The 55,938-nt window shown below is 70.5% G+C and carries 56 protein-coding genes (1 of these 56 only partly in view); 29 read left to right on the forward strand and 27 right to left on the reverse strand.

The features are described 5' to 3' along the window. Positions 1-102 precede the first annotated feature (102 nt). From fdxA to OG588_RS47015, 10 genes are all read right to left on the reverse strand, one after another. Positions 103-423 (reverse strand): ferredoxin, encoded by a 321-nt coding sequence (gene fdxA / locus OG588_RS46970; protein ID WP_393038425.1) that lies wholly within the window; start codon positions 421-423, stop codon positions 103-105. A gap of 1 nt (position 424) precedes the next feature. Next, positions 425-1,438 (reverse strand): NAD(P)/FAD-dependent oxidoreductase, encoded by a 1,014-nt coding sequence (locus OG588_RS46975; protein WP_405952650.1) that lies wholly within the window; start codon positions 1,436-1,438, stop codon positions 425-427. Positions 1,439-1,505: 67 nt separating this feature from the next. Further along, positions 1,506-1,898 carry an acyl dehydratase gene (locus OG588_RS46980; protein WP_405952651.1) on the reverse strand — a complete coding sequence of 131 codons (393 nt, stop codon included), beginning with the start codon at positions 1,896-1,898 and terminating at the stop codon, positions 1,506-1,508. Next, positions 1,895-2,416 (reverse strand): MaoC family dehydratase N-terminal domain-containing protein, encoded by a 522-nt coding sequence (locus OG588_RS46985; RefSeq protein ID WP_405952652.1) that lies wholly within the window; start codon positions 2,414-2,416, stop codon positions 1,895-1,897. Before OG588_RS46985 ends, OG588_RS46980 begins: the two co-directional genes overlap by 4 nt. Further along, positions 2,413-3,237 carry an IclR family transcriptional regulator gene (locus OG588_RS46990; RefSeq protein WP_405952653.1) on the reverse strand — a complete coding sequence of 275 codons (825 nt, stop codon included), beginning with the start codon at positions 3,235-3,237 and terminating at the stop codon, positions 2,413-2,415. The genes OG588_RS46985 and OG588_RS46990 overlap by 4 nt, the downstream gene beginning before the upstream one ends. A 43-nt stretch (positions 3,238-3,280) precedes the next feature. Then, positions 3,281-4,150: an alpha/beta fold hydrolase gene (locus OG588_RS46995; protein WP_405952654.1), complete on the reverse strand. Its 870-nt coding sequence runs from the start codon at positions 4,148-4,150 to the stop codon at positions 3,281-3,283. 7 nt (positions 4,151-4,157) lie between these two features. Then, positions 4,158-5,114, reverse strand: coding sequence for a catechol 1,2-dioxygenase (locus tag OG588_RS47000; RefSeq protein WP_405952655.1), 957 nt, complete (start codon positions 5,112-5,114; stop codon positions 4,158-4,160). Further along, positions 5,111-6,463: a M20 family metallopeptidase gene (locus OG588_RS47005; RefSeq protein WP_405952656.1), complete on the reverse strand. Its 1,353-nt coding sequence runs from the start codon at positions 6,461-6,463 to the stop codon at positions 5,111-5,113. Before OG588_RS47005 ends, OG588_RS47000 begins: the two co-directional genes overlap by 4 nt. Further along, a complete protein-coding gene (locus tag OG588_RS47010; RefSeq protein ID WP_019056058.1) occupies positions 6,460-6,582 on the reverse strand; it encodes a hypothetical protein in 123 nt (40 codons plus the stop codon). The genes OG588_RS47005 and OG588_RS47010 overlap by 4 nt, the downstream gene beginning before the upstream one ends. Then, positions 6,579-7,805: a Rieske 2Fe-2S domain-containing protein gene (locus OG588_RS47015; protein WP_405952657.1), complete on the reverse strand. Its 1,227-nt coding sequence runs from the start codon at positions 7,803-7,805 to the stop codon at positions 6,579-6,581. Before OG588_RS47015 ends, OG588_RS47010 begins: the two co-directional genes overlap by 4 nt. Before the next feature lie 258 nt (positions 7,806-8,063). On the opposite strand from OG588_RS47015, the gene OG588_RS47020 reads away from it, so the two are divergent. From OG588_RS47020 to OG588_RS47035, 4 genes are read left to right on the forward strand one after another with little or no spacing between them, the layout of a single operon-like run. Beyond that, complete coding sequence (locus OG588_RS47020) at positions 8,064-9,071, forward strand: ABC transporter substrate-binding protein (RefSeq protein ID WP_405952658.1); 1,008 nt, start codon at positions 8,064-8,066, stop codon at positions 9,069-9,071. Next, positions 9,071-9,916, forward strand: coding sequence for an ABC transporter ATP-binding protein (locus tag OG588_RS47025; protein ID WP_405952659.1), 846 nt, complete (start codon positions 9,071-9,073; stop codon positions 9,914-9,916). Before OG588_RS47020 ends, OG588_RS47025 begins: the two co-directional genes overlap by 1 nt. After that, the gene (locus tag OG588_RS47030; protein WP_405952660.1) at positions 9,913-10,734 is read left to right on the forward strand and encodes an ABC transporter permease; all 822 of its coding nucleotides are present in this window, start codon (positions 9,913-9,915) and stop codon (positions 10,732-10,734) included. Before OG588_RS47025 ends, OG588_RS47030 begins: the two co-directional genes overlap by 4 nt. Further along, positions 10,731-11,684, forward strand: coding sequence for a zinc-binding alcohol dehydrogenase family protein (locus OG588_RS47035; RefSeq protein ID WP_405952661.1), 954 nt, complete (start codon positions 10,731-10,733; stop codon positions 11,682-11,684). The genes OG588_RS47030 and OG588_RS47035 overlap by 4 nt, the downstream gene beginning before the upstream one ends. Positions 11,685-11,722: 38 nt before the next feature. Here the strand turns inward: OG588_RS47035 and OG588_RS47040 are convergent, their stop codons facing one another. Beyond that, positions 11,723-12,484, reverse strand: a complete 762-nt coding sequence (locus tag OG588_RS47040) for a DeoR/GlpR family DNA-binding transcription regulator (protein ID WP_405952662.1) — start codon at positions 12,482-12,484, stop codon at positions 11,723-11,725. A gap of 89 nt (positions 12,485-12,573) precedes the next feature. On the opposite strand from OG588_RS47040, the gene OG588_RS47045 reads away from it, so the two are divergent. Then, on the forward strand, positions 12,574-13,764 hold the full coding sequence (locus OG588_RS47045; protein WP_405952663.1) for an MFS transporter: 1,191 nt from the start codon (positions 12,574-12,576) through the stop codon (positions 13,762-13,764). Between the two features lie 81 nt (positions 13,765-13,845). Further along, positions 13,846-14,487: an HAD family hydrolase gene (locus OG588_RS47050; protein WP_405952664.1), complete on the forward strand. Its 642-nt coding sequence runs from the start codon at positions 13,846-13,848 to the stop codon at positions 14,485-14,487. Here the strand turns inward: OG588_RS47050 and OG588_RS47055 are convergent. Together OG588_RS47055 and OG588_RS47060 are read right to left on the reverse strand one after the other, a co-directional pair. After that, on the reverse strand, positions 14,474-14,890 hold the full coding sequence (locus tag OG588_RS47055) for an acyl dehydratase (protein ID WP_405952665.1): 417 nt from the start codon (positions 14,888-14,890) through the stop codon (positions 14,474-14,476). The genes OG588_RS47050 and OG588_RS47055 overlap by 14 nt on opposite strands. Then, complete coding sequence (locus OG588_RS47060) at positions 14,887-15,372, reverse strand: MaoC family dehydratase N-terminal domain-containing protein (RefSeq protein WP_405952666.1); 486 nt, start codon at positions 15,370-15,372, stop codon at positions 14,887-14,889. Before OG588_RS47060 ends, OG588_RS47055 begins: the two co-directional genes overlap by 4 nt. A gap of 121 nt (positions 15,373-15,493) precedes the next feature. On the opposite strand from OG588_RS47060, the gene OG588_RS47065 reads away from it, so the two are divergent. The 8 genes from OG588_RS47065 to OG588_RS47100 all read left to right on the forward strand — a co-directional run bounded on the left by OG588_RS47065 (position 15,494) and on the right by OG588_RS47100 (position 25,564). Then, complete coding sequence (locus OG588_RS47065; protein ID WP_405952667.1) at positions 15,494-16,372, forward strand: alpha/beta fold hydrolase; 879 nt, start codon at positions 15,494-15,496, stop codon at positions 16,370-16,372. Between the two features lie 17 nt (positions 16,373-16,389). Beyond that, positions 16,390-18,744, forward strand: a complete 2,355-nt coding sequence (locus OG588_RS47070) for a CoA transferase (protein WP_405952668.1) — start codon at positions 16,390-16,392, stop codon at positions 18,742-18,744. Continuing rightward, on the forward strand, positions 18,741-20,258 hold the full coding sequence (locus OG588_RS47075) for an AMP-binding protein (protein ID WP_405952669.1): 1,518 nt from the start codon (positions 18,741-18,743) through the stop codon (positions 20,256-20,258). The genes OG588_RS47070 and OG588_RS47075 overlap by 4 nt, the downstream gene beginning before the upstream one ends. Before the next feature lie 50 nt (positions 20,259-20,308). After that, positions 20,309-20,746, forward strand: a complete 438-nt coding sequence (locus tag OG588_RS47080; RefSeq protein ID WP_033280496.1) for a Fur family transcriptional regulator — start codon at positions 20,309-20,311, stop codon at positions 20,744-20,746. A gap of 34 nt (positions 20,747-20,780) precedes the next feature. Then, entirely contained in the window at positions 20,781-22,991 is a 2,211-nt protein-coding gene (katG, locus tag OG588_RS47085; RefSeq protein WP_405952670.1) for a catalase/peroxidase HPI, read from the forward strand. A 143-nt stretch (positions 22,992-23,134) separates the two neighbouring features. Then, a complete protein-coding gene (locus tag OG588_RS47090) occupies positions 23,135-24,739 on the forward strand; it encodes a serine/threonine-protein kinase (RefSeq protein ID WP_405952671.1) in 1,605 nt (534 codons plus the stop codon). Between the two features lie 9 nt (positions 24,740-24,748). Then, on the forward strand, positions 24,749-25,201 hold the full coding sequence (locus OG588_RS47095) for a flavodoxin family protein (protein ID WP_405952672.1): 453 nt from the start codon (positions 24,749-24,751) through the stop codon (positions 25,199-25,201). 126 nt (positions 25,202-25,327) lie between these two features. Continuing rightward, positions 25,328-25,564 carry a chaplin gene (locus OG588_RS47100; protein WP_405952673.1) on the forward strand — a complete coding sequence of 79 codons (237 nt, stop codon included), beginning with the start codon at positions 25,328-25,330 and terminating at the stop codon, positions 25,562-25,564. Between the two features lie 78 nt (positions 25,565-25,642). Here OG588_RS47100 and OG588_RS47105 read toward each other — a convergent pair whose 3' ends face one another. After that, complete coding sequence (locus tag OG588_RS47105; RefSeq protein ID WP_405952674.1) at positions 25,643-26,317, reverse strand: hypothetical protein; 675 nt, start codon at positions 26,315-26,317, stop codon at positions 25,643-25,645. A 265-nt stretch (positions 26,318-26,582) separates the two neighbouring features. Between OG588_RS47105 and OG588_RS47110 the strand changes: the two genes are divergently transcribed. From OG588_RS47110 to OG588_RS47145, 8 genes are all read left to right on the forward strand, one after another. Then, positions 26,583-27,503 (forward strand): SGNH/GDSL hydrolase family protein, encoded by a 921-nt coding sequence (locus tag OG588_RS47110; protein WP_405952675.1) that lies wholly within the window; start codon positions 26,583-26,585, stop codon positions 27,501-27,503. Between the two features lie 117 nt (positions 27,504-27,620). Next, positions 27,621-29,261: a phosphoglucomutase (alpha-D-glucose-1,6-bisphosphate-dependent) gene (gene pgm / locus OG588_RS47115; RefSeq protein WP_405952676.1), complete on the forward strand. Its 1,641-nt coding sequence runs from the start codon at positions 27,621-27,623 to the stop codon at positions 29,259-29,261. 99 nt (positions 29,262-29,360) lie between these two features. Next, positions 29,361-31,244, forward strand: a complete 1,884-nt coding sequence (gene nhaA / locus OG588_RS47120) for a Na+/H+ antiporter NhaA (protein ID WP_366093936.1) — start codon at positions 29,361-29,363, stop codon at positions 31,242-31,244. 94 nt (positions 31,245-31,338) lie between these two features. Continuing rightward, entirely contained in the window at positions 31,339-31,503 is a 165-nt protein-coding gene (gene rpmG, locus OG588_RS47125; protein WP_405952677.1) for a 50S ribosomal protein L33, read from the forward strand. A gap of 74 nt (positions 31,504-31,577) precedes the next feature. Continuing rightward, positions 31,578-31,826: a type B 50S ribosomal protein L31 gene (locus OG588_RS47130; RefSeq protein WP_026150279.1), complete on the forward strand. Its 249-nt coding sequence runs from the start codon at positions 31,578-31,580 to the stop codon at positions 31,824-31,826. After that, positions 31,823-31,945, forward strand: coding sequence for a type B 50S ribosomal protein L36 (gene ykgO, locus OG588_RS47135; RefSeq protein ID WP_014669332.1), 123 nt, complete (start codon positions 31,823-31,825; stop codon positions 31,943-31,945). Before OG588_RS47130 ends, ykgO begins: the two co-directional genes overlap by 4 nt. Positions 31,946-32,081: 136 nt before the next feature. Then, entirely contained in the window at positions 32,082-32,912 is an 831-nt protein-coding gene (locus OG588_RS47140; protein ID WP_405952678.1) for a PP2C family protein-serine/threonine phosphatase, read from the forward strand. 157 nt (positions 32,913-33,069) lie between these two features. Further along, the gene (locus OG588_RS47145) at positions 33,070-34,044 is read left to right on the forward strand and encodes an MASE1 domain-containing protein (protein ID WP_405952679.1); all 975 of its coding nucleotides are present in this window, start codon (positions 33,070-33,072) and stop codon (positions 34,042-34,044) included. Positions 34,045-34,078: 34 nt separating this feature from the next. On the opposite strand, the gene OG588_RS47150 is transcribed toward OG588_RS47145, so the two are convergent. Further along, positions 34,079-35,215 (reverse strand): PP2C family protein-serine/threonine phosphatase, encoded by a 1,137-nt coding sequence (locus OG588_RS47150; protein WP_405952680.1) that lies wholly within the window; start codon positions 35,213-35,215, stop codon positions 34,079-34,081. A gap of 188 nt (positions 35,216-35,403) precedes the next feature. On the opposite strand from OG588_RS47150, the gene OG588_RS47155 reads away from it, so the two are divergent. Next, a complete protein-coding gene (locus OG588_RS47155; protein WP_405952681.1) occupies positions 35,404-36,132 on the forward strand; it encodes a hypothetical protein in 729 nt (242 codons plus the stop codon). Here the strand turns inward: OG588_RS47155 and OG588_RS47160 are convergent. The 7 genes from OG588_RS47160 to OG588_RS47190 all read right to left on the reverse strand — a co-directional run bounded on the left by OG588_RS47160 (position 36,098) and on the right by OG588_RS47190 (position 42,810). Then, a complete protein-coding gene (locus OG588_RS47160; protein WP_019056087.1) occupies positions 36,098-36,631 on the reverse strand; it encodes a TerD family protein in 534 nt (177 codons plus the stop codon). The two genes, OG588_RS47155 and OG588_RS47160, sit on opposite strands and share 35 nt — an antisense overlap. Before the next feature lie 108 nt (positions 36,632-36,739). Further along, positions 36,740-37,840 carry a M20 family metallopeptidase gene (locus OG588_RS47165; protein ID WP_405952682.1) on the reverse strand — a complete coding sequence of 367 codons (1,101 nt, stop codon included), beginning with the start codon at positions 37,838-37,840 and terminating at the stop codon, positions 36,740-36,742. 9 nt (positions 37,841-37,849) lie between these two features. Further along, positions 37,850-38,158 carry a hypothetical protein gene (locus tag OG588_RS47170; protein WP_405952683.1) on the reverse strand — a complete coding sequence of 103 codons (309 nt, stop codon included), beginning with the start codon at positions 38,156-38,158 and terminating at the stop codon, positions 37,850-37,852. Between the two features lie 114 nt (positions 38,159-38,272). Then, positions 38,273-39,718, reverse strand: coding sequence for an argininosuccinate synthase (gene argG, locus OG588_RS47175; RefSeq protein WP_033280510.1), 1,446 nt, complete (start codon positions 39,716-39,718; stop codon positions 38,273-38,275). 148 nt (positions 39,719-39,866) lie between these two features. Then, positions 39,867-40,868: an ABC transporter substrate-binding protein gene (locus OG588_RS47180; RefSeq protein WP_405952684.1), complete on the reverse strand. Its 1,002-nt coding sequence runs from the start codon at positions 40,866-40,868 to the stop codon at positions 39,867-39,869. Between the two features lie 65 nt (positions 40,869-40,933). Next, on the reverse strand, positions 40,934-41,995 hold the full coding sequence (locus tag OG588_RS47185) for an ABC transporter permease (RefSeq protein ID WP_405952685.1): 1,062 nt from the start codon (positions 41,993-41,995) through the stop codon (positions 40,934-40,936). Beyond that, positions 41,992-42,810 carry an ATP-binding cassette domain-containing protein gene (locus OG588_RS47190; protein ID WP_366093943.1) on the reverse strand — a complete coding sequence of 273 codons (819 nt, stop codon included), beginning with the start codon at positions 42,808-42,810 and terminating at the stop codon, positions 41,992-41,994. The genes OG588_RS47185 and OG588_RS47190 overlap by 4 nt, the downstream gene beginning before the upstream one ends. Positions 42,811-42,969: 159 nt before the next feature. Between OG588_RS47190 and OG588_RS47195 the strand changes: the two genes are divergently transcribed. Beyond that, complete coding sequence (locus OG588_RS47195; RefSeq protein WP_405952686.1) at positions 42,970-44,004, forward strand: LacI family DNA-binding transcriptional regulator; 1,035 nt, start codon at positions 42,970-42,972, stop codon at positions 44,002-44,004. Positions 44,005-44,044: 40 nt separating this feature from the next. Here OG588_RS47195 and OG588_RS47200 read toward each other — a convergent pair whose 3' ends face one another. Further along, positions 44,045-44,260 (reverse strand): DUF4177 domain-containing protein, encoded by a 216-nt coding sequence (locus tag OG588_RS47200; RefSeq protein ID WP_405952687.1) that lies wholly within the window; start codon positions 44,258-44,260, stop codon positions 44,045-44,047. A 276-nt stretch (positions 44,261-44,536) separates the two neighbouring features. Here OG588_RS47200 and OG588_RS47205 point away from each other — a divergent pair, with 276 nt between their 5' ends. Beyond that, positions 44,537-45,199 (forward strand): DUF6629 family protein, encoded by a 663-nt coding sequence (locus OG588_RS47205; RefSeq protein WP_405952688.1) that lies wholly within the window; start codon positions 44,537-44,539, stop codon positions 45,197-45,199. On the opposite strand, the gene OG588_RS47210 is transcribed toward OG588_RS47205, so the two are convergent. Next, positions 45,168-45,752: a hypothetical protein gene (locus OG588_RS47210; protein ID WP_405952689.1), complete on the reverse strand. Its 585-nt coding sequence runs from the start codon at positions 45,750-45,752 to the stop codon at positions 45,168-45,170. The genes OG588_RS47205 and OG588_RS47210 overlap by 32 nt on opposite strands. Before the next feature lie 121 nt (positions 45,753-45,873). On the opposite strand from OG588_RS47210, the gene OG588_RS47215 reads away from it, so the two are divergent. Beyond that, the gene (locus OG588_RS47215; RefSeq protein ID WP_366093947.1) at positions 45,874-46,140 is read left to right on the forward strand and encodes a DUF6959 family protein; all 267 of its coding nucleotides are present in this window, start codon (positions 45,874-45,876) and stop codon (positions 46,138-46,140) included. Positions 46,141-46,393: 253 nt separating this feature from the next. After that, on the forward strand, positions 46,394-47,410 hold the full coding sequence (locus tag OG588_RS47220; protein WP_405952690.1) for a carbon-nitrogen hydrolase family protein: 1,017 nt from the start codon (positions 46,394-46,396) through the stop codon (positions 47,408-47,410). A 69-nt stretch (positions 47,411-47,479) separates the two neighbouring features. Here OG588_RS47220 and OG588_RS47225 read toward each other — a convergent pair whose 3' ends face one another. Together OG588_RS47225 and OG588_RS47230 are read right to left on the reverse strand one after the other, a co-directional pair. Continuing rightward, entirely contained in the window at positions 47,480-48,970 is a 1,491-nt protein-coding gene (locus OG588_RS47225; RefSeq protein ID WP_405952691.1) for an arabinose isomerase, read from the reverse strand. Positions 48,971-49,028: 58 nt separating this feature from the next. After that, the gene (locus OG588_RS47230) at positions 49,029-50,333 is read right to left on the reverse strand and encodes an MFS transporter (RefSeq protein WP_405952692.1); all 1,305 of its coding nucleotides are present in this window, start codon (positions 50,331-50,333) and stop codon (positions 49,029-49,031) included. 230 nt (positions 50,334-50,563) lie between these two features. On the opposite strand from OG588_RS47230, the gene OG588_RS47235 reads away from it, so the two are divergent. After that, positions 50,564-54,499, forward strand: coding sequence for a glycosyl hydrolase (locus tag OG588_RS47235; protein WP_405952693.1), 3,936 nt, complete (start codon positions 50,564-50,566; stop codon positions 54,497-54,499). On the opposite strand, the gene OG588_RS47240 is transcribed toward OG588_RS47235, so the two are convergent. Continuing rightward, positions 54,482-55,507, reverse strand: coding sequence for a LacI family DNA-binding transcriptional regulator (locus OG588_RS47240; protein WP_366093952.1), 1,026 nt, complete (start codon positions 55,505-55,507; stop codon positions 54,482-54,484). The two genes, OG588_RS47235 and OG588_RS47240, sit on opposite strands and share 18 nt — an antisense overlap. Before the next feature lie 157 nt (positions 55,508-55,664). On the opposite strand from OG588_RS47240, the gene OG588_RS47245 reads away from it, so the two are divergent. Then, positions 55,665-55,938: the beginning of a TetR/AcrR family transcriptional regulator gene (locus OG588_RS47245; RefSeq protein ID WP_405952694.1), read on the forward strand. 413 nt of this gene lie beyond the right edge of the window; 274 of the gene's 687 nt are visible here — the first part of the coding sequence; the start codon lies at positions 55,665-55,667; its stop codon lies beyond the right edge, outside the window.

Raw genomic sequence — 55,938 nt, forward strand, 5'->3', positions numbered from 1 at the left:
AGGATTTGCCTGTGTTGCGGTGCAGCTTTCGCTTGGAATTCCCGCGGGGCGCGCAGGATTGCGCCACCCCTGGAAACGCAGATTTGAGCCACTCGCCGGAGATCACAGGGCGCTCACGAACGCTGTGTCGACGCCCACCGGCCCCACGGCGGTCGCGCCGCCCGGTGTGCCGAGCGGTGTCGTACGGCCGGACAGGGGCTCCTCGAAGAAGCGGCGGTTGTCGGCGCGGAACTCCGGGTCGGCGAGCCGGTCGACGGTGATCGCCTGCTCGGGGCAGGCCGTCTCGCAGGCGCCGCAGTCGATGCACTCCACGGGGTTGATGTAGAGCTTGCGCTCGCCCTCGTAGATGCAGTCGACCGGGCACTCCTCCATGCAGGACCGGTCCATGATGTCGACGCAGGCCGATCCGATGACGTAGGCCATGTCAGTTCTCCTTCTCGGTGGAATGGCCGGGGAACAGCGCGGCCTCGGGGTCGATGACGGTGGCCGCGTTGTTCACGGCGGTGGCGGCCTCACCGAAGCCGACGGAGATCAGCCGCACCTTGCCCGGGTAGTCGGTGATGTCCCCGGCGGCGAACACGCGGGGCAGATTGGTCGCCATCCGCGTGTCTACGGCGATCCGCCGCGCCTGGAGTTCGAGCCCCCAGGTCTGGAGCGGTCCAAGATCGGCGATGAAGCCGAGCGCGGCGACGACGGTACGGGCGGGCAGCAGCCGGACGGTCTTCTCGACCCGGTGCCGTACCTCGACCTTCTCCACGCCCAACTCGCCGTGCAGCGCGCTCACTTCGGAGTCGGTGATGATCTCGATGCCGAGCGCGCGCACCTTCTCGACGCTCGCCGCGTGCGCCCGGAACCGCGCGTTGCGATGCACGAGGGTGACGGACCGGGCGATCGGCGCGAGCAGCGCCGCCCAGTCGAAGGCGCTGTCCCCGCCGCCGACCACGACCACGTCGTGATCGGTGTGGGCGGCCGGGTCCGGCACGAAGTACACCTGCCCCCGCCCGAGGAAGTCCTCGCCCGCCGGCAGCGCCCGGGGCGTGAACGTCCCCACCCCGCCCGTGATGACAACTGCCCCCGCCCGTACGACGGTTCCGGTGTCGCCGCGGACGACAGGACGGCCCTCGCGGTCGTGGGACAGGTCCACCGCCCGCTCCCCGAGGAGGTATCGGACGCCGTACGGCGCGGCCTGCGCGACCAGGTTGTCGACGAGGTCGCGGCCCCGCACCGACGGGAATCCGGCGATGTCGAAGATGGGCTTCTCCGGGTACATCGCGCTGATCTGGCCGCCGCACTGCGGCAGTACGTCCATGACGGTGACGCGCAGTCCGCGGAAGCCGGCGTAGTAGGCGCCGTAGAGGCCGGACGGGCCGGCGCCGATGATCAGGATGTCGGTCTCGATCACCGGTGACTGGACCGGCGCATCAATAGGAACGCTCATGGTTCAGGAGCGTAGGAACGGACTGCTCAGCGCCCAATGGAACCGGTCCGGCTGCCGGGACGGTGGGTCAGACGAGGGCGAGTTGGACCGTTCCCGTCACGCACGGAGTGCCGTCGGCCTTGAGGACGGCGACCTCCAGGGACACCCGGGCGCCCTCCACCGCCTGCACGGTCCCGGTCCAGGTGAGGGGTTCATCGGCCACGGCGGTCGTACGGTTGCGCCAACTCACCGTCTCCAGACGGGAGTTCGGCCCGGCCCACGCCAACGCGTACCGGGTGAGGGTCTCGCCGTGCAGCGTGGACTGGACGACGGCGCCCGGGAAGCCCTCCGAGGCCGCGAACTCGGCGTCGTAGTGGATGCGATGGGAGTTCCACGACACGGCGCTGAAGCGGAAGAGCTGGACTGTGCTGTGCGTGTACCTCTGCGGTGGGCAGGTGTCACCGGCGACGGGCGGGTTCATGCGGCTCCGGGGGAGTCGAGTGCTTCCATCACGACGATCGTCTCGTCGACGGCGGTCAGTTCGGTGCCGTCCTTCGAGGTGAAGCGGGTGGTGAGGCCGAGCAGGACGAAGGGGCCGGAGCGGCCCTGCTTGCGTTCTGCGGAGGTGACCGCGCGGGAGGCGGTGACACGGCTGCCCGCGACCGGGGCCCGGAGCAGCCGTACGGTCTGGCCGCCGTGCACCTGGCGGACCGGCAGGCCCATGGTGCACGGCGACTCACGGGCGGCCAGCCCGTCCGGCCTCAACTCCCGTTCGGGGGGCCCGTCTTCCCAGCTCATGGTGGCCGCGAGGAAGAGGGCCGGGGCCTCGACCGGCTCGCCCGTCGCCTCCCGTTTCCGGGCCCGGTCGATGTACTCGGCGTCGTTCAGCGCGGCGGCGTACCGGCAGAAGTCCTTGACGGTGACCGTGCCGCAGTCCTCGTCCTCCCACCGGTCGACGAGACTTCGGGCCCGGGTCAGCACTTCGTCCAGGACGTTCACAGGGCCGACCGCAGTGCCCGGCCGATGCCCAGACCCGCGGTGCGCAGCGCGCTCGCGTGTGCGGCGGCGTCCACGCGGTAGGTCGGGGCGGTGATCGAGAGAGCGCCGGCCAGGGTGTTCTGTCGGCCGAAGACCGGCACGGCCATGCTCATGTAACCGAGTCTGACCTCCTCGGCCTCGGTCGCGATGCCCTCCTCCCGGATGCGCTCCACCTGGCCGCGCAGCCGCCCGGGAGAGGTGATCGTGTGCCGGGTGAACGGTTTCAGCCCGTTTCTGACCACGTCCCCGAACAGCGTGGCGGGGGAGAAGGCCAGGATCGCCTTGCCGGTCGCGGTGCAGTAGAGGGGGAGCCGCCCTGCCACGCGGGACTCCTCGCTCAGGCCACGGTGCGGCAGGATCTTCTCCAAGTAGACGACGTCGAGGCCGTCGTGGATCGCGAAGTGGATCGTCTCCTGGGTGGCGAGCAGCAGATCCTCCATGTACGGCTGCGCCACCTCGCGCAGGATCCGCTGCCGGTGCACCCGCTGCCCGATCTCGAACAGCCTGAGCCCGAGCCGGTAGTCGCATCCCGCGCGCTCCAACAGGCCCCAGACGACCAGCTCTTGGCACAGCCGGTGCACCGTGGCCTTCGCAACTCCCGTACGGCGCACCAGATCCGCGAGGGAGAGCGACTCGTCGTCGACGGTGAACGCCTCCAGGATGGGGCGCACCTTGCCGAGGACGGAGTTCATCGAGTCGGGAGACGCGGACGCGGCGGCTGCACCGGTGACGGGAGGCGGGGGAGTGTAGGCCGCGGCGCGGGCGATCGGGACGACGGTCATGGCGGGCACCTCACGATCAACGGTTACGGCGGGAATCTCACTGTCAGTGGGCGGACGACGACTCGGCGAGGAAGGCGAGACTCAGGGGGTTGTACAGGCTGGCCTTCTCATGTTGCGGCCAATGTCCGCATTCTGTGAAGATCTCCAGCCGTGCTCCTGGGATCGCGGCGGCGATCGCCTCGGCCTCAGGCACGTCCCCGAGCGGGTTCTTGTTGCCCCACACCACCAGCGTCGGCGCCTTGATCCGCGCCATGCGGTCCGGGCGCAGCAGATTCCGCTCACGCGCCTCGACCTCCTGGAGCGCCAGCAGGTTGTGCAGGTTCTCCTGGAAGTCGGGGTGGTGGTAGATCTCGTAGCGCACCTGGGTCAGCTCCTCGCCCAGGTCCTCGTCCCACTCGGCCCACAGCAGCGCCAGCCGGTCGCGGGTGTACGAGATCTCCGGTTCCACGGCGGCGGCGCGCGTCGAGGTCTTGAGCCGTTCCATCACCGCCGGGTTGATCTTCGTGCCGCCCATGCAGAGGAGTTGGAGGGAGGAGACCCGGTCCGGGTACTCGCTCGCGGCCCAGGAACCGACCCAGCCGCCCAGCGACTCGCCGACCAGGTGGGCGCGTTCGGCACCGACCGCGTCGAGGTAGGCCATCAAGTGGTCGACGTACGCCGGGATTTCGCCCGGTCGGTCGGGCTTGCCGGTGTAGCCGTGGCCGAGCATGTCGATGGCGTGGCAGCGGTAGCCGGCCTCGGCGTGCGCCGGGATGTTGCGGACGAACGCCTCCAGGTGACCGGTCGTGCCGTGCAGGAACACGACGTGCTCGCCGTCCTCGGGGCCGGCCTGGAGCGCGCGGGTGGTGACATCGCCGGTCTCGACGTACGCGTGCCGGTAGTCGATGCCCGAGAGTTCGGTCCAGATGCTCATGACTGCCTTACTGCCTTTCGGTGGGGGCCTGTTGGGGGTCGAGGACGGCTACGCCCATCCCGGTGAGCCACTCGGGCATCGGCTCGTACGCCAGCCGGCGTCCCGGAATGTGGTCCAGCACCGCCGACATGAGCAGCCAAGTGCGCAACTCCTGTGCGCCGTTGCCCGCGACCTTCTCCAGCTCCTCGGTGGTGTACTCGGTGATGCGACGCGTCTCGCCGCGCTCCACGAGGGACAGGAAGTCGGCGTCAAACTCGGGGTTGAGCGCGGCCTCGGCGGCGCGGATGATCTCGCGGCGCCGGACGTCGTAGTCCTGCCAGTTCTCCCGGCCGTTCAGCCAGGCGCCGACCATGAACTCCTCGTCGGCGCCGTGCGGTTCACGCCAGTCCGGCCAGGGGAGCCGGTGCGAGAGCCCGCCCGAGCCGACCACCGCGACGCGTCGGTCGCCGGGGAAGGCGAGGACGGCGTCCCGGATCGCGCGGCCGAGTTCCTCGCAGCGGGTGAGGGTGGGCAGCGGAGGGGCGAAGACGTTCACGACGATCGGCACGATCTCCACGTCCAGGCCCTCGAAGAGGTACTGGATGGCGTGCGACTGGCCGTGGTCGATCTGGAGCTTCGCCGAGAACGCCGGGTCGAAACTCCCGCTCTCCACAAGAGAGTTGGCGATGTGTCGGGCCAGTGGCACGTCCACCGGCTGCGGGCCCTTCGGGGTGCCGGACTCGCCGCTGGCGACGCACTCGCCGACGCCGATCGTAAAGCTCGGGATCAGGTCCAGCCAGAAGCCGCGGAAGTGGTTCGAGCCGATGAGGATCACCGTGTCGGGGCGGGCCGCGAGGAGCGCCTCACGTGCCTCGGCGAGCGCGTCGCGGAACCGCTCGGCCCGGTCCTTGTGGAAGGTCTCCTTCCAGTGCGTGTTCATCAGTGTGCTGTGCGAGGCGCCCACGCCCAGGACGATCTCGGTCATGCCGTCGTTCCTTCCGAGAGGGACGCCACTTCGGCGCGGGACCGGGTCACGGTGTCGATCGCCGTACGGATCAGATGGCGCGTGAGCTTCTCCATCGCCTGCACGGAGACGGTGTTCATGCCCCGCGCGAAGTCGATGTCGAACAGCGAGTCCGTGACCTTCGGCATACCGACCCGGACGGTCGAGATGCCGCGCCCACGCAGGATGTTGGCGTCGGTGGCCCCGCTGTTGCCCCGGATCACCTCGTGCTCGCGGCCCTCGAACGCGGCCCAACTCGCCGTCGCGCTACGGCAGATCCAGCTGTCGGGGTCGGTGCGCGTGCCGGGGACGGCCAGGACCATCTCGGCGTCGACATGGATGCCGGGGTTCTTCTCGCGGAGCGTGTCGATGGCTGCGAGGAACTCCCGCTTGGCCTGCATCGGGGCCGTGTCGGGGGCGATGCGCAGGTCCACCATGAGGGTGCAGGACGCCGGTGTCACCGCAGCCATCCGGGGCCAACCGCCCTGTATCGAGGAGACGATGCCCTGCGGCGCGACCGTGCCGGAGGTGTGCCGGTCGGCGTACTCGACGAACCACTCCTCCAGATGCCGGGCGACCTCACCGGCGCGGACGACGGGGTTGTCGTAGGGGAGGCGGTGGCGGGAGCCGACGTAGGTGTGGGTGCCGTGGACCGTCACCTCGAACCAGACCAGGCCGACCTCGTCCCAGGAGACCGTCCAGCCGGGCTTGGCGATGAGGGCGTAGTCGGTCCAGGCGCCCTGTTCCAGGAGGAACGAACAGCCCGCGCCCTGGCCGGTGTTGAGGCGGGTGGAGCCGGGGCGGGCGTTGGTGGGCATGCCGCCCGCGCCGAACGCCGCGACCAGATCGCCGGTGAGGGGGATGCCCGCGAGTGCGATCGCCTCGGCGGCCATCATCACGCAGGCCGCGTGGCCCTTCGGGTTGGAGGCGCCGAGGCCGACGACGAGGTCGTCGTGGACGGTGGCCCGCGGACGCATGTCGTCCCTCAACTCCGGCCCGATCCACGGGAGATCCTCGCTCTCCTCGCCCACCGTCAGGGTGTCGATCGGCGCGTAGAGCATGAGGTCGGGGCCGGTGCCGTCGCCGGACAGCCGGGCCCAGGCGTTGGCCTGCCGGTCGTCCAACGGCTGAACCTGGGCACGGCAGCCGGCGGCCGTGAGGGTGTCGGCGATGTGCCCGGCGAGGGGCCCCTCGTCGCCGGTAGGGGACGGGATGTCGACCAGCCCGGTGATCAGCTCGCGCAACCGGTCGCCGGTGACCTGCCGCCAGGCGTCCTCGACCCAGCCGCGCCGCTGCGCGTCCAGCCCCGCCAACTCGCCTGCGGCACTCACTGGTTGATCCTGTGGACCTGGGTCATGGTCGTGCGCTCGAAGCGCTTCTTTGCGAGCGGGAGCCCGAGGGCGATGCCGGCTCCGATCAGCAGGGTGAGCAGGGTGCGGCCCATGGTCATGCCTTCTTCTCGTCGGAACTGGTGACTGCGTCGGGGCCGGCGAGCTTCTTGCCGTACTCCTCCTCGCTGAGGTTCCGCCAGGCGGTCAGCGAGATGTCGGGGCGGTAGAGCTTCTCCGGGGGAGCGTCGGTGATGTCGACCATCCACGCGTCCTGGCCGGAGAACTGGCCGTGGAACAACCACCGGATCGCACCGAGGTACTTGGCGTAGAAACGCAGGGTGTCCCAGCCCTCGGTGAAGTTGACCATCACACCGACATAGCGGTGGTTGTCCTCGTCGACGGGGACGTAGAACTCGTAGTGGATGAAGTTCGGGTACGCGATGCGCAGCACGCCCGGCATCGACAGGGACGCGAAGCCGGGGAACTCCTGGGCCTCGATCGTCGGGTTGACCTTGTCGGGCTTGCCCGTGTTGCCGATGTTGAAGGTCTCCTTCGGCGGCTGGGCCTTCCACCAGCGTTTGTTGGTCCAGCGGCCGACGCCGGGGAAGTCCGCCTCCCAGTACACCTCGTCCTGGACGCGGTAGATCCAGCGGCCCTTGGGGACGACGCGCGTGATGTTCCAGGTGGGCATCGGCTTGAACAGGCGCCAAAGTGCCGTGCGGTGCAGGTACTTGGCGTGTCCCTCGTCGAAGCCGTTCTCGCAGGCGAAGCGCCAGTTGCCGCTGCGCGGGTCGATCCGGCCGCCCATCACGAAGGCGTTCTCGACGAGTTCCTCGGGCAACTGCGAGTCGATGGAGTGCGGTTCCTCGTCGGCGAGCGGGATGTACACCCACACCATGCCGAGGCGCTCCTCGACCGGGTACGTCCGCACCGAGACCTTGCCGGTCAGCCGGCAGCCGGGGCCGTCGGTGATGACCGCGGCGAGCTTGCCGGTGGGCAGGTCGAAGGTCCAGCCGTGGTACGGGCAGCTGATCGTGCCGGGGAACTGCTGGTCGCCCTCGGAGAGCGGGACGCCGCGGTGCGGGCAGCGGTTGTGCAGCGCGTACGCTGTGTCGCCGTCCCGGATCAGCGTGATCTTCTCGCCGCAGATGGTGAACGGGAGCGGATCGGCGGTGATCTGGCTGGACCAGGTGACCGGGTACCAGTAGCCGCGGAAACCCGAGCCCGCCGCGTCGTAGTGGGGCCACGACTTCCAGTCCTGGCGGCCGGGCTCACCTGTTGGTCTGCGGCGGCTCCGGCTCCGGACCGTGGGCTGTGCGTCGGGAGAGTCCTCGACCGTCATCGTGCGCGTCCTCCTGCTGCCGGGATGCCTGTCCGGCGAGCATGCGGCGGACCGGCGGATCCGCCCAAGGGACCCGTCCCGCTGGGCGGACCGCCCCGCACGGACACCCTGGGAGACCGGGGCTCACCTGCGCGTCCCGTTCAGCGGACCCTCGTCGATGCGTGGAGGCCACCCGGCGTTCTACGGTGCGCCACATCCCGTGCCGCCCCCCACCGACCAGCCGAAGCCGGCGGTCTCCCATCGACCTCTGAGGTACTCATGGAGACACGGTCCACGACACGCCACCCCCTCGCAGGCCCCACCGCCCTCGCCGTCGCACTCCTCACCCTCACCGCGTGCGGCGCGGGCACCACCGACTCGGCCGCGGGCTCCGGCTCCGGCAAGAACGCCGCGGGCCCCACGATCCGCATCGGCGTCGGCATCGACGCCTCGTACGCGCCCTTCTTCCTCGCCGACGCGAAAGGCCTCTGGGCCAAGCACGGGGTGAACGTCCAGCTCGTCCAGTTCGGGCAGGGCAGCGAGGGCGTCAACAACCTCGTCGCGGGTCAGGTCCAGATGTCCGGCAACTCGGACACCACCACGATCAGCATGCTGCCCCAAGACCCCGACCTGCGTTCCCTGTTGGTGTACGAGCAGTCCGGCAAGTACCTCAAGGTCGTCCTCGGCCCGAAGGTCAAGTCCCCTTCGCAGATACGCAGGATGGCCGTGGCGCCTGGGCTGTCCGAGCTTGCGGCGACCCGGTTCCTGGAGTCGAAGAACATCGACCCGAAGTCGGTCAAGTTCATCACCGCGGACCCGCCCGAGATCCCGGCCCTGATGCAGAAGGGCGACGTCGACGCGTACGTCCTGTGGGAACCCTGGCCCACCAAGGGCGTCGCGCAGGGCGGCCGGATCCTGGAGAACACCGGTGCCTACGGCCTGAGTTACTCCCAGTGGCTGCTCACCGGCGCGGCCTGGCTGAAGGCCAACTCCGGCACCGCCACCAAGGTCGCCCAGGCTCTTCAGGAGGCGGCCCGGCTGACCGAGAGCGACCCGAAGGCCGCGGCCCAGGCGACCGAGAAGGCCGTGAAGGTCCCGGCCGCCCAGACGCTGACCGCCATCAAGGAGATCGACTTCGGGACCCGCGACTTCACCGACACGGACCTCAAGGGGTACGCGGACACAGCCAAGTTCTTCGTCGACACCGGCAAGGTCAAGGCACCGCCGGATGTCACGACGGCCGTCCAACGCGGTTGGTTCAACCAGCACTTGAAGGGAACGTCGTGATGACGGAGGTCGTGGAGAGCGCCCTGCCGAAGGTCCGTGGCGCCGCCCTGTGCGCGGACGGCGTCGGCATCCGCTTCGACTCCTTCCAGGCCGTCCAGAACATCTCCCTCGACATAGCCGCAGGCGAGTTCCTGTGTCTGCTCGGCCCGAGCGGCTGCGGCAAGTCCACGCTGCTGTCCGCGATGGCCGGCTTCGTGCCCGTGGACGAGGGCAGCCTCAGCGTCGGCGGGGCCCGGATCACCGGCCCCGACCCGGAGTTGGGCATGGTCTTCCAGAGCAGCGAGGCACTGTTCGACTGGATGACGGTCCGTCAGAATGTCGCCTTCGGCCCCCGCATGCGCGGCGCCTCCCGCGCCGAACAGACGAAGCTGGCCGACGAATACCTCGGCCTGGTGGGGCTACGGCACTGCGCGGACCGCTTCCCGGGCCGGCTCAGCGGCGGCATGCGCCAACGCGTCCAGATCGCCCGGGTGTTGGCCAACGAACCCGGCGTCGTCCTGATGGACGAACCCTTCGGCGCGCTCGACGCGCAGACCCGGCAGGTGATGCAGGAGGAGACCGACCGCATCTGGCGCGCCTCCGGCTGCACCGTCGTCTTCGTCACCCACGACATCGACGAGGCGATCCTGCTGGCCGACCGGATCGCCGTCATGACCGCGGGCCCGGCGGCCTCGGTGAAGTCCGTCTACCCCGTCGACCTCCCCAGGCCGCGCGACGAGGACGATCCGTCCGCCGTCGAACTGCGCCGCCAACTCCGGGCGGACATCGGCGAAGAGGTCCGCAAGGCGCTGCGCGACCAGGGACTCGACGACGCGTCGCGCGATGCGGAGGAGGACGACCGATGACCGTCGCGACGGCCGCGGCCACCGGCAGCGCGGAAGCGCGGAAACGCCCCGCCCGGGCGACCGCAAGCCGCCTGCGCGCACTCGGCATGTACACCCTGTCCGTCCTCGTCGGCCTCACCGTCTGGCAACTGCTGGCGATGGCGTACGGCTCCTCGCTGGTCGCCTCCCCGAGCGAAACCCTCGGCGCGGCACGGCAGTTGGCGTCGGACGGCACGCTGACAAACTCGATCATCGCCTCCAGCCGCCGCATCCTGATCGGCTGGGGACTCGGCGTACTCGTCGGCGCACCGGTCGGACTGCTCGTCGGACAGGTCCCGGTGATCCGCCAACTCCTGGAGCCCTACATCGAGTTCTTCCGCTTCATCCCACCGGTCGCCTTCGTGACCCTGGCTGTGGTGTGGCTCGGCATCGGCGAGTCGTCGAAGGTCGTCCTGATCTTCTACACGGCCGTCTTCATCGTCACGGTCAACACCAGCGCCGGTGTCATGGCGGTGAGCGAGTCCAAGCTGCGCGCGGCCCGGAACCTGGGCGCGAACCGCCGCCAGATCCTGCGGAGCATCGTGCTGCCCTCGACCGTGCCGCACATCGTCACCGGCGCCCGCCTCGCCATGGGCAACAGCTTCCTGACCATCGTCTCCGCCGAGATCGTCGCCTCCCAGGTCGGACTCGGCTCGTTGATCTGGACCTCCCGCAACTACGGGCGGATCGACTGGGTCTTCGTCGGGATCATCACCCTGGGAATCCTCGGGTTCGTCTTCGACCGCGTCCTGCGGATCGTCGCGTCCCGCGTTCTGCGTCGATACGGAGTGAAGTTGTGACGACCGCCAAGTCCCGCGCCCTGGTCCTGGAGAGCTTCGGCTCACTGCCCCGCCTGGTGGAGCGCCCGGTGCCGGAGCCCCGCCCCGGCCACACTCTCGTACGGATGCGGGCGGCCCAGGTGGGACACCTCGATCTGAACGTCGTGGACGGCAGGTTCGGCATCCTCCCCGACCTGCCCGCCGTACCGGGCACCACGGGCTGCGGGGTCGTCCTCGCCTCGGACATCCACCCCGAGGGCACTCTGGTCCGCCTCGGAGGCAAGGCCATCGGCCTGCGCCGCGACGGCTGTTGGGCGGAACACGCACTGGTGCCGGACGCCGCCGTCGAGATCGTGGAAGAGGGCACGGACCCTGCGCTGGCGTGCAGTTGGTTCTCACCGGTGGGTACGGCGTGGGCGGCGGTGCACACGGTGGCGGACGTCCAGCCGGGGGAGCGGGTGCTCGTGACCGGCGCGGCGGGGGCGGTCGGGGCGATGGCCGTGCAGGTTGCCGCGCGAGCCGGGGCCGAAGTGGTCGGAGCGGTCGGGCGGCCGGCCAAGCTCGCTCACGTCCCGGCACCCGCGAAGGCCGTCCTCGCCTCCGAGCTGTCCCCGGAGTCCGTGGGCGGCCCGGTCGACGTGGTCATCGACACGGTCGGTGGACCGGTCCTGCGTGACGCGCTCCCGCTCGTCCGCCCGCGCGGTCGGGTCGCGCTCGTCGGCTACACAGCAGGACGCGAATTCACCGTAGACCTCGCGGACTTCCTGCTGGCCGATGTGTCTCTGCTGCCGGTGAACCTGATGTCGCGCGGCAAGGAGGTCGCGGCGGACGCGCAGGTGCTGCTGGCGGAACTGCGGACGGGGGCGCTGACCCTGGAGATCGAGCGGCACGGCATCGACGCGTTCGCCGAGGCGGCCGAGCGGCTGCGGACGGGCGAGGCGATCGGCAAGGTGGTGCTGGACCTGGGCTGATGGGAGGCCGTGTGCCGGCACTGTCTCGTTTGCAGGCCTCAGACGGTCTTGACGACAGTGCCGGTGCCTTCGAGCGCGGTGATCTCGTCGGCGGGTGCCGAGGTGTCGGTGACCAGGGTGTGCAGGAGTGTGGTGGGGCCGACGTAGGCGTACGCGGTGTGGCCGAGCTTGCTGCCGTCGGCGGCGACGACGATGCGGCGCGCGGTGGCGATGGCGGCCTTCTTCACGGCCGCGTCGTCGAGGTCGTAGGCGGTCAGGCCCTCGGCCGCGCTCAGACCGCAGCAGCCCATGACGGCGGTGTCGAAGCGGAGCGCCGCCAGGGACGCGAGGGTGAGCGGGCCGGTGAGGGCTCCCTCGGCGGCCCGGGGCTGCCCGCCGGGCACCATCAGCGTGACCGGGCCCGGGCCCTCGCCGAACACCTGGATCGCCTGCAAGGACAGGGGCATCACCGTGACCCGCCGCCGACGCAGCAGGTGGGCGACCTCCAGGCAGGTGGTGCCGCTGTCCAGGAGGACGGTCTCGCCGTCGGCGATGAGTGAGCACACCTCGGCCGCGATACGGCGCTTGGCATCCACGGCCTCGTGCGCACGCAGCGCGAAGGGTGGCTCCTCGCCCCGGAGCAGCAGGGTCCGCGCCCCGCCACGGACGCGCTCCAGAACGCCCTGCGCGGACAGGGCGTCGAGGTCGCGCCGGATGGTCATCTCGGAGGCGCCGGTCAGTTCGACGAGTTCCTGGACCGTGATCCTGCCGGTCTCCCTGACGGCCTGCGCGATCGTCCCGTGCCGGTCTGCGTTGCTCATAGCGTGATTGAACACCTCTCGAAACGAACATGCAATGTGTGCGAAGCGACAGTATTCAATCACCATGAATGTTCGTTACGGTTGCTGCCATGAGCCATTCGCTTCGATCCGCCCGAGTGGCGACCTTTGTCTACTTCAGCCTGTGCGGCACCCTGATGGGCACCTGGGTGGTGAACATCCCCGCCATCGAGGAGCGGGTGGGTGTCAGCCACGCGACGCTCGGGGGACTGCTGGTGCTGCTGGGGCTGGGGGCCTTCATCGGCATGCAGGTGGCCGGGAGCCTGACCGACAAGCTCGGGGCGCGCATCGTCGTCCCCGCCACCGCCGTGCTGTGCAGCGCGGCCCTGGTGCTGCCGGGCCTGCCCCGGGATCCGTGGACGCTGGCAGGTGCCCTGCTCGTCTTCGGGTTCTGCAACGGTTGCCTGGACGTGAGCATGAACGCCCACGCCGTACACGTGGAGAAGGCGTACGGCAGGCCCGTCATGTCGGCCTTCCACGCCACGTTCTCGGTCGGCGGCGTCCTCGCCGCGCTGGTCGGAGCGGCCACGGCGAGCGCCGGCCTGAGCCCGGCCGCGGGCATGGCCACCATGGGAGCCCTCGGCATCGTGACCGCCCTGGTGTCGGCCCGCGCCCTGCTGCCGACCACGCCCACGGCCCCCGCGGGACAGGTCGAGCACACGCCGGCCGCCGGGCCCCGCCGCACCGGCAGGCGCATCTGGATCCTCGCCGCCCTGGCCCTGATGGTCATGCTGTGCGAGGGCGCCGCCAACGACTGGAGCGCGCTGCACCTGAAGGACGTCCTCGGCGCCCCCGCGAGCACCGCCGCCTTCGCGTACGGCACCTTCGCGGCGACCATGACCATCGGCCGACTGCTCGCCGACCGCCTCGTCGCCCGCTTCGGATCCATGGCGATACTGCGGTACGGCTCGACGACGGCCGCCGTCGGCATCACGGTCGTGACCGTCTCGCCGTGGATATGGGCCGCGTTCGCGGGATGGGCACTGTTCGGTCTGGGGCTGTCCGGCTGTGTCCCGCAGCTGTTCAGCGCGGCCGGACACGCAGACCCCTCCGCCGCCGGGGCCAACGTCTCCCGGGTGGCAGGACTCGGCTACGTCGGCATGCTCGCCGGCCCCGCCGCGATCGGCTGGCTGACCCACCTCGTCGCCCTGAACCACGCCTTCGTCCTGCTGATCCTGCTGTGCGCGATCACCGCCGTGGCCGCCGGAGTCCTGCGCACCGGCTCCGACCGCTCGCCCGAGATGGCCGCAAGCGGCAACTGACCGCCTGTGCGGCACGGCTCACTCCGTGCCGCACAGGCTTCTCCGCCCACCCGGCCGCCAGAACCCGGAGGAACCCTCACCATGCCTACAGACCGGCGCATCGTGCTCTTCGACCTCTTCGGTGTCATCGCCCGCCAGCAACTCCCGGGCGCCCAGGGCAAGATGGCCGACCACTGTCACGCACCGACCGAAGCCTTCACCGCGGCCTACTGGGCCTGCCGCCCGCCCTACGACGCCGGTCGGCAGTCCGCGCCCGAGTACTGGACCGCCGTACTACGACAGCTGTCCCGGCCCGCCGACGCCGACACGATCGAGGAACTGCGCCTCACCGACATCGACAGCTGGTCGCGCGTCGACGACCGGATGGTCGCCTACGTCCAGTCCCTCCGCGAGGTCACCGAGGTCGCCCTGCTGTCCAACATCCCCTCGGACCACGCGGACGCCTTCCTCGCCGCGCAGCCCTGGCTGCACCGTCTGGACCACGTCGCCTTCTCCGGAAAGATCAAAGCGGCGAAGCCGGACCCGGCAGCCTTCCAGCACTGCGTCACCGCCATGCGGGCAGCCCCGGCCGACTTCCTCTTCGTCGACGACCGCGAGGAGAACGTACGAGCCGCGCGAGCGACGGGCATGAACGGACACGTCTTCACCGACCCCGCCGACCTGGCAACCGTCATCGACGCCTGGCTGCTGCCGAAGCCTTCGGCCCCGCTCACCCCGGGATGACCACCGCCCGGCCCCGGCAGCACACCACATCACCGGTACCGCACCGCTCGATCAGATCCAGCGTCACCGCACCACTGCTCGCATCCACCGACTGCACGGTGCCCGTCACCAGCAGCCGGTCACCGACGTGCGCCGGCGCCCGATTACGCCAGCCGACCTCCCGGACCTGCCCGCCCACGCCCGCGAACTCCGCAGCCGCACGATGAAACAGACAGCCGTGCAACTGGGCCATGACGACGGGTCCGGCCAGCCCCTCCGACCGGGCGAACTCGGTGTCGTAGTGGATGAGATGGGCGTTACGGGTGACGGCACCGAAGCGCAGCAGGGTGATCGCGTCGGTCGTCAGCTCGACGGGCAACACGGCCTGTCCCACGACGACTTGGCGTTCCCGGCGGCCCGTCATCGGACGATGAACCTCTCCGTGACCTCCACCAACGCCCCCCGCGCCGCGCCGTACACCTTCTCCATCGTGAGGAGCAGGAATCCCTCCCCAACTCCCTTGCGTTCCACGGCAGTCAGCGCGCGTCGCAGCTCGATCAGGTCGCCCGCCCGCACCTCTCCGACCCAGCGCACGTCCTGGCCGCCCGCCATCAGCCGGACGTCGAGCCCGTCGGTGCCGGGGACCTCGTCGCGGTACATGCCGTCCGACCGGAACTCCGCCGTGTCGGCCCCGGGCGCCCCGCGCAGCAGACTCACCACGTACATCGGGTGGACGGCGAAGTCGGCGCGCGCGGGATCGACGAGACGCGGTGCGTGCTCACCGGCCGCCCGCGCGAACTCCGCCGCGTCCTCGGCCCGTACGACGCCCAACGACCGCCGCTCCCACCGCCCCACCGACGCCCGGGCCCGCTCCTCGACCAGCTCCAACACGGCGCTTCTGATCATGAGTTGCCTCCTCTCCGGTGCCCGGACGGTAAGGACGGTCCGCCCTCGACCGCCACGGAACCGGCCCGCTCAGTGGACCGTTCCACTTGGGCCGGGTCCGCCGCCGCCCCACCATCAGCACATGGACCTCATGGACATCCAGGCGCCCCCGGAGGGCGCCTACGCGGAAGCGGACGGCGTCAAGTACCACTACGTCGAACTGGGGGAGGGCGGCCCCTCGGTCAGCCCCACGGTCTTTCTGCACGGCGGCGGCCCCGGGTGCACCGGCTGGTCGGACTTCGGCCAGGTGGCACAGCTGTTCGCGACGGAACGCCGCTGTCTGCTCGTCGACATCCTCCAGTACGGCAAGTCCGCCAAGCCCGTCATCGAGGGCCCCATGTGGGACTACCACGCGGCCAAGACAGTCGCCCTGCTCGACGAACTCGGCATCGACCGCGCCGACTTCGTCTGCAACTCCTGGGGCGGCACCATCGCCCTCAACCTCGCCGCCAAGTACCCCGAGCGCGTACGGTCGTTGGTCATCACCGGCAGCATGCCCGTCTTCTACGGCCCGCTCGCGCCGCTGCCGGAAGGCGGTCGCCGGGGCCGTAACGCCCGCGACGTGTATTACGGCGGCACCGGCCCCTCGTGGCAGAAGATGCGCGAACTCATCGCCCGCCTGGAGTGGTTCGCCCCGGACGCCATCCCCGACGGCACCGTGACCCTGCGCTACGAGCAGAGCCTCGACCCCGAGGAGACCGCCCTCGCCGGTGCCTCCGACAACCCGCGCGGCGACTGGCAGGACCTCACCGCCGAACTCGGCCGGATCGCCGCGCCGACGCTGTTCCTGTGGGGTATGCAGGACGCGTTCCTGACCCCGGACTACCCGCTGATGCTGGCCCGCATGATCGCCAAGGGCAACCTGCACGTGATGAGCGAGGCCTCCCATCACCCGCAGGAGGAATGGCCGTACGACTACCACAGCGTGGTCTCCGGCTTCCTGAACCAGCAGCACAACTGACTCTCCGGGGAGGAGACATGAGCGAGTCCGCCGTGAAGGTCGTCGAACTGTCCAGCCCCTTCACCCGGTTCGCCGGCCGCCTGCTGGTCGGGCTCGGGTACGAGGTCGTGCTCGTCGAACCGCCGGAGGGCGACGAGACCCGACGCGAACTCGGCGGCGACGCGTTCGTCCACTGGCACGCGGGGAAGCGGTCGGTCGTGCCCGCCTCGCCCGAAGAGTTGCGTGCGCTGCTCACCACCGCCGACGTGCTGCTCGACGGGAGCCCGAGCGGCGCCGAGGCACTAGTGGACGGGCTCGACGACCTCGTGCACGTCCGCGTCACCCCCTTCGGTCTGATCGGCCCCCGCACCGACTGGCAGGGCACCGACCTCGTCGTGGCCGCGCTGGGCGGGATGCTCGCCCAGGTCGGCGACCCCGACGGCCCGCCGCTACGGCTCCCGGAGCACCAGGCCGAGCAGCTCGCCGGCGTCAACGCGGCCATCGCCGCCCTGCTCGGCCTGCGCGCCCGGCGCACCGGCCCGGGGCAACTCGTCGATGTCTCCGCGCAGGCGTGCGTGGCAGCCGCGTTGGAGGCCGGAACGCTCGCCTATCTGCACGAGGACCGGGTTCCGCCGCGCCCCGGAAGCGTCCATCCCCTCGTCCCGCACGGCCTGTTCCGGGCCGCCGACGGCTACTTGGGCGGCGGGCTCGGCGGCAGCCCACGCATGTGGGACGCGCTGCTCGACTGGCTTCGCGAGGAGGGCGCGGCGGCAGACCTCACGGAACCGCGCTGGCAGGACCCGGTCGAACGCAAGAAGCACCAGGAGCACGTGTTCAAGGTCGTCCAGGACTTCGTGGGTGCCTGGCCGAAGGCGGAGTTCGCGGAACGGGCCCAGGCCAGAAAACTGCCCTGGGCCGCCGTCGACCTGCCCCACGAACCCCCCGACAACCCCCAGCTCGCCGCCCGCGACTTCTTCACCCGGGTACGCACCCCGGAGGGCGAGCGGACCGACCTGGGCTTCCCCTTCGCGTTCCCGGAAGGCCGCCGGGTACGGGAGTTGGAGGTCCGGGGCGTGGGCGCGGACCAGTACCTCCTCGACGCCGAAGGCACCGAACGCACCGAAGAGGCCGAACCCCGCCCCACGCCCGCGATCCCGGCCGAGCAGGCCCCCGCACAACCCGCGTATCCCGCCCTGCACGGCATCCGTGTCCTCGACCTGACCTGGGTCCTTGCCGGCCCGTACTGCACCAAGGTCCTGGCCGACCACGGCGCCGACGTCATCAAGGTCGAGTCCATGGGCCGTCCCGACCCCACCCGCTTCGCCCCCTTCATGCACCTCTCCCGCGGCCCGCACACGGACCCCAACACCAACGGCTACTTCAACGAGGTCAACCGCAACAAACGCAGCATCGCCCTCGACACCCGCACCGAGGACGGCATCACGGTGCTGCGCGAGCTCATCGCCCACTGCGACGTCCTCGTGGAGAACTTCAGCTCTTCGGTCATGCGCAAACTCGGCCTGGGCTACGAGGAGTTGTGCCGCATCAACCCGGACCTCGTCTACGTCAGCATGTCGGGCATGGGGCACACAGGACCACGCAACGGCTGGGTGTCGTACGCCGACACGGTCTCGGCGAGCGCGGGCCTGACCGGACTGACCGGCTGGGGACCGGACGCCGTGGTCGGGGTGATCTACGGCCACGGCGACATCGTCGCGGGGCTCCAGGCCGCCCTCGCCACGGTCGCCGCACTGGAGCACCGCGCCGTCACCGGACGCGGACAGCACATCGACCTGTCCCAACTGGAGGCGATAGCAGCCCACATGGGCACCAGCCTCCTCGGCGGTCCGGCGGTGACACCGAGCGGCAACACTCACCCGAGCTGGAGCCCCCAGGGCGTCTACCGCTGCCTCGGCACCGACCGCTGGCTGGCCGTCAGCGTCCGCGACGACACCGAGTGGGCGGCGCTGTGCGAGGTGATCGGGCGACCCGAACTCGCCGCGGATGAGCGGACGTTCACGGCGGAGGCCCGGCGCCGCTCGACAGCTCTCGTCGACTCCGCGCTGGGGGAGTGGACCCGCACGCTCCCCGCCGACGTCGCCGCCGAGACACTCCAGGCGCACGGTGTCCCGGCCGGAGCCGTGCAGGACGGGCGTGAACTCGTCGAGCACGACCCACAGTTGAGGGCCCGCGGCTTCTACGTACGCAAGGAACACCCGGTCGCGGGCGCCTTCCTCCACGAGGGCGTTCCTATCCGCCTGACCCGGACGCCTGGCGGGATCCGCGAGGCCGCGCCCGTACTCGGCGCCGACACCGACGCCGTACTGAGCGAGGTGGCGGGGTTCTCGACGGAGCGCGTCCAGCAGCTTCGGGAGACCGGCGTCCTGCGGTGACCGACACCATCCCCGGCCTCCTTGACGCGGCGGCCGGGGAGTTCGGGGAGCGGCCCTTCCTGCGGGTGGGGTCGGTGACGCGGACGTACGCGGAGACCCGAACGGCCGCCGCCACGATGGCCGGAGCGCTCGCCGAGCGTGGCTGCCGACCGGGTGACCGCGTCGCCGTCATGGCCGACAACCGTATCGAGGTCGTCGACCTCATCCTCGGCTGCGCCTGGCTGGGAGCGGTACTGATCCCGCTCAACACCGGCTTGCGGGGTGGCGGGCTGCGGGAGGTGCTGCGTGCTGCGGAACCGCAATTCCTGCTGGTGGAGGAGGAGTTGGCGGAACGGGTCGTAGCGGCTGGATTTCAGGGGGAGTTGTGGGTCGTGGGCGGGGACGGCGTACCGGAGCCGGGTAGGGTCCCCGCCGTACCGTCGGCCCAACTGCGTCCGGAGAACACGGCGTTCGTGCTGTTCACCTCGGGCACGACGGGAGCGGCGCGCGGTGTGCGCTGCCCGCACGCGCAGACCGTGTGGTGGGGCCGCAACGTCTCCGACTCGCTCCGGCTCACCGCCGACGACGTGCTGTACACCTGCCTGCCGCTCTTCCACACCAACGCGCTGAACACCCTCGCGCACGCCATGGCCGTGGGGGCGAGCTGTGTGATCGGTGAGCGGTTCTCCGCGACGCGGTACTGGGGACGGGTGGCGGAGGCCGGGGCGACGGTCGTCTATCTGCTGGGCGCGATGGTGCCCATGCTGCTGGCGCAGCCGCCGGGCTCCGGCGACCGTGCGCACCGGGCCTGGCGCGGGCTCTCGCCGGCCACTCCCGGGTCCGCGTGGGAGCCCTTCCGCGAGCGGTTCGGGGTCACGCTCGTCGACGGGTTCGGGTCGACGGAGACGAACCTCGTCATCGGGTCGACGCCCGACAATCAGCGGGCCGGTTACCTCGGTACCGTGCGCGACGGGTTCTCCGTGCGTGTGGTCGACGACCTCCTCGAACCCGTCGCGGACGGTGTCGCCGGTGAGCTGGTGGTCCGTAGCGCGCACGAATTCGTCTTCTGTACCGGGTACTTGGGGGAGTCGGAGCCCGGTCCCACCGCGTGGCGGCGCACCGGGGACCGGGTGGTGCGGGAAGCCGACGGGTGGTTCCGGTTCGTCGACCGGATCAAGGACGTGATCCGGCGGCGCGGCGAGAACGTGTCCTCGCAGGAGGTGGAGTCCGTGGTCCGCTCGTACCCGGCGGTCGCCGACGCGGCGGCCTTCCCGGTGCCCTCCGAGCTGGCCGAGGACGAGGTGATGGTCGCGATCGTCCCCGCGCCCGGGCAGGTGCTGGACCTCGGTGACCTCCTACGGCACTGCGCGGACGAGCTGCCGCCGTTCGCGGTGCCCCGCTACATCGACACCGTCCGTGAGCTTCCGCTCACCGAGACCGGCAAGGTTCGCAAGGGCGTACTGCGCGAACGCGGGGTCACCGCCACCACCTGGGACCGGTCCACACCGCCCACCCCGGCAAGACATCTAACTTGAACCGTTTGTTTTCTTGAATCACTCGTGTTTATGGCTGTAGGTTGAGCGCCATGACCGCATCCCAGCCACCGACCACCGCCGAGGAGCTGCGCGGTGCCGGCCTGCGGGTGACGGCAGCCCGCGTCGCGCTGCTCGAGACCGTCCGGCACGGTGACCACCTCGATGTCGAGGCGGTCGCGTCCGGGGTCCGTGACCGCGTAGGACACATATCTCTCCAGGCCGTCTACGACGCGCTCCATGCGCTGACCTCGGCCGGACTCATACGCCGTATCGAACCGGCAGGCAGTCCCGCCCGCTTCGAAGGACGCGTCGGCGACAACCACCACCACCTCATGTGCAGGTCGTGCGGTGTCGTCGCCGATGTCGACTGCGCGGTCGGCGAGGCACCCTGCCTGACCGCCGCCGACGACCAAGGCTTCTCGATCGACGAGGCCGAGGTCATCTACTGGGGTCTGTGCCCCGCCTGCACCGCAGTCCCCAGTTCCTGAGCCACGTGTTCCACCCCGTTTTGGAAGGATTCCCATGTCTGAGAACCACGACGCAATCGTCACGGACGCGAAGTCGGAGGATGCCGGGGGCTGCCCCGTCGCGCACGGGCGCGCCGCGCACCCGACCCAGGGCGGTGGCAACCGTCAGTGGTGGCCGGAGCGGCTCAACCTGAAGATCCTCGCCAAGGACCCGGTCGTCGCGAACCCGCTCGGCGCGGACTTCGACTACGCCGAGGCGTTCGGTGCCCTCGACCTCGCGGCCGTCAAACAGGACATCGCCGAGGTACTGACCACCTCGCAGGACTGGTGGCCGGCGGACTTCGGCAACTACGGCCCGCTGATGGTCCGGATGGCCTGGCACAGCGCCGGCACCTACCGCATCAGCGACGGCCGCGGCGGTGGCGGCCGCGGCCAGCAGCGCTTCGCGCCGCTGAACAGCTGGCCGGACAACGGCAACCTCGACAAGGCCCGCCGTCTGCTGTGGCCGGTCAAGAAGAAGTACGGCCAGTCCATCTCCTGGGCCGACCTCCTGATCCTCACGGGCAACGTGGCGCTGGAGACGATGGGCTTCGAGACCTTCGGCTTCGCCGGCGGCCGTGCCGACGTCTGGGAGGCCGACGAGGACGTGTACTGGGGTCCCGAGACCACCTGGCTCGACGACCAGCGCTACACCGGCGACCGCGAGCTGGAGAACCCGCTCGGCGCCGTCCAGATGGGCCTCATCTACGTCAACCCCGAGGGCCCCAACGGCAACCCGGACCCGCTGGCGTCGGCCCGCGACATCCGTGAGACCTTCCGCCGCATGGCGATGAACGACGAGGAGACCGTCGCCCTCATCGCCGGTGGCCACACCTTCGGCAAGACCCACGGCGCGGGCCCGGCCGAGTCGGTCGGCGACGACCCCGAGGCCGCTCCGCTGGAGGCGCTCGGCCTGGGCTGGAAGTCCACCTACGGCAGCGGCAAGGGCGGCGACGCGATCACCTCCGGCCTCGAGGTGACCTGGACCACCAAGCCCACCCAGTGGAGCAACGACTTCTTCGACATCCTCTTCGGCTACGAGTGGGAGCTGACCCAGAGCCCCGCCGGCGCCAACCAGTGGGTGGCCAAGGACGCCGAGGCGATCATCCCGGACGCCCACAGCGACGCCAAGAAGCTTCCGACGATGCTCACCACCGACCTCGCGCTGCGCTTCGACCCGATCTACGGCGAGATCTCGAAGCGCTTCCACGAGAACCCGGCTCAGTTCGCGGACGCCTTCTCCCGTGCCTGGTTCAAGCTGACCCACCGTGACCTGGGCCCGAAGTCCCTGTACCTCGGCCCGGAGGTCCCGTCGGAGACCCTGCTGTGGCAGGACCCGCTGCCGCAGGCCGAGGGCGAGGCCATCGACGCCGCGGACATCACGGCCCTCAAGGCGAAGATCCTCGCCTCGGACCTGACCGTCTCGCAGCTCGTGTCCACCGCGTGGGCGTCCGCCTCCACCTTCCGGGGCAGCGACAAGCGCGGCGGTGCCAACGGTGCCCGTATCCGCCTGGAGCCGCAGCGCGGCTGGGAGGCCAACGACCCCGACCAGCTCGCTCAGGTGCTGCGTGTTCTGGAAGGCATCCAGGCGGAGTTCAACTCCGGTGCCAAGAAGGTCTCCCTGGCCGACCTGATCGTCCTCGGTGGTGCCGCCGCGGTCGAGAAGGCCGCCAAGGACGGCGGCGTCGACGTGGAGGTCCCCTTCACGCCGGGCCGTGTCGACGCGACCGAGGAGCACACCGACGTCGAGTCGTTCGCCGCGCTGGAGCCGACCGTCGACGGTTTCCGCAACTACCTCGGCAAGGGCAACCGCCTCCCCGCCGAGTACCTGCTGCTGGACCGGGCGAACCTGCTCACGCTGAGCGCCCCCGAGCTGACCGTCCTCGTCGGCGGCCTGCGCGTCCTGGGCGCCAACCAGGGCCAGTCCACCCACGGTGTCCTGACCGACAAGGTCGGCACGCTGACCAACGACTTCTTCGTGAACCTGCTCGACCTGGGCACCACGTGGTCGTCGACCTCCGCGGACCAGCAGACCTTCGAGGCCCGCGACGCCTCCGGCGCGGTGAAGTGGACCGGCACGCGTGCCGACCTGGTCTTCGGCTCGAACTCCGAGCTGCGCGCGCTCGCCGAGGTCTACGCGAGCGACGACGCGAAGGAGAAGTTCGTGAAGGACTTCGTCGACGCCTGGGTCAAGGTCTCCGACCTGGACCGGTTCGACCTCGTCTGAGACTGAGTCCGAGTCTCGGTCCGAGTAGTTCTACGGCAACGCACCACTGACGTCCGGGTCGGCCCCCACGGGTCGGCCCGGACGTTTCTCACCTTCTGAACTCGCGGCACAGGCGTGCACGTTCGTCACATAAGCTCCTCCGCATGAACGAGGGGGAGCCCGGCAGACGGGTCGTAGACGGCCGCTTCGAGCTGGAGTCCCGGCTCGGCGGCGGTGGCATGGGCACGGTGTGGCGCGCCCAGGACCTGCTGCTGCACCGCTATGTCGCGGTCAAGGAGGTCCGGCCGCCGGACATCGACCTCGCCGAGTACGACCCTGCCGCGGCGGAGCTGCTGCGCCAGCGGGTCCTGCGCGAGGCACGCGCCCTGGCCCGGGTCGAGCACCCGAACGTGGTGACGATCCACCACATCGTCGACGAGGGTGTGGGCACCTACCCCTGGCTCGTCATGGAACTCGTCCAAGGCGGCTCACTCGCCGACCGGTTGGCCCGCGGGCCGATGGCTCCCGCCGAGGCCGCCCAACTCGGCCGAGGCGTGCTCGACGCCCTCAACGCGGCACACGCGGCGGGCGTCCAGCACCGCGACGTGAAACCCGCCAACGTCCTGCTGCGCACCGACGGCCGCCCCGTCCTCACCGACTTCGGCATCGCCGCGATCCGCGACGCCACCGCCCTCACCGCCACCGGCTCGATCATCGGCACGCCCGACTACATGGCCCCGGAACGGGTCACCGGCCAGAGCGGCGGTCCCGCCGCCGACCTGTGGTCGCTCGCGATGATGCTGTACGTCGCGGTCGAGGGCTACCACCCGCTCCAGCGCGGCACCACCCTGGCGACCCTGGCCGCCGTACTCCAGGAGGACGTGCCGCCACCGGTGCGGGCCGGATCGCTCACGCCGGTGCTGTCCTGCGTCCTGATCCGAGATCCCGAGGCGCGGCCGGACGCCGAAACGGTCGGCCGGATGCTGAACGTCGCCGCGGTACAGCCCGAGGACCGGCGCCCCGAGACCACCTCGTACCGGCTCGCACCGCCGGTGCCTCCGTCGCTGCCACCCACCGACGGTATGCAGACGGCGAGTCGGCGGCGCCGCCCGGCGAAGCGGAACCGGGGCGTCACGGTCGCCTCCAGCGTCGTAGGCGTACTGCTCATCGGCACGCTCGCCTGGAAGGTGCTGCCGGACGGGAACGACAAGAAGGACACGTCGGCGTCCGCGGGCGCGACCGGTCAGACGCAGCAGCAGAGCACGCCCACGGCCTCGGCGAGCCAGAGCAGCGCCGCTGTGAAGACCCAGGACATGCTCACCCCGTCCGGCATCCGGACCGCGATCAAGGCCTTCAAGGAGAAGACGGGCAGCGACCGCTTCAACGACTTCTCCGTCTACCCGGGGTATGTCATCGCGGAGGTGATGGTGAAGGGCAGCCAGACCAGGTACGTCAGCTATACCTATCGCTCCGGTACCGGTTTCGACGAGGGGACCGACAACAAGGGAACGGTGACAGACGGAGACACGCCGGTGAAGCTCGACGACTTCAACTGGGACGCGGTTCCCGCGTTGCTGAAGCGCGCGAACAAGGACCTGAAGGTCAAGGACCCGACGAGCCGTTACCTGCTGCTCCGGCTGCCGAGCACCAACGGCGGTGACACCCCGGCCGGCATGGCGATCTATCTGAGCGACGACTACGGCTCCGACGGCTTTCTGGAGGCCGACACCCAGGGCGCTGTGACCAGGGTGGAGCCGGCCGACGAGTAGGTTCGCCCCGTGCCCACCTTGCTGATCGTGCATCACACCCCCTCGCCCAACTGCCAGTCGATGTTCGAGGCCGTCGTCTCGGGAGCCACGACACCGGAGATCGAGGACGTGCGGGTCGTACGGCGTGCCGCCCTGTCCGCGACCGTGTCGGACGTGCTGGCCGCCGACGGCGTTCTGCTGGGCACGCCCGCGAACCTCGGTTACATGTCCGGCGCGCTGAAGCATTTCTTCGACCAGATCTACTACCCGTGCCTGGACGAGACCCGGGGCCGGCCCTTCGGCTACTACGTGCACGGCGGCAACGACGTGACGGGAGCCGTGCGCGGCATCGAGTCGATCACGACGGGGCTGGGCTGGCGGCGGGTCGTCGACCCGGTGACGCTGACCGGTGAGCCGGACAGGGCCGGTGTCGAGGCGTGCTGGGAGCTGGGGGCGACGGTCGCCGCCGGTCTGACGGCCTGAGCGGGCGGCCTGGGCGGGCTGCCTGAGTGGGGCGTCACCACCCGTTCGGACGCCGAAGAGTGTCGTGACCCCCCGAAGCACCCCCAGCGTGGAGGGACATGCCCCTCCGAGTGACAGGAGTTCTTCATGAGGAAGCGACTGACGGCCGCGGCGGGTCTGGCGGGTGCGGCGTTGCTGCTGTGCGCCGGTACGGCGAGCGCGGACCCCGACCCCGTCGGGACCGCCAGCGACAGCCCGGGCGTGCTCTCCGGAAACGTCGTTCAGGTGCCGATCGACCTGGACCTCAACCTGTGCGGCAACTCGATCGACGTCATCGGTCTGCTGAACCCCGCGCTGGGCAACCACTGCGAGACCACGGACTGACGAGCCGTACCGTGAACGAGCCGTGGGCCTCGTGCCCGCGGCTCGTTCCGCGTGTCGGGGGACGTGCCAGGAGGCGTGTCAGGGGACCTCGGGCAGCCGGTGCAGCGGAGTGCCGTGGGCCCAGCGCCGCAGGCGTGAGCCGTCGATGAGCTGGACGCCGCCCTGCCTGCGCGCCCACTGGACGTCACGTCGGCTGAAGGTGCCCCGGTGCACCACGAGACGGAGATGCGGTCCGGAGCCGGCCGAGCGTGCGGCGCGGGTCGGTGTCTCCTCGTCGGGCAACGGTTCGGCCACCGGCCGGAAGGCCACCTCCAGACGGCGACCGAGCCGGTCCCGCGCGCGGACCCACGGCTGGCCCTGCGCGTCGGGCCGGGCCAGCGCCCGCCAGCCGTCCCGGCGCAGCATCCGGGACACGGCCAGGGCGAGCCCGTCCACATCCAGGTCGGCGATCTCCTCGGGCGTGTAGTAGCCCAGCCGGCGACGGGCCAGCGGCCGGTTGTGCCGGACCACGGCCGCCGTGATGACGGCGAGCAGCGCCAGGCCGGCGGCGAGCGCGCCGGTGCCGAGGACGCGGTACGCCACGGCGAGCCCGGCCACGATCCCGCACACGACGACGGCGACCACGACGAGGGCGGGCAGCACCTCGCGCAGTCCGGGGCCGTAGCGTCCCTGGGCGCGCAGCGCACGGATCGCCTCGCGCCTTCGTGAGCGCCACGACGCGCGCTTCTCGTGCCTCCGCAGCCTCTGCGGCAACAGAGCCAACTCCCCCCACCCCCAAGCGCGTTGACGCCTGCGGTAGGGATACCCGCCGGACGTGGTCCACGTGCGCGGGGACGGGAACCGGCCACCAAACCGGCCGAACTGTTTCGGCGGGTGCCGTGACTCCTCGGGCAGCGAACTCGTCCCTCCAGACCTCTGGCCCCAGGTACCTACCGCCCGGTATACAAGGCCAGTTGAACGAGAGACGACCGCATCGGGCCCGCCCCGTCGCACCGTCTCGTACCTGGGGAGGAATCTCATGAAGCGTGAGACGCATCCGGCCGCGACGGCGCACCACCGGGGCAGGACCGTGGCGGTCGCGGCAGCGGTCAGCGGCTGCGCCCTCGTCGTCGCCTCCGCGGCGCCGGCGGCCGCGCACAACTCGGGCCATGGGCACGGCCGTTCCACGCAGTACGTGGCGCTCGGCGACTCCTACACCTCGGGCCCGTACATACCGACCCAGGTGGACGCCAACTGTGCCCGCTCCGACCACAACTACCCCTCTGTGGTGACGGCGGACCAAAGAGGGACCGTCCTCAAGGACGTGAGCTGCAGCGGCGCGACGACCGCCGAGATGTGGAAGGCGCAGGGCACCAACCCGCCCCAACTCGACGCCGTACAGCGGAACACGGACCTGGTGACGGTCCAGATCGGCGGCAACGACATCGGGTTCAGCACCATCATCGGGACGTGCGCCAAGCTCAGCGCCACGGACCTGACCGGCAACCCCTGCCAGCGCTACTACAACTCCACCGGCGTCGACCAGTTGGCGCTGGCCGTCCTCAACACCGCGCCGAAGGTCACCAAGGTCCTCCGTGCGGTGCACAAGCAGGCACCCCACGCGCGCGTGCTCGTCGTCGGCTACCCGGACCTGCTGCCCGACGACGGCAGCGGCTGCTACCCCTCGGCGCCGTTCGCAGCCAAGGACTTCCCCTATCTCCGGGACACCGGCAAGCGCCTCAACCTGATGCTCCGTGTGGTGGCCGCGCTCAACGGCGCGGAGTACGTGGACACTTACGGCCCCACCGTCGGCCACGACATGTGCAAGGCGCCCGCCGACCGCTGGATAGAGCCGCTGCAACCCGCGTCCCCCGCTGCTCCGGCGCACCCCAACGCGAAGGGCGAGGCGGCCATGGCGGGCGCGGTCCTGAAGCAACTGGACCGGCGCCACCGGTACTGACGGACAGCAGCGGCCCGGGTTTTCCACAGGCGGAGGGGGTGTACTCGCTAAACGCGCCCCTGACGAGGAAAGATGGGGCCGTACGCGAAGTCGGTCGATACGGAGGAGCGGGCCACCATGCCACACGAGCGAGCGGGCGAGCAGGCCCGCGCAGAGGATCTCGTCGACGTAGCCCGACTGGTCACCGCGTACTACGCGCTGCACCCGGACCCCGCCGAGCCGGGGCAGCGCGTCGCGTTCGGCACCTCCGGGCACCGGGGCTCCTCCCTGGCGACCGCGTTCAACGAGGACCACATCGCCGCCACCAGCCAGGCCATCTGCGAGTACCGCGCGGACCAGGGCACCGACGGCCCGCTCTTCATCGGGGCCGACACGCACGCGTTGTCCGAGCCCGCGAAGGTCACCGCCCTGGAGGTGTTCGCCGCCAACGAGGTCACGGTCCTCATCGACACCGCCGACGGCTACACACCCACCCCGGCGGTGTCCCACGCGATCCTCGCCCACAACCGCGGCCGCACCTCGGGCCTCGCGGACGGCGTCGTGGTCACCCCGTCCCACAACCCGCCCGGCGACGGCGGCTTCAAGTACAACCCGCCGAACGGCGGCCCGGCGGGCTCCGAGATCACCTCCTGGATCCAGGACCGCGCCAACGAGATCATCGCGAGCGGCATGAAGGACGTCCGCCGCATCCCGTACACCCGCGCGCTCGCCGCTCCCGGCACGGGCCGCTACGACTTCCTCGGCACCTACGTCGCCGACCTGCCGAGCGTGCTCGACCTGGACGCGATCCGTACGGCCGGTGTGCGGATCGGCGCCGACCCGCTGGGCGGGGCGTCCGTCGCCTACTGGGGCCGGATCGCCGAGGAGCACCGGCTCGACCTGACCGTGGTCAATCCGCTCACGGACCCGACCTGGCGGTTCATGACGCTGGACTGGGACGGCAAGATCCGCATGGACTGCTCGTCGCCGTACGCGATGGCCTCGCTGATCGCCCAGCGCGACCGGTTCGACATCGCCACCGGCAACGACGCCGACTCCGACCGGCACGGCATCGTCACCCCGGACGCGGGCCTGATGAACCCCAACCACTACCTGGCCGCCGCCATCGCCTACCTCTACGCCCACCGCGAGCAGTGGCCCGCCGACGCGGGCGTGGGCAAGACCCTGGTGTCCTCGTCGATGATCGACCGGGTCGCCGCCGACCTCGGGCGCCGGCTCGTCGAGGTGCCCGTCGGCTTCAAGTGGTTCGTGGACGGACTGGTCGACGGCTCGCTCGGCTTCGGCGGCGAGGAGTCGGCCGGCGCGTCCTTCCTGCGCCGGGACGGGTCCGTGTGGACCACCGACAAGGACGGCATCATCCTGGCGCTGCTCGCCGGCGAGATCACGGCGGTCACCGGGAAGACGCCGTCCCAGCACTACGCGGCGCTCACGGACCGCTTCGGCTCGCCCGCCTACGCCCGGATCGACGCCCCGGCCTCCCGCGAGGAGAAGGCGCTGCTCGCCAAGCTCTCGCCCGCGCAGGTCACCGCCGACACCCTGGCCGGCGAGCCCGTCACCGGCGTCCTCACCGAGGCACCCGGCAACGGCGCGGCCCTCGGCGGCATCAAGGTGACGACCGCCAACGCCTGGTTCGCGGCGCGGCCCTCCGGCACCGAGGATGTCTACAAGATCTACGCCGAGTCCTTCCTCGGTCCCGACCACCTCGGCCAGGTGCAGGAGGAGGCGAAGGCTGTGGTCGGGGCGGCCCTGGGCGGCTGACCCGGAGGCCGTGGCACCGGCTGTCGTAGGAATGAATGGTGCGGCAGGTGGTGTTGGGGCGTCAGGTGAGCCATGACGCACGACGGAAGTGAACCCCGTATGTCCTTCGAAACGACCGACTACACGGGGCAGACCACGTGCGGTGACGAAGCGCGCACCCCGCTGCGTGACTTCCTGCGGACCGAGACCGGCAGCGCCGCCGTCCTGGTGGCGGCGGCGCTCGTCGCGCTCGTCTGGGCCAACGTCACGCCGTCGGCGTACGAGACGTTCTGGGAGACCCACCTCTCCGTCCGGCTCGGCTCGCACGGGATCTCCCTCGATCTGCGCGAGTGGGTCAACAGCGGGCTGATGACGCTGTTCTTCCTCGTCGTCGGGCTGGAGGCGCGCCGCGAGTTCGACATGGGCGAGCTGCGCGAGCGCAGACGGCTGGCGCTGCCTATGGTCGCGGGCGCCAGCGGGATGCTCGTGCCGATCGCCATCTACCTGGTGATCAACAGCGGGCACGGGACGGCGGACGGCTGGGGCGCGGTGATGTCCACCGACACGGCGTTCGCGCTGGGCATGCTCGCCGTCGTGGGCCGCCACATGCCGCCCGGGCTGCGCGTGTTCCTCCTCACGATCACCGTCGTCGACGACTTCCTCGCGCTCGTCGTGATCGCCGTCTTCTACAGCGACCACATCGCCGTACCGGCACTCCTGGTCGCCGTCGGCACGTTCGCCGTCGTCATGCTGCTGCGCCGGTTCCGGGTGCGCCGGGGACCGCTGTACGCGCTGCTCGGGCTCGTCGCCTGGGTCGCCCTGCTCAAATCGGGCGTGGACCCCGTCGTCATCGGGCTGGCCATGGGGCTGATCACGTACGCCTATCCGGCGGGGCGCGACGACCTGGAGCGCGCGACCGGCCTGTTCCGGCTCTTCCGCGAGCAGCCCACACCCGAGCTGGAACGCGACGTACGCGCCGGAATCGCGGCGTCGATCTCCCCGAACGACCGGCTCCAGCGCATCTACCACCCGTGGGCGAGCTACGCCGTGGTCCCGCTGTTCGCGCTGGCCAACGCCGGGCTCCAGCTCAGCGGGGAACAGCTGGCCAGGGCCTTCACCTCGCCCGTCGCGCTCGGCATCCTCATCGGGTACGTCGTCGGCAAGCCGCTCGGCATCGTCTCCTCGACGGCGCTGACCAGCGTGCTGTCCCGGGGCCGGATCCGGCCGCCGGTCGGCTGGGGCGCGGTGACCGCGGGCGGCACGCTGGCCGGCGTCGGCTTCACGGTCTCCCTGCTGATCGCGACCCTCGCCTTCGACGGGACCACCCTGGAGGACGCGAAGACGGGCATCCTCAGCGCCGTCATCTGCTCGTTCCTGGTCGGCCGACTGGTCACCGGGGTGATCGGACTGCTGCCGCCGCAGATCCGGCCCAGGGTCCTGTTCGGCCGGGCGGAGACCATCGTCGACCTGTCCGTCCCCGTCGACCCCGACCGCGACCACCTGCGCGGACCTCGGCACGCTCCGGTGACCGTCGTGGAGTACGGCGACTACGAATGCCCCTTCTGCGGGCAGGCCGAGCCGGTCGTCCGCGAGCTGCTCGGCTCCTTCGGGGACGAGGTGCGGTACGTGTGGCGGCACCTCCCGCTCACCGACGTCCACCCGCACGCCCAGCTCGCCGCCGAGGCCGCGGAGGCCGCCGCGTTGCAGGGCGGCTACTGGGAGATGCACGACCTGCTCCTCAGCCACCAGGGCGCCCTGCGCCTGATCGACCTGCGGGGCTATGCCGAACAGATCGGCCTGGACACCGCCCGCTTCACCCGTGACATGCGGGCCCACGAGGGCGCCGGCCATGTCGCGGAGGACGTCGAGTCGGCCGACCTCAGCGGCGTGGCGGGGACGCCCACCTTCTTCGTGAACGGCCGCCGGCACCACGGCGCCTACGACATCGAGGGCCTCTCCCAGGCCGTACGGGCCGCCCGTTTGCGGGCCGCGGTGGCCGCCTAGCGGGCGGGAATGGATCGCCGGGTGTCCGTGTTGAGAGGCATGTAGCTGACATGCTCGGGACAAGATCCCGGGATGTGGGCGGAAGGAGGTCCTCATGGCACGCACCACGAACCGTCCCGTCGTCACCCTGAAGTCGACGGCCGGTACCGGCGTCACCTACGTGACGCGCAAGAGCCGTCGCAACGACCCCGACCGGCTGGTCCTGCGCAAGTACGACCCGGTCGCCGGAGAGCACGTCGATTTCCGCGAGCAGCGCTGAACCGAGCGCGGCGGCAGTCCCACGTACGAAGCAGAGCGGCCGTCCCACCCGGACGGCCTGAGGAAGGAAGCACCATGAGGTCTGGCATCCACCCCGTGTCCCGTCCGGTCGTCTTCCGCGACCGCGCGGCGGACACCGCGTTCCTGACCACCTCGACCGCGCAGTCGGCGCGCACGATCGAGTGGGCGGACGGGAACACCTACCCGCTGATCGACGTCGAGATCTCGTCGGCCAGCCACCCGTTCTACACCGGCAACACGCGCGTCGTGGACACCGCGGGCCGTGTGGAGCGCTTCGAGCGCCGCTACGGGAGGACGTCATGAAGGTCCGCAATTCGCTTCGCTCACTGAAGGCCAAGCCCGGCGCGCAGGTGGTACGCCGCCGCGGTGTGACGTTCGTGATCAACAAGAAGGACCCGCGCTTCAAGGCCCGCCAGGGCTGACGCGGCACGTACGACGACTCGGCCCGACCCCGCTTCTCGCGGTGGCCGGGCCGTTGCCGTTCTCGGCGGCACACTCCAGGGGCAGAAAAATCGGTTCTTTATGCTTATAGCGGTACTAACCCCTTTGGAGTGGTCGATGCCCCGGAAGCGCCCCATGGACGACGGTGACGAGCTGCTGGCCAGGCTCGGGACGCTGACCGCCCAGGCACGCGAGCGCGCGGAGCTCCAGCGCTCCCTCCTCGAACTGGCCGTCGCCCTCCAGCGCGGCATGCTGCCCGGCGACATGCCCGTCACCCCCCGGTTCCATATCGCGGTCCAGTACGCGCCCGCCAACCACGGCCTCAACGTGGGCGGCGACTGGTACGACGCGTTCACGATGCCCGACGGGCGGATCGGCCTGTCCATCGGCGACGTCCAGGGCCACAACATCGAGGCGGCCGCGTTCATGGGTCAGGTGAGGGTCGGCCTGCGGGCGCTCGCCTCCGTCACCAGCGAGCCCGGTGAACTCCTCTCGCTGACGAACGACCTGCTCCTGTCCCTCGGTAGCGAACTCTTCGCGACCTGCACCTTCATGCGCCTGGACCCGATCACCGGGGTGCTGGAGAGCGCGCGGGCCGGACACATACCCTCCGTCTGGGCCACCGCCGACGGCCGCTCCGGCATCACCGACGACGAGGGCGGCCCGCCGCTGGGCATCGTCGCCGGGCAGCGGTACCCCGTGACCGAGCACCGGCTCACCACCGGCGGAGTCTTCGTCCTGGTGACCGACGGCGTGGTGGAGGGCCCCTCGATGAGCGTCGACGAGGGCCTCGACCAGGTGATGCGCCTCGCCGGAGTCGCCGCCGTGGCGGGCATGGAGGCGGGCTCGCTCGCGGCCGCCGTGATCAAGGGAGCCGAGCGTGTGGGGCACGAGGACGACGCGGCGGTACTGGTCGTGGGGCACGATGAGCCCGACATCGGGCCATAGGACCCGTCCGTCGCGGAGGCCGGTGCCTGCATCTGCGCCCCCGTTACGGCTGTACGCACCGTGCCCCGCCTGCGGGCGTCGGCCCGGTGCCGTTCCCTTCGCGCGGCGCGGCGGCCGGGCGCGGCTCGCCTCGCCGACACGGCCGGGGCAGTGTCTGATGGCTGCTGTGGTGGGTTTCGAGGATCTGCGGCGACCGGCCGGGTACGCCCTCCTGACGCTGGCCGTCGCCGGCAGCTACTTCGCGGCGGGACGCCTCGGCCTGCTGCGGGAGCTGGTCGTCGAGGGCGCCGTGTTCACCCCCATCTGGCCGCCCACCGGCGTCGCGGTGGCCTGCCTGCTGATCTTCGGGCTGCGGGTGCTGCCCGGCATCGCCCTCGGCGTGCTCCTCGTGATCATGTCGCTCACCTCGCTCCAGCCGACCGCGCTCGTCGTGCTGCTCGGCAACACCCTGGCCCCCGCCTGCGCCTACCTCCTGCTGCGCCGGGTGCGCTTCCGCACCGATCTCGGCCGGCTGCGCGACGGGCTCGCCCTGGTGTTCCTCGGCGCCCTGACCGCCATGCTGATCAGCGCGACCTGCGGGGTCGGCATGCTCGTCGCCACCGACAAGCTGGCCGCCCACTCCTTCTGGCCGGTCTGGCTCGGCTGGTGGGTGGGCGACGCGATGGGCGTGCTGATCGTGACCCCGCTCCTGCTCGTGCTGCGGACCGTACGCCTGCCCCTTGACCTGCACCGCTGGAAGGAGGCCCTGCTGCTCGCGGCCACCGTCGGCGTGATCGTCCCCCTCGTCACCCACAACCACGTCAGCCTGTTGTTCCTGATCTATCCGCTGCTGATCTGGGCGGCCCTGCGGTTCCGTTTCGCGGGCAGCATGCTGTGCGCCCTGTTCGCGTCCGTCATGGCCACCATCGCGGCGACCCAGGAGACGGGCCCGTTCGCCGACCTGACCCATGTCGAGGTCATGATGAAGCTGCAGGCCTTCAACGGAACGATGGCCCTCACCGCCCTGCTGCTGTCATCGGTCATCACCGAGCAGCGCAACACCAGACTGTCGGTGGAGAAGGCCTGCCAGGAGCTGGCCGAGGTCCTCGAACACCTCACAGCGGGCGACCCGCGCCAGGGTGGCCGCTCCTGATCGGCACGCGGCTTCAGGCAACAAGTCCGTGAGGTCAGGCGAGCCCCGCGTCGCCCCTCCTGCGCAGCACCAGCAGCGCGGTGTCGTCCCGGGGAGTGCCCGCCGTGTGGCGGCGCAGGTCGCCGTAGAGGGTGGCCGGAACGTCCGTCGGGGGGACGTCGCCCCAGGCCGCCGCGCGTTCCTCCAGGGGATAGAACGCGCCGGACGGATCGCGCGCCTCGGTCACGCCGTCCGTGCAGAGCAGCAGGGTGCCGTCCGGCGGGAAGGCGAACCATTCGACGGTACGAGGCTCAGGGGCCAGCGCGTCGAGGCCCAGCGGAACGCAGGGCTCCTGTTGGAGCACCGGCTCGGCCCGCTCCTTGTGCAGCAGCAGCGGCGCCACATGACCGCAGTTGATCGCCTGGACCTCCCGCTCGCCGTCCACGCCCAGCACGAGCGCCGTCACGAACCGCTCCTGTTCACCGGTCTGTGCCGCGAAGGAGTTGTGTCGTAGCACCGCCTCCTCCAGGGCGTCGACCACGGCGGTGAGTGTGGGCTCGGCCACGGCCGCCTCGCGGAAGGCGCTGAGCACGGCGAACGCGGCGCTGATCGCCTGGAGGCCCTTGCCCTGGACGTCGGCGATGAAGACACGGCTGCCGTACGGCGAGGAGACGACCTCGTAGACATCGCCGCCCACCCGGCTGTCCTCCTCCACCGGCCGGTAGAGGCCGTGGACCAGCAACTGGTCGGTCATCAGGGGGAAGGGGCGCAGGATCTGCCGTTGCAGCGCCGCCGCCGCGGAACGCAGCCGCGCGATCTCGCCCTCCCAGCGGATCCGCTGCGCCGCCCGCGCCACGCTCAGGCCGTTGAACACCAGGGTGAAGGCGATGACCGCCGCGTCGGCGCCCGCCGTGTCCAGCGGGCTGTCGAAGAGGGAGGCGGCGATGACGATCGTCACCCACACGGAGGCGACGGTGGTCTGCCGTACGGTCCCGCGCCCGGCGATCAGCGCGGGCAGCACCACCAGAAAGGGGGCCGGCCGGGTGTCCCGGCCGAGCGCGATACCGGTCGCCGCCACCATCAGCGTGACGACGACGAGCCAGAACACGACCACGGCCCAGCTGAGCGGAGGCGTGGACCGTTGCCCGGCGTCGACCACGGTGGAACCGGCCGGATCTCTTGAGGCGCGCACCGGCCCTCCCGCTTCCTTCAGTCCCCGAACAACCGTCGGGAAAGCTTCCCACTCTTCAATATCAGCCCCACCCGTACCGTCCGCGAACTGCGACAACAGCTCAGGGCGGCCCGGGACGCACAGGAAGTGCACAGGGGGCTAGATTCCGATCCGTATGTTGGGCCGATGGTGGGGGGAGTGGGGGAGCGTTGTTCATCTGGCGCACACTGCGGGGTGAATGGCAGGGCATCGTCGTCGATCCGGTACGACAGCTGCTGCGGCGCGGACTGAAGGGGGTGTCCCTGGCGTTCGTCGCCGCCTTCGGCGTCATCTTCTTCCACGCGCTCGCACAGAACCCGACCGGAGCCGTGATCGTGCGGGACATCGGCGGCGTCCAGGGCGACCTGCCGCTGTGGCTCGCCCTGCTGCGCACCCCCATATCGCTGTACGTCCCCGCCCTCGACCTGCCCGTATGGGCCGGCATCACCCAGCTGTTCCTCGCCTTCGCGCTGGCCGAGCTGGCCCTCGGCCGGGCCCGCACGCTGGCTGTCGCCTACGCGACCACGCTGGCCGGCACCCTCACGGTGCGCGTGATGCTCCTGATCGGGCCCGGCTGCGGCGGCATCGGGCTGCGGCCCGAGATCGGCCGGATCCTCGACACCGGGCCGTCCGCCGCGGTCGTAGGACTGTTCACGTATCTCGCCGTCGTGCGGCGCGCGCCCGTCGTGTTCTTCCTCACCGGCGGGTCGATGGTGTGGGAGTCGATCGTGAAACCCAATCTGGCCGGCCGCGAGCACCTGGTCGCGGTGGCCACCGCCGTCGTCCTGGGTGTGGTCCACGAGCTGCGCCACAAGCGGCCGACCGTCACGGCGCTGCTTCCCGAGTTCAAGGCGGAGCAGCCGGTCAGGGCCGAGACGCGCTGCCCATCTCCGCGCTGAAGCTCACCGGTTCGCTGTCGAAGCCCCGCACCATCGCGCGGAACTCCCAGGCTCCGGAGTCGTCCTTGGTGAACTCCGCGACCGTCGCGGCGGTGGACCCGGCCACTCCCGCGAAGTCGTCCGACAGCAGCTCCTTGTACCCCTCCACGACCAGTGCCCGGGCGTGCGACAGATCGCCGAAGGTCCTCGTCCCACCGTTCTGATGGATGGCCACCCCCACGACCACCCGCGCGAAGGACGCGGCGAGCCGGTCGAGTTCGAGGACCATCACCTCCATGTAGCCGTACCCCTGGCCGCTCTCGCTGTGCCGGCTCATGTTGATCGTGCCGTCCGGCGAGCGGCTCTCGGAGTTGACGACGTACACCGGGCGTCCGTGCGGGGCGTCGGCGGAGTAGGTCGCCGCGACGATGTCCAGATGGCGCGGCTGCTGCCCCCAGGGGCTCGGATTCCAGCGGAGCCGAACTTCGACCTTCCCCGCAACTTTGCTGACACTGCTCACTGATTGCCGCTCCCGTATCAGGCCATCACGGGACGATCCCCCGTATGGTCAAGTATGGCTCTTCGGCAGCCTGTTGATGCCGACCGAACGGACCTGACATGTCCGGGGTCAAGCGCTCCGGATCGCGTCCACCAGCCCGGCGACGAGGCTCGCCCGCTCGGCCATCGACGCGACGAGCAGATACTCGTGGTCGGCGTGGGCCCCGCCCCCGACCGCGCCCAGTCCGTCGAGCGTCGGTACCCCCAGCGCGGCCGTGAAGTTCCCGTCGCTCCCACCGCCAACCGCCCGGCCTTCGAGCCCGGGCAGCAACTTCCGTGCCACAGCGAACAGTTCGGCCGCGGCCGACTCGGGCATCGGCGGCCGACCGACACATCCTTCTACGGTGATCACGGCCTCGTCGAGATGTGGAGCGAGGGCGGCGAACGCGGCCTCGATCCGTTCCTTCTCGTCGGCCGACTCGACCCGGACGTCCACGACGACGGTCGCCCGCGCGGGGACGACATTGTCCAGCGTCCCGGCGGACGCGACGGTCGGCGTGACCGTCGTGCCCACCTCGGGCCGCGCCAAGGCCGCGATGTCCAGCACCTGGTGGGCCGCCTCGACCAGCGCGTTGACCCCGGCGGCGGGCTCCAGCCCCGCGTGCGAGGCGCGGCCCGCGACGGACACCTCGAACGTGCCGCATCCCTTACGGCCGGTCTTCACGCCCCCGCCGTCGGCGGCACCCTCGACGACGAGCACGGCACCGCAGGCGAGGGCGCGTTCCTCGATGAGCGCCCGGGAGGAACGGGAACCGACCTCCTCGTCCGCGGTCACCAGAATCTCGACGCCCGACCGGTCGCCGAGACCCGCGACCCCGTGGATCGCCTGCACCAGACCGCCGAGCATGTCGAAGACACCGGGTCCGGTCACGTGCCCGTCCTCGACCAGGAAGGGGCGGCGCGCGAGAGTGCCGAGCGGGAACACCGTGTCGTGGTGGCCGAGGATCAGCACGCGGGGCGTGCCACCGCCGGACCAGTGGACATGCGGCCCGCCCTCGCTCTCGACGAGCATCGCCTTCCCGCCGAGCCGGGTCTCGATGACAGCGGCGACGGTCCCGGCCGATTTCCGCAGGGCATCCAGGTCACGGGAGGGAGACTCGACCTCGACGAGGGTCCGGAGATCTTCGATCATCGCGTCGACGCTCACGTCGACGGCCTTGGGCGTGGTCATCAGGGAAGGCTACGCGGGGAGTGTGGGGGAGGGCTCGCTCCCCTCGACGTCGCCTCGCGTGAGCGACCGGTCGGGCTCGTCGGGGTTCCACATGTACTGATGGTCCTCGTTCTTCAGCAGCACGCCCGTTTCGGCCATCCGGTCGAGGATGTCGACGAGCATCTCACCGAGCGCGTAGCCGTCCACCCAGAACATTCGCTTGACCCCGCCGAACAACTGGTTCCCCGGAAACACCCCCAGGATCTTCCCGAGCTCGAAGCCCGCCGCGTCGTAGTCGGTCCAGTCGGTCAGCACGTCCCGCAGTCCGCCCGCTGCCATGGCACCTCTCGCCTCTCGGGATCCTCATCCTCTCAGGGCCACGAGCGCCGAAAGGCCGGCCCGACGCCCCACGCGTCGAACCGGCCCAACGGCGTTTCCGCTCCCCGGAGTTGATCAGTCCGTGCCCGACTCCATCGCCGCGCGGTCCAGCAGTGCGTCGTCCTCGGAGACCTCGCCGCGGGAGGCGATCGCCTCGGCGCCGCCCTCGGGCATGCTGCCGATGAGGCCGGTCGCGGCGGCCTGGGCGGCGCCGATCGCGGTGTTGCCGGTGCCGATGAGGCCGAGGCCGGCGTACTGCTCCAGCTTGGCGCGGGAGTCGGCGATGTCGAGGTTGCGCATGGTGAGCTGGCCGATGCGGTCGACCGGGCCGAAGGCCGAGTCCTCGGTGCGCTCCATGGACAGCTTGTCCGGGTGGTAGCTGAACGCCGGGCCCGAGGTGTCGAGCAGCGAGTAGTCCTCGCCGCGCCGCAGCCGCAGGGTGACCTCACCGGTGATCGCCGAGCCGACCCAGCGCTGGAGCGACTCCCGGACCATCAGGGCCTGCGGGTCCAGCCAGCGGCCCTCGTACATCAGGCGACCCAGGCGTCGGCCCTCGTTGTGGTACTGCGCGACGGTGTCCTCGTTGTGAATCGCGTTCACGAGACGCTCGTAGGCCGCGTGCAGCAGGGCCATGCCGGGCGCCTCGTAGATGCCGCGGCTCTTCGCCTCGATGATCCGGTTCTCGATCTGGTCGGACATGCCCAGGCCGTGCCGGCCGCCGATCGCGTTGGCCTCCATGACGAGGTCCACGGGGGAGGAGAACTCCTTGCCGTTGATCGTCACCGGGCGGCCCTGGTCGAAGCCGATCGTCACGTCCTCGGTGACGATCTCGACCGACGGGTCCCAGAAGCGGACGCCCATGATCGGCTCGACGGTCTCCACACCCGTGTCCAGGTGCTCCAGGGTCTTGGCCTCGTGGGTGGCGCCCCAGATGTTGGCGTCGGTGGAGTACGCCTTCTCCGTGCTGTCGCGGTAGGGCAGCTCGTGGGCGAGCAGCCACTCCGACATTTCCTTGCGGCCGCCGAGCTCGGTCACGAAGTCCGCGTCCAGCCAGGGCTTGTAGATCCGCAGGTGCGGGTTGGCGAGCAGGCCGTAGCGGTAGAACCGCTCGATGTCGTTGCCCTTGAAGGTCGAGCCGTCGCCCCAGATCTGGACGTCGTCCTCGAGCATCGCGCGGACCAGCAGCGTGCCGGTGACGGCACGGCCCAGCGGGGTGGTGTTGAAATAGGCGCGCCCGCCGGAGCGGATGTGGAACGCCCCGCAGGTCAGCGCGGCCAGGCCCTCCTCGACCAGCGCCGCACGGCAGTCGACCAGACGCGCGATCTCGGCGCCGTAGGCCTGCGCGCGGCCGGGCACCGAGGCGATGTCGGGCTCGTCGTACTGGCCGATGTCGGCGGTGTAGGTGCAGGGGACGGCACCCTTGTCGCGCATCCAGGCGACCGCGACGGAGGTGTCGAGTCCGCCCGAGAAGGCGATGCCGACGCGCTCGCCGGTGGGGAGGGAGGTGAGGACCTTAGACATGGGAAGATTATGCACCCTCGCGCATGGTCATGCAAAGTCCCCTTTTTGATCCCTCTTTTTGATACGGCTCGATCCTCCTTTTGATACGCCGCTGCCGGGCACCCGTGACGCAGGAGGGCACCCGGCGGCGGTGACAGGGGGACTGTGCTCAACACCCCGCCTTGTAGAAGTACTTGCTGATCTCGGGCTGGTTCATGTTCGCCTTGGTGATGGCGACCATGTTGGTGCCGACCGACTTCTGGACCGCCTTGCCCTCGAAGGCCGCGGCGAGCTGGTCCACGGCCTCCCGGCCGATCGCCGCCGGGTCCTGCGCCACCAGCACCTGGAGGGTGCCCGCCTTGAGCGAGGCGACCTCGTCCGGTTCGGCGTCGAACGCGGCGACCTTCACCGTGCCCTCCTTGCCGGCCTGCTTGAGACCGGTGGCTATGCCCGTGCCGGTGTTGGTGTTCCCCGCGAAGACACCGCCCAGGTCGGGGTGGGCCGCCAGCGTCGACTGGATCTGGGAGGCCGCGGTGGCCGGGAGGTCGTTGTCGTAGAGCGTGGGCAGCATCTTGATGTTCGGGTACTTCTTCATCTCCTCGGTGAAGCCCTTGATGCGGGCGTCCGTGGTGGAGACACCGGGCTTGACGCTGATGACAATGGCCGAGCCTTTCTCGTTCATCAGCTTGGCGAGCGCGTCGGCCGCCACCCGGCCGCCCTTCTCGTTGTCGGACGAGATCCGGGTGATGCCGATCGAGTTGTCGGTGACCGTGGTGTCCACCAGCGCGACCTTGGTGCCGGCCGACTGGATCTGCTTCAGCGACGGGGTGAGCGCGCTGACGTCGACCGGCGAGATCAGCAGCCCGTCCGGCCGGGACGCCGCCACCGAGTCTAGGAGGGGCCGCTGCACCGAGACGTCCCACTGTGCGGAGCCGTCCGCGGAGAAGTCCATGCCCTTGGCCTTGGCCTCGGTCTGCGCCGCGCAGGTCATGGTGATGTAGAAGGGGTCGCTCTTCACGCCGGTGATCAGCCGGACCTTCTTGCCGGAAGCGCCTCCCTTCGACCCCGAACTGCCGCTGTCGTTCGACGAGCTGCAGGCGGCGGCGCCGGTCAGGGCCAGCACGGTGCCCGCGGCGACCAGTACTTTGCGTGAGATGCGGATGCTCGACATAGGGGTTGTCCTCCTGGGTCGTACGAGGGTTGGGGCGAATGTCGGGGCGGGATTCGTGCCGGGAGTCATGCGCGCTCCCGGGTCTTCCTGCGCATCTGGTCGATGTAGACGGCGGCGACCAGGACGACACCGACGGCGACGTCCTGCCAGTACTGCTGAACGCCGATGACGATCAGCCCGGTGGTGAGCACCGCGGGGATGAACACGCCGATCACCGTGCCCAGTACCGAACCCCGGCCGCCGAAGAGGCTGGTGCCGCCCAGGACCACCGCGGTGATCACCTTCAGGTTGTCGGTGGAGTGCCCGGCGATCGACGTCGTGCCGTACGAGGCCAGCCACATCACCGCGCCGAGACCGGCCAACAGACCCATCAGGCCGTAGACCTTGATCAGGTGGCGGCCCACCGGGATGCCCGCGCGGCGGACGGCGGTCGGGTTGGAGCCGATCGCCAGGGTGTTGCTGCCGAACTTCGTCGCGCTGAGCAACGCGCCGAACAGGGCGGTGACCACCGCGGCGAGGATCACCATCCAGGGGATGCCGAGCAACTTGCCGAATCCCAGGCTGTTCTGGAGGTGCGCGGCGGACGCGCCGGCCGGATCCTGGCCGCCGGTGGCGAGTTCGGCGATGCCGAGCGCCGCGCCCAGACCGCCCAGGGTCACGATCAGCGGAGGCACCTTCCCGGTCGCCACCACCGCGCCCTGCAACGCGCCCCAACCCGCCCCCACCGCAAGGGCGATGACGACGCAGACCGCGACCGTGAACCAGCCGGCGGCGGGCCCGCCGTGGTGGACGTTGCACTCGCCCGCGGACACCGCCGCCAGCACCAGCACCGAGCCGATCGACAGGTCGATGCCCGCGGTGATGATCACGAACGTCATGCCGACGCCGAGCACCAGATAGATGGACGCGTTCACCGCGATCTGCGTGATGTCGTACGTGGTGAAGAACTTGCCCGGCGCCGCGATGGTGAAGAACGCGACCAGCGCGACGAGGATCACGAACGTCCACAACTCGCTGATTCCGGCGGCCCGTCGGAGCCACGGGGGTATCGCGAGGCGTCCGGCATCGGCCGGGGGCGGCTCCTGTGCCGGGGCGGCCGGCTTGATGTCCTGGCTGTTGGCGCTCATCGCCCGTCCTCCGCTTCCGTCGCGCCGACCGGGCCGTGGTCCCCGTTCGACACGGGCTCGTCCAGCGATCCGGTCATGGCGCCGACGAGTTTCTCGATCGTGGCGTCGGCCGCGGTGAACGAGGCCACCCGGCGTCCCAGCCGCAGTACTTCGACCCGGTCGGCGACCGACAGCACCTCGGGCATGTTGTGGCTGATGAGGACGACGCAGATGCCCCGGTCGGCGACCCTGCGGACGGTCTCCAGGACCCGGGCGCGCTGGACGACGCCCAGGGCGGCGGTCGGTTCGTCCATGAAGATGACCTTGTTGGCGAAGGCGACCGCCCGGGCTACGGCCACGGACTGCCGTTGCCCTCCTGACAACGTTGTCACAGGAGCCGTCACATCTTTCAGCTCCACGCCCAGTTCACCGAACGCCGCGATCGCCTCCCGGCGCATGGTGGGTCGGTCGAGCACGCCCAGGCGACCGAGCAGGCCTCCGCGCACAAGTTCCCTGCCGAGATAGAGATTTGACGCAGCGTCAAGATCCGGCGCCAGGGAGAGATCCTGGTAGACGGTCTCGACTCCGTGCCGTTGCGCGTCCATCGGCCCCGTGAACCGGACCGGCGTCCCGTCCAGGCGCACCTCGCCCTCGTCCGGGGTGAGGACGCCGGAAAGTACGTTCACCAACGTCGACTTGCCGGCGCCGTTGTCACCGATCAGTGCGACGACCTCACCGGCGTACGCCGTGAAGTCGGCGCCCGAGAGCGCCTGGACATGGCCGAAACGCTTGACCACACCGTGTGCCGCGAGAAGGGGTTCTCTTGCAGAGGCCATGTTGTGCCTTCTGGTTGGTATCGTTAACAGCTCGTCGATTCTGGGAGGCCCGTGGGTGGGCGTCAAGGGTCGTGAACGAACGGGGAATTGGGCGGACACCGTCGGCCCGTCGGACAGGCTCTGGTCCGGTCGCGCTGGATGACCTCGGGAGGACGCGGCGTGACCGGTCGTCCCAGCCGTCCCAGGATGAAGGACGTGGCCGCGGAAGCGGGCGTCAGCGTGATGACGGTGTCCCGGGTGGTCAACGGCGAGGCGGGCGTGGCGCCGCCCACCGCCGCCCGCGTGGAGGCCGCCGTCCGCAAGCTGGGCTATCAACGCGACGACGTGGCACGGCAGTTACGCCGTACGGACCGACTGAGCCAGACCATCGGACTGATGGTGGACAACGTCGCCGACCCCTTCATGGCCGCCGTCGCCTCGGCCACCGAGGACATCGCCCACCGGCGCGGCAACATGGTCCTCATCGGCTCCAGCCGCGCCGACCCGCACCGCGAACGCGAGGTCATCGCGGCCTTCACCGCGCGGCGCGTCGACGGGCTGATCCTCACCCCGGTCGCGGGCGACCAGCGCTTCCTGCGCTCGGCGCAGACGCGGGGCACGAAGATCGTGTGCGTGGACCGGGCGGCGCCCGGGCTGGACGTGGACACCGTGGTGGTGGACAACTTCGGCGCGGTGCGGCAGGCCGTGAGCCACCTGATCGCGCACGGGCACCGGCGTATCGGCTACCTCGGCGACAAGCCGGAGATCTGGACCTTCGGCGAACGGCACCGCGGCTATCTGGCGGCCCTGGACGCCGCGGGCATCGACGCCGATCCGGCGCTCGTCCGGCACGGGGTGAGGTCAGGCGCGGACGCGGCCCGCGCCGTCACCGCGATCCTCTGCGCACCGGAGCCGCCCACGGCCGTCCTCGCGGGCAACGAAGTCATCGCGTTCGGCGTGCGGGCCGTGCTGCCCGCCGACGTCGCGTTCATCGCCTTCGACGACTTCGCGCTGGCCGCGCAGTTGACGCCACCGGTCACGGTCATCGCGCAGGACCCGGTCGCTCTCGCGACGAGCGCCGCGCATCTGCTGTTCGCCCGCATCCACGGGGACACGTCACCGCCCCGCAGGGTCGTCATGCCGACCGAGCTGATCCCGCGCGGGTCGGGGGAGATCCCGGGCCCCGGTACGCCGACTCGAACTCCTCGGCGCTGACGAATCCCGGCCGCCCCCGTCCCGCGCACGGCATCGATGGTTACGCGCGAGGCCGCTCGAAGGTGAGGAGCAGGCCCTCGACCGCGCCGGGACCTATGCGGCCCTTGACGTCGGCGGCGGTGATGGCCTTGAGGCCCCAGCCGTCCTCGGCGTTCTTGTTGAGGACCTTCTCCAGCTTGTCGCTGTCCAGCGCGTCGCCGATCAGCGACTCCCGGAAACTGACGACCTTGTACTCGAACGTGTAGGCGTTGCTCATGGCTGCGTTGTCCTCCTGTGCGTGCGCACGGTGTGCGGTTGGGCGGGGTCAGCCAATCACGGGGGGACGTTCCCGCGCAGGCCGGGGGTGGTTTCGTGGCACGGCTGCCAACTGGGCCTGGGGAGCGGCGCGTTGTCCGGACCGGGCGTCAGGGACGTGCTCGCGGGCAGGTCATGACGGCACGCCGCGGCCGTCGTGTCACCCGGGGCGGGGAGGGACGGAGACGTAGCGTGGCCGGTGACCGAGGTGGACGCGGACGGATCCCGTGGAGGTGCCATGTGCTGGAGTGCGAGGGCCGACCTCGTGGCGGGCGCGGCGGTCGCCGCCGTAGGAGTGGCTTGTGTGGTGCGGGCGCGCAGGCGGTCCGATCTCCCGATGGCCGCACTGCCGTTGCTGCTCGGCACCCATCAGATCGTCGAGTCGGCGGTGTGGGCCGCCGACGGGGGCAGCGGGCCCGCCACCCTCGCCTGGGCCGCCATCGCCATGCCGCTGCTCGCGGTGTGGGTCCCGGTGGGTGTGTGGTGCGCGGCGCCACGACGGGCCCGGACCCGGGTCGGCGTGCTGGTCGCGGTCGGCGCGGTGACCGCGGCGGCCCTCGCCCACGCGCTGGCCGTACACCCCGTGACGGCCGAGATCCGGGGCCACACCCTCGGCTACGTCGTGGATCTTCCGTACGCCCAACTGGTCATCGCGGGCTACCTCGTGGCCACGATCGGCTCGCTGCTGCTGTCCGGTGAGCGCGGGCTGGTGGTGCTGGGGATCCTGGTCACGGCCGGCGCGCTGGTGTGCTGGACGTTGTGGGAGCTGGAGTTCGTATCGACGTGGTGCGCGGTCGCCGCGGTGTCGTCGGTGGTGCTGTTCTTCTGGGTGAACGGCCGCGAACGGGAGCCGGAGAAGCGGCCGTACGTCAGTGCGCGTCGCGGCGGGTCCACAGGCTGAGGTCGCTGCTCGTGGCGACCGCGAGGGTCCGCCCGGAGGGTGAGAAGCCGGCTGCGCGCAGCTCCGAGTAGTCGGCGTCGAAGATGTGCCACCAGGTCTCTCCGGCCTGTCCCTTGTGGAGCCCGCCGTCCGTCGAGAGGAGCACCCGGTGGTGGGGCCACTCGGGGCTCACGGCGTCCGTGCTCCAGCCGCCGGGAGCGGTCGCGTGCAGACCGCCGCCGAAGAGACCGGCAATCCGCACCCGGACGCCCGCGATCGGACCGAGGCCGGGGCAGGCGAGATCCGGGTGCCCGTCGGGCGTGCCGGTCTCGGGATCGGGGTCCCGGTCGCGGGCGATCTTCTCGCCGGTGGACGCGTCGAAGAGACCGTGACCGTCGGTCGAGACGACCATCACGAGATCGTGCCCGGTGCCGGGATCGGTGGCGAAGCCGATGCCGAGCAGCCCGCCGATGGGGGTGCTGTTGTCGAGCACGGGGTGCCAGGGCTCCGGAGCGGGCATGACGGGGGCGGCGAGGCAGCGGTCGCGCAGCCGCTGCTGGTATTCGGTGAGCAAGGGGTTTCTCCTCGGTGCGGTCGGCGACGAGGATCTCTCAGGAGGGCAGGGCGAGTCGAGTGGAAACCGCTTCCGCGTAACGCCGTTGATGCCGACCGGTGGTGTCGGGTTGGATGGCCCCATGGAGCGCATAGACGCAGAACTGTTCACTGACGGTGGGAACGATGCCGTGGTCCGGCTGCCCGGTCGCCGGTTCCCCGGTGTGCTGATCCAGGGCGACTCCCTGCACATCCTCCGCAGCGATGTGGCCGAGGTGGTGGAGGCCTGCGAGCGCGGTGACCTGGCAGACGCGGGGGAGTCCGCGGGCCTGCTGCTGGCGGGCCTCGACGCGCTGCTGAACCGCTACTCCGTCGCGTTGGAGAACCATCAGATCCGGCGGCCCTACTGAGGTCCGAGCTGAGGTTCCACCCGCGGGCTGTTCCTGGCGAAGTCGGCTTTCCGGGGGCCTCCGGGCCTGGTTGACGGTGCAACGCGGCCACGGCATCATCGGCTGTGGCGTGGCCCAACGCCGAACCTCCCCCGACCGTCCCCAGCACGGTCCTGGTCGGAGGCAAAGGGGCTCACTGTCTCGGGTCGTTCCATGGTCTGCCGTCTTGTGCGTGGTCGCTGGGGGATTGCGCGCGGGACGTGGAAGGCCAGGAATGACAGCGAACAGGAACTTCAAACGCAGGGTGCGGGCGCGCGCCGCCAAGACCGGCGAGTCCTACACGGCCTCGCTGCGGCACTTCCGCCCGGCTCCCACCGGCGGGGCGGTAGCGGGAGGCAAGCGGGTGCGGCTGGCCGTGGCCCAGACCGTCATCCGCGAAGACCCGCGCGACGCCGCCGAGTTGCGTGCGAGTGGAGCCGACCTGCGGAGCCTGATGCGCGAAGCGCAGCGCGCCGGCGCCAGGCTCGTGCACTTCCCGGAAGGCGCCACCTGCTTTCCGCACAAACGCGTCATGAGCGTCAACGGCCCCGCCGAGGTCGGGCCGGCCGACTGGGACCGGTTCGCATGGGACGTGCTGCGGCAGGAGCTGAACGCGACGGCGGAGTTGGCACGGGAACTGCGGCTGTGGACCGTGCTGGGCTCCGTCCACCGGCTCACCGCGCCCCACCGTCCGCACAACAGCCTGTATGTGATCTCCGACCGGGGCGAGGTGGCGACGCGCTACGACGAGCGCATGCTGTCGCGCACCAAGATCTCGTACATGTACGCCCCCGGCACGAAGCCCGTGACCTTCGAGGTCGACGGCATGCGGTTCGGGTGCGCGCTCGGTATGGAGGTCCACTTTCCCGAGGTGTTCATCGAGTACGAGCGGCTGGACGTCGACTGTGTCCTCTTCTCCACGACCGGCGCGGTGTCGCCCCACGACTCCAGACTGTTCGCGACCGAGGCACAAGGCCACGCGTCCGCCAACAGCTACTGGCTCAGCTTCGCCTCACCCGCACAACACAGCGGGTCCGTGCCGTCCGGGGTGGTCGGCCCCGACGGAGAGTGGCTTGCCCAGGGGCCCCGGGACGGGACGGCCTCGGTGACCGTCGTGGACCTCGACACCGCGTCGAGCGACGTGGAGGTCGCCGTGTCCATGGCCCGGCCCTGGCGGCGCACGGCTCGCGCGGGGCTCTACGAACCGCACGTCGTCCGGGATCCGCGGAGCGACGACCGAAGTCTCTTCTGACCTACGACACGGGTGTCGGGCGCGTGTGTAGGCATGCGCCCGGCACCCCCCGGCAGAGGACAACTGCGCTCATACATCCCGGTGTTGGATGCCCAGCAGACTCGCCGCGGCCCGGAAGTCGGCCGTGTGGTGACCGAGGGCGAGGGACCAGTGGTGGCCCACACCGGTCGCACTCCACGCGTCGACCCACTCGCCGGGGTCGCGTCCGAAGTCGACGCGGCTGGTGGTGTTGCCGATCGCGAGATGCGGTCCGGGTACGACGGTGCCCTCGGAGGTGATGAACGACAGGGTGCCGTCACGGTCCTGGCCGAGCCCGAGGAGGGTGACGGGACCGTGCTGGACGTCGAACTCCACGCTGACGCCCCAGCCGCGCTTGCCGTGGTAGACGCCCAGGCCGCGCAGCAGCGGGTCGCGGGAGCTGACCGCGAGGTGCGCGGGTCCGTCGTGGCCCATCTCCACCACGCCGGCCTCGAAGTCGAGGGCCTGGATCTCGGTGAACGAACCCCCGGCCCCGATGCTCTGCGTCGCCAACTGGGCCAGGCTGGTGCGGAGTTCGTACTCACCGGCGGCCGGCACGCCCCGGGCTGTCAGCAGGGAGGCGCCCAGGATCATGCCGGCGCCGAGCCGTTCGTGCAGCTCGCCGTCGAGTCCTCGGTGGTAGTACGCGAGCGTGTCGAGGCCGAAGTCCTCGACGAGCCGGTCCAGGGCGACCGACACCGTCGCCCCCCACGCGAAGTCCTCGTCCACCACACTGTCGTCCACGGCGAAGATCCGCCGGGCCAACGCCGTACGCTCCCGGGTCTCGGCCTCGCTCACCTTCTCCACCCGATGCCGCAGATCGTCGAACTCCAGCACCTCGACGTGCGAGCCGAACGTCGCCGGGAGCAGCGTCAGATCGGTCGACACATCGAGCATGCCCGGATACAGATGCCCCATCAGACCGTGCCGGGCATGGCGGAGCGAGGCGCGCACATGCGCGGCCCGGATCCACTGCTCGATCCGCCGCCACGCCGACTCCTGACGCAGCCAGCCCGACACCGACCGGAAGGGGATACCGGCCCGCCGGAAGACATTGCCGACCTCGGGCACCGGGCACTGCCCGCAGTACGCGAGCCAGGCGCCCGTGTCGAAGGAGGCGTGGTCCATCCGCTCGGACGGCTGGAGGTCGATGACCAGGACCGGGGTGTGCGAACGCTGGGCGATCGGCAGCACCATCGACGAGGTCAGATACGTCGTCAGGAACAGCACGATCAAGTCGCAGTCCGCGCGCCGGAGTTGCTCCGCCGCGACCGCTCCTTCCTGGGCGTCGGAGATGAAGCCGACGTCGGTCACCTCCGCGTCCATCCGCTGGAAGCGCTCGGCGACGTACGCGGACGACTCCTTCAACTGCGGGAGAAGGTGCGGGAATTGGGGCCAGTAGGCGCCGAGACCACCCGCCACGAGTCCGATCCGGGTACGGCGGCGGGGCACCGGGGGAAGCAACTCCCGTAGCGCGGCGGCGCGTTCCGCGGTCACGGTCGTGGGTTCGGTGGGCACGGTCGCGGGTTCGGTCGTTGCCATGAGCGGTGTTCCTTCGGGTGCGCGGTGTGTGCTTTTCCTTCCGGTGTCCGGTGCCGCATCAGGTCCGGGCCACGCCCAGCCCCGGCGCCGGGGCGACCGCGGTCTCCGGGGAACGCCGGATGAGGACATGGATGACGTACACACCCGCGACCCCGGACGCCGCCATGCAGAGCGTGATCAGCCACAGCAGGAGCGACGCGCTGTAGTCCATCAGCGCGGGCGTGACGAACGCGACGCCCGCGAAGACCCCGCGCGACAGGGCGTAGGTGAGGCCCTGGGTGGTGCCGCGGGTGTCCGGGGGCAGCGTGAGTTGCGACCACACCTTGTAACTGGCCTCCCCCGCAAAGGGGTTGGAGATCTGGTACAGCACGAAGAAGACGAGCATGCCGACCAGGGCACCGGCCGTCAGGGAGGCGATGCAGAAGGCCACGACCTGCACGACCGTGAAGACGTAGAACAGCCGGTCGCGCCAGGGGGTGTCGGCGATCCGGACGAAGACGAAGGTCAGCACCAACGCGATCGGCAGGAACGCCAGGTTGATCCCGGTGGCCAGGCTCTGCGAGGCGCCGCTGACCGTGACCAGGAGGTACGTGCCGAACTGGCCGAAGGTGTTGGCGCCGATGCCCCAGGTGACGTAGTAGACGAAGGTCGCGGCCATCGGCAGCAGCGCGGCCCGGTTCCACACGTTCTTGAGCTCGATGCCGCGCGGGGCGGCCAGCGCGGCCGCCTCCTGCTGCACCGTCGCGTCCGACGGCTCCTCGGCCAGTTCCAGCCGGGCCCGGAGCAGGAAGGTGACCAGCGCCGCGACGATGAGATGGCCGGTGATGATCCGCGCCCCTACCATGCCGGTGTCCGACAGGACATAGCCGAGGAAGATCACGACGACGATGCCCGCCACCCACAGGACCTGGGTAAACGACACGAGACGGGCCCGGCCGTCGGGGGGTGCGGCGTCCGAGACCACGGCCAGGGACGTCGGCAGGTCGGCGCCGGCGGCCAGTCCCGCGATGAGCACGCCGACGAAGAGGACGATGTCGTTCGGGGCGAGGGTGATGACGATCGCGCCGATCGCGTAGCAGAGGATGTCCAGGTTGTAGACGCGGCGGCGCCCGAACATGTCCGCGAGGCGTCCGCCGACGAGGGAGCCGACGGCGATGCAGCCGGTGACGATCGCGCTGATCGCCCCGGCCATCCAAACGCCCATGTCGTAGTGGTCGCGGTAGATCGCCAGGTTGACGGCGATGCTGACGATGAGCGCGGCGTCGAGATAGGAGGCCATGCCCGAGAGGGCCGCGACCTTCCACAGGTGCTTCGGGATGGGCGGTTGTTCCGCGTGTTCCGGTGCAGATGAGAATCGGATCATGATGCGGCTCCTCGCGGCTCTGGGCCGGGGTCGCAGTGAATATAGGGTTCAAAAAACGTTCCAACAAGCCCTCTTGCACGTATCCGTCGCGCATCCGGCTCAAGACCGGTCGGCCTCCTTCCCGCGCTGCGGATCCGGTGCCAACATCGCAGGTGGCGGACAACCGAGCCGACCTAAAACGTTTTTTGATCCATGAGGGTGACCGAGCCGCACTCGGAAGGACCAACGCCGTGATCTCGCCCGCGCTCCAGCAGCTCTTCGACGCCCCGCCCCGGGACTTCGGCCCCACCCCGCTGTGGTGGTGGTCGGGCGCCAAGGTCACCCGCGAGCGCATCGAGTGGCAGCTGCGCCGGTTCGCGGACGGCGGCGTCCACAACCTCGTCGTCATCAACCTGGCCCCGGCCGGCCCGGCCTTCGGCGCCCGGACCGACGACCCGCCGTGGTTCGGCGAGGAGTGGTGGGACCGCTTCACCGACACCTGCCGGATCGCCCGGGACCTCGGCACCCGCCTGTGGTTCTACGACCAGATCGGCTTCTCCGGCGCCAACGTCCAGGGCACCGTCACTCGCCGCCACCCGGAGGCCACCGGCCGCGCCCTGCGCTCCCGGACGGCCACCGTCAGCGGCGGCACGGTCGCCCTGCACGGAGCTGAAACACTCGTAGCCGCCTACGACTTGGCGGGCCGCCGCCTCCCCATGGCTCCCGGCATCCAAGCCGCCGAGGGGACGGACGTACGGCTCGTCGTCGCCGTGCCGACGGCCTTCGACTACCTGGACCCGGACGCCGTAGGACTGCTGCTGGACGCCGTCCACCACGAGTACGACCGGCGCGTCCCCGAGTACCTGGGCAACGTCATCGCGGGCAGCTTCCAGGACGAGTTGCCCGCCACGAACTCCTGGAGCCACCGCTTCCCCGACGAGTTCCGCACCCGTCGTGGTTACGACCTCCTCGACCATCTGCCCGCCCTGTTCGGCCCGTTGACCGCCCGCGCGGCGAAGATCCGCGCCGACTACTACGCGGTCCGCGCCGAACTCACCGAAGAGGCCCTCTTCAAGCCCCTCGCCGCCTGGCACGACGAACGCGGCATGCTCGTCGGCGCCGACCAGAGTCACCCCGCGCGGGCGGGCTTCCCGGCCCAGTCGACGCAGATCTACACCGACTACTTCCGCACCCACCGCTGGTACGGCGCCGCGGGCAGCGACCACCACGGCGACTCCAAGGTCCACTCCTCCATGGCCCACCTCTACGGCCACGAGCGCGTCTGGATCGAGGCGTTCCACTCCTCCGGCTGGGGCGGCACCCTCGCGGACACCTACGACTGGCTCCTGCCGTTCCTGCGCAGCGGCGCCAACCTGTACAACCCGCACGCCAGTTACTTCGGCACGGCAGGCGGCTGGTTCGAGTGGGCACCGCCGTCCACCGACTGGCGCCAGCCCTACTGGCAGCAGTACCCGGCGTTCTCCCGCGCCGTCGCCCGGATCTGCTCGATCATGTCCTGGGGCACCTACAGCGCCGACGTCGCGGTCCTGCACCCCACCGCCACCATGCAGGCGCTCATCCCGCTGGACGCCCCTGTCAAACACTTCGGCGACAGCCGCCTGGGCGACGACCACGCAGACGTCGACGAGACGCAGCGCCACTACCTGGACCTGTGCGGCACGAACAACTGGCTTGACCCGAAGGTCGGTTCACTGGACCGCCACCGCGTCGCCTTCGACATCATCGACGACGCCTCCGTGCAGCGCGCCACGGCCACCGAAGGAGCCCTGCGCGTCACGGACCTGGCGTACCGCGCGGTGCTGCTGCCTTCGGCGAGCGTCCTGGAGGAGGAGACGGCACGCCGACTGACCCAACTCCTCGACGCGGGCGGCCGGGTGGTGGTCGTAGGCCGCCCGCCCGCCACGGCGGCCGGGCAGGCCGGTGACGACAATGTCGTGGCGGCGCTGCTGAAGCACCCGCGACTGGAGCGGGTGGGCGATGCCGAGGCCGGAGCGGTGTCGGTGGCCGGTCTCGCCGGTCACGCCACCGGTGAGGTGCCACTGCTCGTCAGGAGAAAGGGAGTTGAGGCGGTCGCCCTGGTGACGGGCGCCTTCCCCGACGCTCGCACGCTCCCGGGGGACGCCAACCACGAAGCGGACCCCGCGCGTTACGCCCACCACTCGACCGTCACCGTCCACGCACCGGTCGCCGAGGCCGAGATCTGGAACCCGGCGACCGGCGCCCGCCACCCGGCCCAAGTCACCGTCGCCGACGGCCGTTCGACCATCGAGGTACCACTGGAAGGCGCCCCTGCCGTCCTTGTCGTATGGCGCGAGGGCACGCCACAGGCACACCGGGCGGAGGCGCCAACACCCGCTCCGGCACGGGTAATTGACCTCTCGGACGGTTGGGAGGGCCGCCTGGTCCCCACCATGGACAACACCTGGGGCGACTTGGCGCTGCCCGCCGGCTCATCCGTCGCCGAACCGCAGATCTGGACGATGAGTTGGACCGAGACGGACAGTCCCGACGCGACTTGGGAGCAGACGCGGGCGACCTACGGCAACCGGGTCCGTGTCCTCCCTCCGGTGCCGTCCGCGCAGGCTCCCGATCCGCTGGGCGTGACCTCCATCGAACGGGTCCTGGCCGGTGAACTGCCCCTTGTCTCCCCGGACTCGGGCTGGCGCTGTTCGCTGTACTCGTCGAGCCGAGGCATCCCGGACCCGGACGGTCTGCTCGGCAACAAGGGCCTGGTGACAGAGGAGTTCGTACGTGTCCCCGTGCCCGGGCCGGGAACGGTCGCCCGGGTCCGTTCGATCGTGGAGACGGGCCATCGCGGTCCCGTCGATCTGCACATCGGCGGCGCTGCCACCAAGCGCGTGTGGTGGAACGGCGAGCGACTGGACACCGGCACCGGGTATCTCGCCATCGCCCGCGTGCGGATCGGCCGGACTCGCAACGTCCTCGAATATGAGCTGGGGGATGCTCAGGACAGGCCGCTGCTGATCTCCGGCACGGCCGGCACACCGTTGGGCAGCTACTTCTGTCTGACCCGCCCGGACGGGTTCGGGGCGCGCCCGCAGTTCATGTGCCTGCCCGAGGACGTACGACCGTACGGCGGCGTGACCTATCGGGGGCGGCTGCACGGCCCCGGTCAGGCGGTACTCGTCGTGGGTGCGGCTGTCGGCGTGACCGTGCTGCTCGACGGGGAGGTCGTCGCGCGCCAGGAGAAGGCGGAGTACTACGAGTCCGACTGGGGCGCGGTGCCGATGTTCTTCCGGCATCAACTCGCCCTCGGCGAAGGCGAACACGTGCTGGAGGTGGTGGCCGACGCCGTCCATCCGCGTGAGGCCGTGTTCGTCGACTGCGTGGCGGGCACGGGGAGCGCGGTGAACTCCCTGGTGAGCGGCGTCGGTTGGGAGGCCGAGACGGGGGAGTGGCGCGGCCGTACCGTCGAACACGAGGGCCGGTGGGGGGAGTTGCAGCACTGCTACGCGGCCGTACGACCGCACCCGTTGCCGGACACCGAGTGGCTCACCGGGGCGCCGGTGCTCGGCGCTGCCGTACTGCCGCTGCGTTCGACGGATACGGTCCGCGAACGCGCGCAGCGTTTCCGCTTCACCGTGCCGCCGGGCACCGAATCGCTGGACCTGCCACTGGAGTTGTCCGCGAGGGTAAGGGTCGGCGACGGTACCGAGACGTGGCTCGACGGCCAGATCCTGACGCTGGAGCAGCCGCTCCCGGAGCCGACGGAGATCGAGGTCGTCACCGCACCCACGGCCGTACTGCGCGGCGGCTCCGCCTGGCGCGGGCCGGTGCGCGTCCGTGCCGTGGCGGCGCAACTGCCGCTGGGGGACTGGCAGTTGCTGGGGTTGGGCGGCTGGAGCGGTGGGGTGACCTACTCGCGGGAGGTGGAGGTGCCTTCCGGGCCGGATCCGGTGCTGGATCTGGGGCGGGTGCGGGGCAGTGTGTCGGTCGCGCTCGACGGGGAGTTTGTCGGCGAGGCGTTCTGTCCGCCGTACCGTTTCGAACTCCCGGGTGCCGCAGGGCGGTTGGTGCGGCTGCACGTGACCGTCAACAACACCCTGGCGCCCTATCTCGCCGAGGCCACCCCGACCGCCTGGGCGTTCCCGTCGCAACTTCCGTCGGGGTTGCTGGGGCCGGTGACGCTACGGGTTCGGGACTGAGAGGGGTCGGGTGGAGTCCCGGAGGACGAGGTCAGGTGCGAACACCCTTGTCTCATGGGCGTGTTCGGCGCGGGCCTCCACCTCGTCGAGCAGCATCCCCACGGCCGCCCTGCCGAGTTCCTCGACGGGTTGCCGGACCGTCGTCAGGGTCGTACCGACGAAGCTCGCGATGTCGAGGTCGCCGTAACCGACCACCTGGACCTCCTCGGGTATGCGCACGCCCCGTTCGCCGAGTCCGCGGCACAGACCCGCGGCGAGGAAGTCGTTGGTGCAGAAGACCCCGTCGGGCAGTTCGTCGAGTCCGCGGGCGATCTCCAGGCCGTACGCCACCGTCATCTCGTCGGCGACGATCTGGCGGACCCGTGCCTCGCGCCGGGTGCGTACGGCCTGGCGGGCGCCCTGGTAGCGGTCGGCGCACTGCACGATGCCGCGCTCGCCGTTCACCACGAGGATGTCGCGCGCCCCGCAGTCCAGGAGGTGCTGTACGGCTACCCGGCCGCCGGCGATGTCGTCGACGGAGACGGAACAGCCGTCCTGGGCCGGCAGTGCGCGGTCCGCGAGCACCAGCGGGATGCCGCGTTCGCGGAGCCGGGTGAGCCGGGTGGGGTCGGCGCCGAGCGGCACCACCACCGCGCCCACGGCCCGCTGCTCGACCAGCATCGTGAAGTAGCCCTGCTCCCGCTCGGGGGCGTCGCCGCTGTCGCAGAGCACCAGGGAGTAGCCGTGGTCGTAGGCGGCGTCGGCGGCACCTCGTGCGATGCGCGAGTAGAAGGAGTTGGCCACGTCGGGAAGGACCAGGCCGATCGAGGACGAGTGGCCGGTGCGCAGGCCTGCGGCTCCCGGATGCGGGACGTAGTCGAGCGCGGCGACCGCGTCACGGACCCGCTCGGCGGTGCGGGCGTTGACCCGCTCAGGCCGGTTCAGGACATTCGACACCGTGGACACCGAGACCCCCGCGGCGGCGGCGACGTCCTGGATACGGGCGGGGCGAACCTGGATGGCGCCCACCCCCCTCGCTGTGACAGCCGTGCGACCAGGCACGACGCGGTTCTCATGGGCGGCGTCAGTGTACCCCGATGGTGGTTGCAACGTTTTTGCGCCGGTGGGTTCGAGAGGGGGTGCCTGGGCCGAACCGGCCGGTGATCATCAGGGTTAACATGGAGTTATGGCTGAGGGTTCCGGAGTCGATGCTCCGATGGAGGGTGCCCGCCCGTTGAGGCGCGATGCCGCCCTCAACCGGGAGAAGATTCTGCTTGCCGCGCGGGAGGTCTTCGGCCGGCACGGGCTGGGGGTCACGCTCGACGATGTGGCCCGGCACGCGGGGGTCGGGGTCGGGACCGTGTACCGGCGCTTCCCCGACAAAGAAACCCTGGTGCGGGCCCTGTTCGAGCAGGATCTCGGGATCCGGCAGGCGTCCGCGGAGCGGGCACTCGCTCATC

The organism is Streptomyces prunicolor, from assembly GCF_045162825.1.
Taxonomy (GTDB): Bacteria; Actinomycetota; Actinomycetes; order Streptomycetales; family Streptomycetaceae; genus Streptomyces; species Streptomyces prunicolor.

What these genes read in the sequence shown, in the direction of transcription:
- fdxA (WP_393038425.1), bottom strand. Translation starts at nt 423, where the DNA reads ATGGCCTACGTCATCGGATCGGCCTGCGTCGACATCATGGACCGGTCC.
- OG588_RS46975 (WP_405952650.1), bottom strand. Translation starts at nt 1,438, where the DNA reads ATGAGCGTTCCTATTGATGCGCCGGTCCAGTCACCGGTGATCGAGACC.
- OG588_RS46980 (WP_405952651.1), bottom strand. Translation starts at nt 1,898, where the DNA reads ATGAACCCGCCCGTCGCCGGTGACACCTGCCCACCGCAGAGGTACACG.
- OG588_RS46990 (WP_405952653.1), bottom strand. Translation starts at nt 3,237, where the DNA reads ATGACCGTCGTCCCGATCGCCCGCGCCGCGGCCTACACTCCCCCGCCT.
- OG588_RS46995 (WP_405952654.1), bottom strand. Translation starts at nt 4,150, where the DNA reads ATGAGCATCTGGACCGAACTCTCGGGCATCGACTACCGGCACGCGTAC.
- OG588_RS47000 (WP_405952655.1), bottom strand. Translation starts at nt 5,114, where the DNA reads ATGACCGAGATCGTCCTGGGCGTGGGCGCCTCGCACAGCACACTGATG.
- OG588_RS47010 (WP_019056058.1), bottom strand. Translation starts at nt 6,582, where the DNA reads ATGACCATGGGCCGCACCCTGCTCACCCTGCTGATCGGAGCCGGCATC.
- OG588_RS47015 (WP_405952657.1), bottom strand. Translation starts at nt 7,805, where the DNA reads ATGACGGTCGAGGACTCTCCCGACGCACAGCCCACGGTCCGGAGCCGG.
- OG588_RS47020 (WP_405952658.1), top strand. Translation starts at nt 8,064, where the DNA reads ATGGAGACACGGTCCACGACACGCCACCCCCTCGCAGGCCCCACCGCC.
- OG588_RS47025 (WP_405952659.1), top strand. Translation starts at nt 9,071, where the DNA reads ATGACGGAGGTCGTGGAGAGCGCCCTGCCGAAGGTCCGTGGCGCCGCC.
- OG588_RS47030 (WP_405952660.1), top strand. Translation starts at nt 9,913, where the DNA reads ATGACCGTCGCGACGGCCGCGGCCACCGGCAGCGCGGAAGCGCGGAAA.
- OG588_RS47040 (WP_405952662.1), bottom strand. Translation starts at nt 12,484, where the DNA reads ATGAGCAACGCAGACCGGCACGGGACGATCGCGCAGGCCGTCAGGGAG.
- OG588_RS47045 (WP_405952663.1), top strand. Translation starts at nt 12,574, where the DNA reads ATGAGCCATTCGCTTCGATCCGCCCGAGTGGCGACCTTTGTCTACTTC.
- OG588_RS47050 (WP_405952664.1), top strand. Translation starts at nt 13,846, where the DNA reads ATGCCTACAGACCGGCGCATCGTGCTCTTCGACCTCTTCGGTGTCATC.
- OG588_RS47055 (WP_405952665.1), bottom strand. Translation starts at nt 14,890, where the DNA reads ATGACGGGCCGCCGGGAACGCCAAGTCGTCGTGGGACAGGCCGTGTTG.
- OG588_RS47060 (WP_405952666.1), bottom strand. Translation starts at nt 15,372, where the DNA reads ATGATCAGAAGCGCCGTGTTGGAGCTGGTCGAGGAGCGGGCCCGGGCG.
- OG588_RS47065 (WP_405952667.1), top strand. Translation starts at nt 15,494, where the DNA reads ATGGACCTCATGGACATCCAGGCGCCCCCGGAGGGCGCCTACGCGGAA.
- OG588_RS47070 (WP_405952668.1), top strand. Translation starts at nt 16,390, where the DNA reads ATGAGCGAGTCCGCCGTGAAGGTCGTCGAACTGTCCAGCCCCTTCACC.
- OG588_RS47080 (WP_033280496.1), top strand. Translation starts at nt 20,309, where the DNA reads ATGACCGCATCCCAGCCACCGACCACCGCCGAGGAGCTGCGCGGTGCC.
- katG (WP_405952670.1), top strand. Translation starts at nt 20,781, where the DNA reads ATGTCTGAGAACCACGACGCAATCGTCACGGACGCGAAGTCGGAGGAT.
- OG588_RS47090 (WP_405952671.1), top strand. Translation starts at nt 23,135, where the DNA reads ATGAACGAGGGGGAGCCCGGCAGACGGGTCGTAGACGGCCGCTTCGAG.
- OG588_RS47100 (WP_405952673.1), top strand. Translation starts at nt 25,328, where the DNA reads ATGAGGAAGCGACTGACGGCCGCGGCGGGTCTGGCGGGTGCGGCGTTG.
- OG588_RS47110 (WP_405952675.1), top strand. Translation starts at nt 26,583, where the DNA reads ATGAAGCGTGAGACGCATCCGGCCGCGACGGCGCACCACCGGGGCAGG.
- pgm (WP_405952676.1), top strand. Translation starts at nt 27,621, where the DNA reads ATGCCACACGAGCGAGCGGGCGAGCAGGCCCGCGCAGAGGATCTCGTC.
- nhaA (WP_366093936.1), top strand. Translation starts at nt 29,361, where the DNA reads ATGTCCTTCGAAACGACCGACTACACGGGGCAGACCACGTGCGGTGAC.
- rpmG (WP_405952677.1), top strand. Translation starts at nt 31,339, where the DNA reads ATGGCACGCACCACGAACCGTCCCGTCGTCACCCTGAAGTCGACGGCC.
- OG588_RS47130 (WP_026150279.1), top strand. Translation starts at nt 31,578, where the DNA reads ATGAGGTCTGGCATCCACCCCGTGTCCCGTCCGGTCGTCTTCCGCGAC.
- ykgO (WP_014669332.1), top strand. Translation starts at nt 31,823, where the DNA reads ATGAAGGTCCGCAATTCGCTTCGCTCACTGAAGGCCAAGCCCGGCGCG.
- OG588_RS47140 (WP_405952678.1), top strand. Translation starts at nt 32,082, where the DNA reads ATGCCCCGGAAGCGCCCCATGGACGACGGTGACGAGCTGCTGGCCAGG.
- OG588_RS47145 (WP_405952679.1), top strand. Translation starts at nt 33,070, where the DNA reads ATGGCTGCTGTGGTGGGTTTCGAGGATCTGCGGCGACCGGCCGGGTAC.
- OG588_RS47165 (WP_405952682.1), bottom strand. Translation starts at nt 37,840, where the DNA reads ATGACCACGCCCAAGGCCGTCGACGTGAGCGTCGACGCGATGATCGAA.
- OG588_RS47170 (WP_405952683.1), bottom strand. Translation starts at nt 38,158, where the DNA reads ATGGCAGCGGGCGGACTGCGGGACGTGCTGACCGACTGGACCGACTAC.
- argG (WP_033280510.1), bottom strand. Translation starts at nt 39,718, where the DNA reads ATGTCTAAGGTCCTCACCTCCCTCCCCACCGGCGAGCGCGTCGGCATC.
- OG588_RS47180 (WP_405952684.1), bottom strand. Translation starts at nt 40,868, where the DNA reads ATGTCGAGCATCCGCATCTCACGCAAAGTACTGGTCGCCGCGGGCACC.
- OG588_RS47185 (WP_405952685.1), bottom strand. Translation starts at nt 41,995, where the DNA reads ATGAGCGCCAACAGCCAGGACATCAAGCCGGCCGCCCCGGCACAGGAG.
- OG588_RS47190 (WP_366093943.1), bottom strand. Translation starts at nt 42,810, where the DNA reads ATGGCCTCTGCAAGAGAACCCCTTCTCGCGGCACACGGTGTGGTCAAG.
- OG588_RS47200 (WP_405952687.1), bottom strand. Translation starts at nt 44,260, where the DNA reads ATGAGCAACGCCTACACGTTCGAGTACAAGGTCGTCAGTTTCCGGGAG.
- OG588_RS47205 (WP_405952688.1), top strand. Translation starts at nt 44,537, where the DNA reads ATGTGCTGGAGTGCGAGGGCCGACCTCGTGGCGGGCGCGGCGGTCGCC.
- OG588_RS47215 (WP_366093947.1), top strand. Translation starts at nt 45,874, where the DNA reads ATGGAGCGCATAGACGCAGAACTGTTCACTGACGGTGGGAACGATGCC.
- OG588_RS47220 (WP_405952690.1), top strand. Translation starts at nt 46,394, where the DNA reads ATGACAGCGAACAGGAACTTCAAACGCAGGGTGCGGGCGCGCGCCGCC.
- OG588_RS47225 (WP_405952691.1), bottom strand. Translation starts at nt 48,970, where the DNA reads ATGGCAACGACCGAACCCGCGACCGTGCCCACCGAACCCACGACCGTG.
- OG588_RS47230 (WP_405952692.1), bottom strand. Translation starts at nt 50,333, where the DNA reads ATGATCCGATTCTCATCTGCACCGGAACACGCGGAACAACCGCCCATC.